The 55387-nt window shown below is 70.2% G+C and carries 52 protein-coding genes and 4 pseudogenes (1 of these 56 cut by a window edge); 27 read left to right on the top strand and 29 right to left on the bottom strand.

The annotated features are described in order from the left end of the window. Positions 1–44 carry the final stretch of an aldehyde dehydrogenase family protein gene (locus ACFVUT_RS24820; RefSeq protein ID WP_389653920.1) on the top strand. 1420 nt of this gene lie to the left of the window's left edge, so 44 of the gene's 1464 nt are visible here — the last part of the coding sequence; the start codon falls outside the window, past its left edge; it ends in the stop codon at positions 42–44. A gap of 25 nt (positions 45–69) precedes the next feature. On the opposite strand, the pseudogene ACFVUT_RS24815 reads toward ACFVUT_RS24820, so the two are convergent. Continuing rightward, a pseudogene (locus ACFVUT_RS24815) lies at positions 70–165 on the bottom strand (siderophore-interacting protein); the annotation flags it as partial. Positions 166–263: 98 nt separating this feature from the next. Here ACFVUT_RS24815 and ACFVUT_RS24810 point away from each other — a divergent pair. Then, a complete protein-coding gene (locus tag ACFVUT_RS24810) occupies positions 264–3194 on the top strand; it encodes a GNAT family N-acetyltransferase (protein ID WP_389653918.1) in 2931 nt (976 codons plus the stop codon). A 125-nt stretch (positions 3195–3319) separates the two neighbouring features. Here ACFVUT_RS24810 and ACFVUT_RS24805 read toward each other — a convergent pair whose 3' ends face one another. Together ACFVUT_RS24805 and ACFVUT_RS24800 are read right to left on the bottom strand one after the other, a co-directional pair. Further along, a complete protein-coding gene (locus ACFVUT_RS24805) occupies positions 3320–4009 on the bottom strand; it encodes an endonuclease (protein WP_389653916.1) in 690 nt (229 codons plus the stop codon). Continuing rightward, positions 4006–4650: a DNA polymerase ligase N-terminal domain-containing protein gene (locus ACFVUT_RS24800; RefSeq protein ID WP_389653914.1), complete on the bottom strand. Its 645-nt coding sequence runs from the start codon at positions 4648–4650 to the stop codon at positions 4006–4008. The genes ACFVUT_RS24805 and ACFVUT_RS24800 overlap by 4 nt, the downstream gene beginning before the upstream one ends. 566 nt (positions 4651–5216) lie before the next feature. Between ACFVUT_RS24800 and ACFVUT_RS24795 the strand changes: the two genes are divergently transcribed. From ACFVUT_RS24795 to ACFVUT_RS24785, 3 genes are all read left to right on the top strand, one after another. Continuing rightward, positions 5217–5564, top strand: coding sequence for a DUF1330 domain-containing protein (locus ACFVUT_RS24795; RefSeq protein ID WP_389654125.1), 348 nt, complete (start codon positions 5217–5219; stop codon positions 5562–5564). 303 nt (positions 5565–5867) lie between these two features. Further along, the gene (locus ACFVUT_RS24790; protein ID WP_389653912.1) at positions 5868–6713 is read left to right on the top strand and encodes an LLM class F420-dependent oxidoreductase; all 846 of its coding nucleotides are present in this window, start codon (positions 5868–5870) and stop codon (positions 6711–6713) included. A 192-nt stretch (positions 6714–6905) separates the two neighbouring features. After that, positions 6906–10406 (top strand): hypothetical protein, encoded by a 3501-nt coding sequence (locus tag ACFVUT_RS24785; protein ID WP_389653910.1) that lies wholly within the window; start codon positions 6906–6908, stop codon positions 10404–10406. 93 nt (positions 10407–10499) lie between these two features. On the opposite strand, the gene ACFVUT_RS24780 is transcribed toward ACFVUT_RS24785, so the two are convergent. From ACFVUT_RS24780 to ACFVUT_RS24765, 4 genes are all read right to left on the bottom strand, one after another. Beyond that, a complete protein-coding gene (locus ACFVUT_RS24780; protein ID WP_389654123.1) occupies positions 10500–11150 on the bottom strand; it encodes an HAD family hydrolase in 651 nt (216 codons plus the stop codon). A 115-nt stretch (positions 11151–11265) separates the two neighbouring features. Beyond that, a complete protein-coding gene (locus ACFVUT_RS24775; protein WP_389653908.1) occupies positions 11266–12276 on the bottom strand; it encodes a helix-turn-helix domain-containing protein in 1011 nt (336 codons plus the stop codon). Between the two features lie 376 nt (positions 12277–12652). Then, positions 12653–12898: a DUF397 domain-containing protein gene (locus tag ACFVUT_RS24770; RefSeq protein ID WP_389653906.1), complete on the bottom strand. Its 246-nt coding sequence runs from the start codon at positions 12896–12898 to the stop codon at positions 12653–12655. Beyond that, a complete protein-coding gene (locus ACFVUT_RS24765) occupies positions 12895–13761 on the bottom strand; it encodes a Scr1 family TA system antitoxin-like transcriptional regulator (protein WP_389654121.1) in 867 nt (288 codons plus the stop codon). The genes ACFVUT_RS24770 and ACFVUT_RS24765 overlap by 4 nt, the downstream gene beginning before the upstream one ends. A 134-nt stretch (positions 13762–13895) precedes the next feature. Here ACFVUT_RS24765 and ACFVUT_RS24760 point away from each other — a divergent pair, with 134 nt between their 5' ends. Then, the gene (locus tag ACFVUT_RS24760; RefSeq protein WP_389653904.1) at positions 13896–14318 is read left to right on the top strand and encodes an ATP-binding protein; all 423 of its coding nucleotides are present in this window, start codon (positions 13896–13898) and stop codon (positions 14316–14318) included. A 107-nt stretch (positions 14319–14425) separates the two neighbouring features. Continuing rightward, positions 14426–15295, top strand: coding sequence for an NmrA family NAD(P)-binding protein (locus ACFVUT_RS24755; RefSeq protein WP_389653902.1), 870 nt, complete (start codon positions 14426–14428; stop codon positions 15293–15295). 127 nt (positions 15296–15422) lie between these two features. Here ACFVUT_RS24755 and ACFVUT_RS24750 read toward each other — a convergent pair whose 3' ends face one another. Then, entirely contained in the window at positions 15423–16208 is a 786-nt protein-coding gene (locus ACFVUT_RS24750) for a glucose 1-dehydrogenase (protein WP_389653900.1), read from the bottom strand. 218 nt (positions 16209–16426) lie between these two features. Between ACFVUT_RS24750 and ACFVUT_RS24745 the strand changes: the two genes are divergently transcribed. Continuing rightward, entirely contained in the window at positions 16427–17008 is a 582-nt protein-coding gene (locus tag ACFVUT_RS24745; RefSeq protein ID WP_389653898.1) for a TetR/AcrR family transcriptional regulator, read from the top strand. A gap of 170 nt (positions 17009–17178) precedes the next feature. Here ACFVUT_RS24745 and ACFVUT_RS24740 read toward each other — a convergent pair whose 3' ends face one another. The 8 genes from ACFVUT_RS24740 to ACFVUT_RS24705 all read right to left on the bottom strand — a co-directional run bounded on the left by ACFVUT_RS24740 (position 17179) and on the right by ACFVUT_RS24705 (position 25752). Further along, entirely contained in the window at positions 17179–17901 is a 723-nt protein-coding gene (locus ACFVUT_RS24740) for a GNAT family N-acetyltransferase (protein WP_389653896.1), read from the bottom strand. Positions 17902–17953: 52 nt separating this feature from the next. Then, positions 17954–19219 carry a HEAT repeat domain-containing protein gene (locus ACFVUT_RS24735; protein WP_389653894.1) on the bottom strand — a complete coding sequence of 422 codons (1266 nt, stop codon included), beginning with the start codon at positions 19217–19219 and terminating at the stop codon, positions 17954–17956. A 394-nt stretch (positions 19220–19613) separates the two neighbouring features. Beyond that, a complete protein-coding gene (locus ACFVUT_RS24730; RefSeq protein WP_389653892.1) occupies positions 19614–20495 on the bottom strand; it encodes a phosphogluconate dehydrogenase C-terminal domain-containing protein in 882 nt (293 codons plus the stop codon). Further along, positions 20495–21292, bottom strand: coding sequence for a sugar phosphate isomerase/epimerase family protein (locus ACFVUT_RS24725; protein WP_389653890.1), 798 nt, complete (start codon positions 21290–21292; stop codon positions 20495–20497). The genes ACFVUT_RS24730 and ACFVUT_RS24725 overlap by 1 nt, the downstream gene beginning before the upstream one ends. After that, a complete protein-coding gene (locus ACFVUT_RS24720; protein WP_389653889.1) occupies positions 21292–22137 on the bottom strand; it encodes a triose-phosphate isomerase family protein in 846 nt (281 codons plus the stop codon). Before ACFVUT_RS24720 ends, ACFVUT_RS24725 begins: the two co-directional genes overlap by 1 nt. Then, entirely contained in the window at positions 22137–22643 is a 507-nt protein-coding gene (locus tag ACFVUT_RS24715) for a ribose-5-phosphate isomerase (RefSeq protein WP_389653887.1), read from the bottom strand. Before ACFVUT_RS24715 ends, ACFVUT_RS24720 begins: the two co-directional genes overlap by 1 nt. Further along, positions 22643–24379: a dihydroxyacetone kinase family protein gene (locus ACFVUT_RS24710; protein ID WP_389653885.1), complete on the bottom strand. Its 1737-nt coding sequence runs from the start codon at positions 24377–24379 to the stop codon at positions 22643–22645. The genes ACFVUT_RS24715 and ACFVUT_RS24710 overlap by 1 nt, the downstream gene beginning before the upstream one ends. After that, positions 24379–25752: an MFS transporter gene (locus ACFVUT_RS24705; protein WP_389653883.1), complete on the bottom strand. Its 1374-nt coding sequence runs from the start codon at positions 25750–25752 to the stop codon at positions 24379–24381. The genes ACFVUT_RS24710 and ACFVUT_RS24705 overlap by 1 nt, the downstream gene beginning before the upstream one ends. Before the next feature lie 223 nt (positions 25753–25975). On the opposite strand from ACFVUT_RS24705, the gene ACFVUT_RS24700 reads away from it, so the two are divergent. Continuing rightward, positions 25976–26740, top strand: a complete 765-nt coding sequence (locus ACFVUT_RS24700; RefSeq protein ID WP_389653881.1) for a FadR/GntR family transcriptional regulator — start codon at positions 25976–25978, stop codon at positions 26738–26740. 83 nt (positions 26741–26823) lie between these two features. Continuing rightward, positions 26824–29406 carry a bifunctional FO biosynthesis protein CofGH gene (locus ACFVUT_RS24695; protein WP_389653879.1) on the top strand — a complete coding sequence of 861 codons (2583 nt, stop codon included), beginning with the start codon at positions 26824–26826 and terminating at the stop codon, positions 29404–29406. Between the two features lie 179 nt (positions 29407–29585). Here the strand turns inward: ACFVUT_RS24695 and ACFVUT_RS24690 are convergent, their stop codons facing one another. Further along, positions 29586–30599, bottom strand: coding sequence for a zinc-dependent alcohol dehydrogenase family protein (locus tag ACFVUT_RS24690; RefSeq protein WP_389653877.1), 1014 nt, complete (start codon positions 30597–30599; stop codon positions 29586–29588). A gap of 102 nt (positions 30600–30701) precedes the next feature. Here ACFVUT_RS24690 and ACFVUT_RS24685 point away from each other — a divergent pair, with 102 nt between their 5' ends. Continuing rightward, on the top strand, positions 30702–31781 hold the full coding sequence (locus ACFVUT_RS24685) for an AraC family transcriptional regulator (protein WP_389653875.1): 1080 nt from the start codon (positions 30702–30704) through the stop codon (positions 31779–31781). A 75-nt stretch (positions 31782–31856) separates the two neighbouring features. On the opposite strand, the gene ACFVUT_RS24680 is transcribed toward ACFVUT_RS24685, so the two are convergent. Next, complete coding sequence (locus ACFVUT_RS24680) at positions 31857–32234, bottom strand: MerR family transcriptional regulator (RefSeq protein WP_389653873.1); 378 nt, start codon at positions 32232–32234, stop codon at positions 31857–31859. Positions 32235–32321: 87 nt separating this feature from the next. Here ACFVUT_RS24680 and ACFVUT_RS24675 point away from each other — a divergent pair, with 87 nt between their 5' ends. The 6 genes from ACFVUT_RS24675 to ACFVUT_RS24650 all read left to right on the top strand — a co-directional run bounded on the left by ACFVUT_RS24675 (position 32322) and on the right by ACFVUT_RS24650 (position 38471). Then, positions 32322–33425, top strand: coding sequence for an alkene reductase (locus ACFVUT_RS24675; protein ID WP_389653871.1), 1104 nt, complete (start codon positions 32322–32324; stop codon positions 33423–33425). Between the two features lie 178 nt (positions 33426–33603). Next, positions 33604–34875 carry a hypothetical protein gene (locus tag ACFVUT_RS24670; RefSeq protein ID WP_389653869.1) on the top strand — a complete coding sequence of 424 codons (1272 nt, stop codon included), beginning with the start codon at positions 33604–33606 and terminating at the stop codon, positions 34873–34875. Positions 34876–34946: 71 nt separating this feature from the next. Further along, complete coding sequence (locus ACFVUT_RS24665) at positions 34947–36212, top strand: DUF4145 domain-containing protein (protein WP_389653867.1); 1266 nt, start codon at positions 34947–34949, stop codon at positions 36210–36212. After that, positions 36209–37066 carry a carbohydrate kinase family protein gene (locus tag ACFVUT_RS24660; RefSeq protein ID WP_389653865.1) on the top strand — a complete coding sequence of 286 codons (858 nt, stop codon included), beginning with the start codon at positions 36209–36211 and terminating at the stop codon, positions 37064–37066. Before ACFVUT_RS24665 ends, ACFVUT_RS24660 begins: the two co-directional genes overlap by 4 nt. Beyond that, complete coding sequence (locus ACFVUT_RS24655) at positions 37063–37689, top strand: 2'-5' RNA ligase family protein (RefSeq protein ID WP_389653863.1); 627 nt, start codon at positions 37063–37065, stop codon at positions 37687–37689. Before ACFVUT_RS24660 ends, ACFVUT_RS24655 begins: the two co-directional genes overlap by 4 nt. Positions 37690–37787: 98 nt before the next feature. Then, positions 37788–38471, top strand: coding sequence for an inositol monophosphatase family protein (locus ACFVUT_RS24650; protein ID WP_389671042.1), 684 nt, complete (start codon positions 37788–37790; stop codon positions 38469–38471). 151 nt (positions 38472–38622) lie between these two features. Here the strand turns inward: ACFVUT_RS24650 and ACFVUT_RS24645 are convergent, their stop codons facing one another. Continuing rightward, complete coding sequence (locus ACFVUT_RS24645; RefSeq protein WP_389653859.1) at positions 38623–38823, bottom strand: DUF397 domain-containing protein; 201 nt, start codon at positions 38821–38823, stop codon at positions 38623–38625. Next, positions 38820–39644, bottom strand: coding sequence for a helix-turn-helix domain-containing protein (locus ACFVUT_RS24640; protein WP_389653857.1), 825 nt, complete (start codon positions 39642–39644; stop codon positions 38820–38822). The genes ACFVUT_RS24645 and ACFVUT_RS24640 overlap by 4 nt, the downstream gene beginning before the upstream one ends. Before the next feature lie 154 nt (positions 39645–39798). Between ACFVUT_RS24640 and ACFVUT_RS24635 the strand changes: the two genes are divergently transcribed. From ACFVUT_RS24635 to ACFVUT_RS24625, 3 genes and pseudogenes are all read left to right on the top strand, one after another. Then, complete coding sequence (locus tag ACFVUT_RS24635) at positions 39799–40080, top strand: sulfatase (protein ID WP_389653855.1); 282 nt, start codon at positions 39799–39801, stop codon at positions 40078–40080. 68 nt (positions 40081–40148) lie between these two features. Beyond that, a pseudogene (locus ACFVUT_RS24630) lies at positions 40149–40652 on the top strand (hypothetical protein); the annotation flags it as partial. Continuing rightward, on the top strand, positions 40652–41221 hold the full coding sequence (locus ACFVUT_RS24625; protein WP_389653853.1) for a hypothetical protein: 570 nt from the start codon (positions 40652–40654) through the stop codon (positions 41219–41221). The pseudogene ACFVUT_RS24630 and the gene ACFVUT_RS24625, both read left to right, overlap by 1 nt. A 105-nt stretch (positions 41222–41326) precedes the next feature. Here ACFVUT_RS24625 and ACFVUT_RS24620 read toward each other — a convergent pair whose 3' ends face one another. The 5 genes from ACFVUT_RS24620 to ACFVUT_RS24600 form a co-directional block, all read right to left on the bottom strand. Then, positions 41327–42595 (bottom strand): tyrosine-type recombinase/integrase, encoded by a 1269-nt coding sequence (locus ACFVUT_RS24620; RefSeq protein WP_389653851.1) that lies wholly within the window; start codon positions 42593–42595, stop codon positions 41327–41329. Beyond that, positions 42592–42777, bottom strand: coding sequence for a helix-turn-helix domain-containing protein (locus ACFVUT_RS24615; protein ID WP_389653849.1), 186 nt, complete (start codon positions 42775–42777; stop codon positions 42592–42594). The genes ACFVUT_RS24620 and ACFVUT_RS24615 overlap by 4 nt, the downstream gene beginning before the upstream one ends. Further along, complete coding sequence (locus tag ACFVUT_RS24610; RefSeq protein WP_389653847.1) at positions 42770–44116, bottom strand: replication initiator; 1347 nt, start codon at positions 44114–44116, stop codon at positions 42770–42772. Before ACFVUT_RS24610 ends, ACFVUT_RS24615 begins: the two co-directional genes overlap by 8 nt. A gap of 134 nt (positions 44117–44250) precedes the next feature. Beyond that, positions 44251–45579: an FtsK/SpoIIIE domain-containing protein gene (locus tag ACFVUT_RS24605; RefSeq protein ID WP_389653845.1), complete on the bottom strand. Its 1329-nt coding sequence runs from the start codon at positions 45577–45579 to the stop codon at positions 44251–44253. Further along, on the bottom strand, positions 45579–45905 hold the full coding sequence (locus tag ACFVUT_RS24600) for a hypothetical protein (RefSeq protein WP_389654119.1): 327 nt from the start codon (positions 45903–45905) through the stop codon (positions 45579–45581). Before ACFVUT_RS24600 ends, ACFVUT_RS24605 begins: the two co-directional genes overlap by 1 nt. Before the next feature lie 259 nt (positions 45906–46164). Here ACFVUT_RS24600 and ACFVUT_RS24595 point away from each other — a divergent pair, with 259 nt between their 5' ends. Then, a complete protein-coding gene (locus tag ACFVUT_RS24595) occupies positions 46165–47010 on the top strand; it encodes a GntR family transcriptional regulator (RefSeq protein WP_389653843.1) in 846 nt (281 codons plus the stop codon). 70 nt (positions 47011–47080) lie between these two features. On the opposite strand, the gene ACFVUT_RS24590 is transcribed toward ACFVUT_RS24595, so the two are convergent. Beyond that, positions 47081–47803 (bottom strand): GntR family transcriptional regulator, encoded by a 723-nt coding sequence (locus ACFVUT_RS24590; protein WP_019761424.1) that lies wholly within the window; start codon positions 47801–47803, stop codon positions 47081–47083. A gap of 155 nt (positions 47804–47958) precedes the next feature. Here ACFVUT_RS24590 and ACFVUT_RS24585 point away from each other — a divergent pair, with 155 nt between their 5' ends. The 4 genes from ACFVUT_RS24585 (at position 47959) to ACFVUT_RS24570 (ending at position 49927) form a co-directional block, all read left to right on the top strand. Then, positions 47959–48156 (top strand): hypothetical protein, encoded by a 198-nt coding sequence (locus ACFVUT_RS24585; RefSeq protein ID WP_389653841.1) that lies wholly within the window; start codon positions 47959–47961, stop codon positions 48154–48156. Continuing rightward, the gene (locus ACFVUT_RS24580; protein WP_389653839.1) at positions 48153–48383 is read left to right on the top strand and encodes a hypothetical protein; all 231 of its coding nucleotides are present in this window, start codon (positions 48153–48155) and stop codon (positions 48381–48383) included. The genes ACFVUT_RS24585 and ACFVUT_RS24580 overlap by 4 nt, the downstream gene beginning before the upstream one ends. A gap of 696 nt (positions 48384–49079) precedes the next feature. Further along, complete coding sequence (locus ACFVUT_RS24575; protein ID WP_389654117.1) at positions 49080–49445, top strand: HNH endonuclease; 366 nt, start codon at positions 49080–49082, stop codon at positions 49443–49445. After that, positions 49445–49927: an SMI1/KNR4 family protein gene (locus ACFVUT_RS24570; protein ID WP_389653837.1), complete on the top strand. Its 483-nt coding sequence runs from the start codon at positions 49445–49447 to the stop codon at positions 49925–49927. Before ACFVUT_RS24575 ends, ACFVUT_RS24570 begins: the two co-directional genes overlap by 1 nt. A gap of 126 nt (positions 49928–50053) precedes the next feature. Here ACFVUT_RS24570 and ACFVUT_RS24565 read toward each other — a convergent pair. After that, positions 50054–51294 (bottom strand): annotated as a pseudogene (locus tag ACFVUT_RS24565) (tyrosine-type recombinase/integrase). 30 nt (positions 51295–51324) lie between these two features. Next, positions 51325–51527: pseudogene (locus ACFVUT_RS24560) on the bottom strand (IS5/IS1182 family transposase); the annotation flags it as partial. Between the two features lie 122 nt (positions 51528–51649). Between ACFVUT_RS24560 and ACFVUT_RS24555 the strand changes: the two are divergent. Further along, positions 51650–51892 (top strand): hypothetical protein, encoded by a 243-nt coding sequence (locus ACFVUT_RS24555; protein ID WP_389653835.1) that lies wholly within the window; start codon positions 51650–51652, stop codon positions 51890–51892. 732 nt (positions 51893–52624) lie between these two features. Then, complete coding sequence (locus ACFVUT_RS24550) at positions 52625–53680, top strand: SMI1/KNR4 family protein (RefSeq protein WP_389653833.1); 1056 nt, start codon at positions 52625–52627, stop codon at positions 53678–53680. Positions 53681–53772: 92 nt separating this feature from the next. Here ACFVUT_RS24550 and ACFVUT_RS24545 read toward each other — a convergent pair whose 3' ends face one another. Next, the gene (locus ACFVUT_RS24545) at positions 53773–55137 is read right to left on the bottom strand and encodes an IS701 family transposase (protein ID WP_389653831.1); all 1365 of its coding nucleotides are present in this window, start codon (positions 55135–55137) and stop codon (positions 53773–53775) included. Between the last annotated feature and the right edge of the window lie 250 nt (positions 55138–55387).

Here is a 55387-nt window from a genome sequence, read left to right as displayed (position 1 = left end):
TGCACGCGTACAGCGAAGTCCAGTCGATCGTCTGGCCGGGCTGAACCGGCGCGCCACGGGGTCCGGAAGGAAGTCCTCGGTGACCTGCTCCGACCCGGTCACGGTGAACGTGAAGTCCCGTCCCCGCATGAGCTTGGGGACAACGCCCTCCCAGCCGTGGCCCACAGCTGGCCCTCCCCGTCCGGGTCGTCATTTTAGGTTAGGCTAACCTAAATTGGGGGGCTTGGGGAGTCGGTCGGCAGAGCAGAGGGGCGGGGCGTGGCATGCGTGGAGACGTCTACCGGGACGACTGGGGCATCCCCCACCTGTGGGCGGGCAGCGCCCTCGAACTCGCCTGCGCCCAGGGCCGTAACGCCGCTGAGGACCGTGGCTGGCAGATCGAGGTCGAGCGCCACCGGGTGTGCGGCACCACCGCCGCGTTCCTGGGCGCGGACGCCGTCGACTGGGACCGGTTCGCCCGGCAGGCGCGGCTCGCCGACACCGCGCGGCGCTGTTTCGACCGCCTGGAGCGTGTCGCGCCGCAGACCGCGGCCTGGGTCGTCTCCTACGTCGACGGGGTGAACGAGGGTCTGGCCGAAGAGGGCTGCCGCGCGGTGGAGTTCGCGGCTGCCGGGGTCGCCCCGGGGCGCTGGGAGCCGTGGACCCCGCTGGGCGTCTGGCTCTCCACCCACATCCTGTTCGCGGGCTTCCCGGCCAAGCTCTGGCGTGAGGAGGTGGCCCGTCGGCTCGGCGACGCGGCCGTCGGACTCTTCGCGACCGACGGCCCCGGCACCTCCGGCTCCAACGGCTGGCTGCTGACCGGCGAACGCACCGCCACCGGGGCGGCGGTCATCGCGGGCGACCCGCACCGCTTCATCGAGGACCCGGGCGTCTACCAGCAGATCCGGCTCGCCTGCCCCGAGTTCGACGTGGTCGGCCTCGCCGTCCCCGGCGTACCCGGTATCGCGCATTTCGGGCACACGGGCGGCGTCGCCTGGGCGATCACCAACGCGATGGCCGACTACCAGGACCTGTACCGGGAGCAGTTGCGGCGTACGGCGGCGGGCGGGGTCGAGGCGCTGGGCCCCGGGGGCTGGGAGACGGCCGCCGTGCACACCGAGACGATCGAGGTGGCGGGCGCCGATCCGGTCACGGTCGAGATCATCGAGACCGGGCGCGGGCCGGTGATCATCGGCGGCCCGGACGACGACGAGGGCAGCGGCCCGGACGGCGGTGCGCGCGGCGGTCCCGACGGTGGTGCGCGCGGCGGTCCGGGGCGCGGTGCGGACGGCGGTGACGTCGTGGGCGGCGGTTCGGTGGGCGGTTCGGTGGGCGGTGACGTGGGCGGTTCGGTGGGCGGTGACGTGGGCGGCGACGCGGGGGACGGCGCGTACGGCATCAGCCTCCGCTACCCGCCGCGCGTCACCCACGCGTTGGGCTTCGAGGCGCTGCCCGACCTGCTCCGGGCCCGTGACGTCGCCGCTCTCGACGCTGCCCTGGACCACTGGGCGGAGCCGGTCAACGTCGTCCTCGCCGCGGACACCACGGGGGCCACCCTGCACCGGGTCGCCGGGTACGTCCCGTCGCGCCCGCACGAGAACCGGCTGCGCGTCGTGCCGGCTCACGACCCCGCGTACGCCTGGCGCGGCCGTCACGCTCCGCTGCCGCGCGCCGGGGTCGACGGCACGGCGGTGATGGCGAACGCGCGGGGACTCGCCGCCCCGTTCGGCGTCGAGTTCGCACCCCCGCACCGCGCGAAGCGCATCCGGGAACTGCTCGACCGGTCCCACGACTGGACCGCCAAGCGCATGGCGGACATCCACACCGACACCCGGCTCGCCTCCGCGCGCCCGCTGCTGGAGCTGCTGGCCGAGGCGACCGGTCTCGGGCCCGGGGCCGCCCGCCTGCGGGACCTGCTGCTGCGCTGGGACCGGCACATGGAGGCCGACAGCACGGACGCCACGCTCTACGCGGCCGTGCGCGCCGACGTCGTGCACCGGCTGGCCGCCCACCCCGCCCTGGCCGCGATCACCGGCTCCGCCGACCCGGCCGTCTCCTGCGCGTACCCGGCGATGTTCCGCCCCTGGCTGGCCGCGGTGCCGAGGATCGCGTACGCCCTGGAGACCCTGCTGACCCACGGGCCGGTGCCGCACGCCGACCGGCTGGCGGCCGTCGCCGCGGCGGCCGAGGCGGTGGCGGCCCGCCACCCCGAGGGCGTCGCGCCACGGCCCTGGGGCGAAGAGCACCGCCTGGCCGCCTGGCAGGCCCTGCCCGAAGCGGACAACGGAGCGGACAACGGCGGGGACGAGAGCGCGAACGACGGCGCGGACGGCGGCGCGGACGGCGGCGCGAACGGCGGCGCGGACCGGCCGGGCGTCGCCGGGGACCACGACTGTGTGCTGTCCACCTCCAGCGTCCCCGGCGTCACCGACCGGTTCGCCCGCGGCCCGGCCGCCCGCTACGTGTGGGATCTGGCCCGGCGCGAGGACAGCTTGTGGGTGGTCCCGTTCGGGGCGTCCGGGATCCGGGGCGACGCGCACCACCGCGACCAACTGCCGCTGTGGGTACGGGGCGGGCTCGCACCCGTGGTCACGGACTGGAACGAACTGCACCGAACAGAGGAGAGAGCCGAGATGACCGCCGACCCCGCCGCGAGCGCGGTACGCACCTCCGTCCACGAGCGGGAGATACCCGGATTCGGGACCGTCCGCCTCGTCCCCGTGGACCCCGCAGCCGACGCCGATCTGATCCACGGCTGGGTCACCGAGGAGCGGGCCCGTTTCTGGGGCATGGGCGACGCGAGCCGCGAAGAGGTCCTGAAGACCTACGCGTTCCTGGACTCGCTCACCACGCACCACGCCTATCTGGCCCTGCGCGAGGACGTCCCGGCCGCCCTGTTCCAGACGTACGAGCCGGCCGCCGACCCGCTCGCCGACTGCTACGACGTCCAGCCCGGGGACTTCGGCGTCCACATCCTGATCGGCCCGGGTGACGCCGTCGAACACGGCTTCACCGCCGCCCTGCTCTCGGTGCTCATCGGCCACGTGTTCAGCGACCCGGAGCACCTGCGGATCGTCGCCGAGCCGGACGCCCGCAACGAGAAGGCCCTTGCGCGGCTGGTCCGGACGGGCTTCGCACTCGGCCCGGAGATCGACAAGCCGGAGAAGCGGGCCCGGCTGGCGTTCCTGAGCAGGCCGTCGGCCGCGGGGGCGTAGACGGACGGGCCGGAGTGACGAACCGATCGGGGTGACGCACCGACGGGGTGACGAACCGATCGAGGTGACGCACCGACGGGGTCACGAACCGGCCGGGGTGACGGGCGGTGGGCGGCGAGCCGCCCTCAGGCCGCCCGTTCCCTCACGTCCTCCACGACGTGCTTGTCCAGCGCCGCGCGCACGAGAGCCGCCGCCAGCACGGCGGGCCCGTCGGCGGCGGCCCCCTCGGCCTCTTCGGTCGCCTCGGCTTCCTTGGCCTGCTCCGCCAGCCGCGCGAGCTTTCCCGGTGAGGCGGGCAGCCCCAGCCTCTCGGCGCCCTGGAGCGCTTTTCCGTCCAGGAACGGTGCCGTCTCCGGCCACACGGCCTGCACCTCGCGCACGAAGATGTCCGCACCGGCCGGACCCACGCCCGGGGTCCGGCGCAGCCCGCTCCGCAGGACGCCCAGGTCGCCGTCCGCCTCCTTGCGCAGCCGCCGCAGATCACCTCCGTACTCGACCAGCAGGAGCTCCGCCCCGTCGCCGAGCTGGGTGGCGGTCCGTTCGTCGTAGCGCCGGTATCCGCCCTCGCCCAGTGCGTCGACGCGCTCCTGCCATGTCGCCCCGACCATCCGGTCCGGGGAGCGCAGGCCGTGGGCGAACAGCGCGCGTGCCGCGGCCACCGCCACGGACGCCCGGATGCGGGCGCTCAACAGATCGCTGAGCACGAGGAGCTGATACAGCGGTTGCGGGGTGTTCCGCAGCCGGATGCCGGCCTCGGCGGCATAGGTGGTGCCGTAGCGGTCGAGGAGGACTTCCACGGTCCTGCGGGCGGTCATGAGGGGCCGCCCCCTTCCTCGGCGGCGACCTGCGCCAGCGTGCGTCCCGTACGGGCCGAACGGGCCATGTACGGGTCCGGCGCGTCCGGACCGTCACGGGTGGCGCGCCCGTCCCTGGCCTTGATCAGCAGCCATATCTCTCCGCCCGGGGTGTTCGTTCCGTCGCCCGCCTTGAAGCGGGTGAGGGCGAACTCGCCGTGCAGCTTGGTGCCGTCGAGCCAGAACGTGGCGTGCCCGTCCTCCAGGGACTGCTCGAACGGTACGGGCGCCCCCCAGCGGTCGTGGCTGAGCGGCCGGTAGGTGCCCTGGTCCCAGACGATCACGGTGCCACCGCCGTACTCCCCCTTCGCGATGACCCCCTCGAACGTGCGGTACTCCAGCGGGTGGTCCTCCGTGGGAACGGCCAGCCTTCTCTCGCGCGGGTTCTCCGAAGGGCCGCGCGGCACCGCCCACGACTTCAGTACGCCGCCCACCTCCAGCCGGAAGTCGAAGTGCATCCGCCGCGCCTGATGGATCTGTACGACGAAACAGGGTGCCGGACCTGTCCGCCCGCCGTCGCCGCGTGGCTCCGCGGTCGCGTCGAAATGCCGTTTGCTCCGGTAGTCCCGGAGACGGTCGTCGCCTTCGCCGGTCACATCCATCCGGACACCTCCTCCGGCAGGCCCGTCCGGTGCCCCCTTCCACTGTGACGCTCCCGGCCGGGAAGCGCACCGGGACGGCGCGCCCCAGGAACGGGCGCGTCCGCAGGGACAGGACTGCCGGCTGCGTCCGCGAGGACAGCAGGTATGTCGACATCAAGTATCTTGATATCGAGATGTCGCCTCGGCGAGGTTCCCTCGTGATCCCTCGTGATCCCTCGTGATCTCTCTCGATCTCTCGATGTCGAGGCATATCCGAGGGGTGGGGCCGATGCGGCGCCGTAGGGGCAGTGGGAATCCGGGCACCTCGAAGGGCGGGCCGGGTCTGCGGCACTCCTGGTCACCCCGGCCGAGCTGATGCGTTCGGTGAGTTCCCGGGAACTGGCGGTCCTCCTCGCACCACCGGTGCCGTACCGGTGAACGCGCCCGGTCCAAGTCCGAGTTACTCGGCGGTGGAGGCGGTGGAGGCGGCGACGACGGCGGGAGCCTTACCTGGCGGGTCATCGACCCGGGTGCCCGCGCATGCCACGATCGGCGGCGTACGGAGCCCGACCGACTGGAAGGACACCATGCCCGCCTACGCCATAGCGCACCTGCAAGAGGTAGTACCGGTCCCGGAGATCGTCGAGTACATCGAGCGCATCACCGCCACCTTCGAGCCGTACGGCGGCCGATTTCTCGTGCACGCCGCGCAGCACGAGGTGAAAGAGGGCAGTTGGCCCGGGAACGTCGTGGTGATCGGCTTTCCCGGGATCGCCGAGGCGCGGGCCTGGTGGGACTCACCCGCGTACCAGGAGATCGCACCACTGCGCTCGCGGCACATCGAGGGCGACATCATCCTGGTCGAAGGCGTCCCCGAGAGCTACGACCCGACTGCCACCGCGACGGCGATGCGGGAGGCCCTGACTACCGGGTAGCCCCGGGTCCGGCGCGACCGGGACCCCGCCGTTTCCGGCACGGGCCCGTGCGCCAACCCTCCAGGAACACCGGATGGGTGAGCGTCGCAGGTGCGCCCGGCAGCCCCGGCACCGTCGCCGGGCGCCGGACCTCGGCCCGCACGTGGGCGGCGTAGGCCGGCGTCGTACGCCACTCGACCGTCCCCGTCCCCGTCCCCGACTCCGGCAGCGTGGCCGTGAACAGCGTGCCCCCGGGACACTCGGCTTCGCGCACCGCACGGCATACGTTGGGGCCCCACCGGACCACGACGGAGGTGTCCTCACATGCGGATCGCCACAACGATCTTCCTCACCGATGAGACGGTCACGCCCCTGCGGCTCGCCCGCGCACTCGAACAGCGCGGGTTCGCCGGGCTCTATCTCCCCGAGCACACCCATATCCCGGCGAGCAGGGACACCCCGTACCCGGCGGGCGGCGAACTCCCGCCCGAGTACGGCCGCACCCTCGACCCCTTCGTCGCCCTGGCCCAGGCCGCCGCCGTCACCGAACGCCTCGGCCTCGGCACCGGCATCACCCTCCTCGCCCAGCACGACCCGATCGACCTGGCGAAGCGGATCGCCACCCTCGACCACCTCTCCGGCGGTCGCTTCACGCTGGGACTCGGCTACGGCTGGAACGTCGAGGAGGCCGCGGACCACGGGGTGGACTGGTCGACGCGCCGGGAGCTCGTCCGTGACCGGATGGCCCTGATGCGCGCCCTGTGGTCGGCCGAACCGGAGGCGTACGAAGGCGAGTTCGGCTCCGTACGGGCCAGTCATGCCCACCCGAAGCCGGTCCAGGCGCCCCGCGGTCCGGTGAACGGCCCCCGCACCCTGATCGGCGGCACGGCCGGCCCGAAGCTGTTCGCGCACATCGCCGAGTACGCCGACGGCTGGCTCCCGATCGGCGGGCGCGGCCTGACGGAGTCCGTGCCGAAGCTGCGCGCGGTGTGGGAGGCGTCGGGCCGCGACCCGAAGCAACTCCAGGTGGTCCCCTACGCGGTGCTCCCGAGCCCGGGGAAGCTCGCGCACTACGAGGACCTGGGCATCGAGGAGGTCGTCCTGCAACTGCCCCCGGCGGACGAGCCGGAGGTGCTGCGGACACTGGACGCGTACGCGGCGTATCTGTAGCCGCGCGGGTCCTGGGATCGCGGCGCACCCCGCCGAAAACAGGGGCGCGTTCGGTAGTGCAGGTGTGCGATCATCGTGTGCGTTCTTTACAATTCACACACATGTTGCGTGCTTCCGGGGTGTACCGCGTTCGCGCGGCGTTCGTGAAGTCCCGGCGGAATGCGCTCACTTCACCGGTCCGGGGGGAACGGAATGCCCAACCACCGATGTACGGCCGCGAGATCGGCGGCGTACACCGCTCTTCTGCTCACGTTGACGGTCCTGCTCTCACTGCTGATCCCCGCAGGGGCCGGCCGGGCGTACGCCGCCCCCGCCACCCCTGCGGCCCCCGCAGCCGCCGCAGCCGACGAGGACTGTGCCGCGCTGCCCCTCTCGGCCTTCGGCGAAGCCGCCCCGGCCGAAGGCACCGTGACCGTCCCCGCCGACGGGACGGCCTGCCTCACCGTCACGGCCGAGGCGCCCGGCCTGCACAAGGTCGTACTGACCGGTGGCAACGCCGGGAACACGTACGCCAATGTCTTCGACGGCGAGACGCAGATCGACTGCTACGACCCCGAGTGGGGTGCCGGCTGGTGTGCGCTGCCCCGCGCGGGCGCCTTCACGCTGCGGCTGACGAACAACTGGCCCGAGCCGAGCATCCCCACCGTCGCGGTCGTTCCCCTCGGTACCACCAAGGGCTGCGCGCCGGAGATCAGCACGGCCTGGGACACCGCACCCGTCGTCGGATCGGCGGCCGGGGCGAACGCGATCCAGTGCCAGCCGTTCACGGGCACGCCCGGTGAGCGGATCACCAACAAGATCACGACGACCGTGTACGGCGAGAGCGTGTCCTGGATCACCGACGAGACCGGTGCCCGGATCTGCCCGCACTTCAACGAGGACGACAGCGAGGGCTGCGTCCTGCCCGGCGACGGCCCCTACCGGGTCCTCTCCCAGGTCAGCTACGGGGAGCGGGGCTTCCCGGCCGAGTACACCCTCACCGTCCGCCGCATCTCCGCCCCGGCCGGCTGCACGCACGTCGCCCTGAACGGATACAACTCCGCACCCACGACCGCGGTCCCGGCCAGCGGCTGCAAGACCTTCACCGCCCCGGCCGCCGGACGCTACAACGTGTACGCCGTCCACGACGGCGCCCGTTCGGTGCTCGCCGTGTACGACCGGGACGGCAAGACCGTCTGCACCACCTGGAACGGCTGCGACCTCCCCGCCGCGGGTGTCTACACCGTCTTCACCGACCACCCGACCCTCCTCTTCGAGGGCTCCGCCACCACCGGCTGCGAGCCCGTCGAACTCGGCCTGTACAGTTCCGCGTTCACCGCGGCCGGTGAGATCGACTGCCTGTCCCTGCCGCTCCCCGCGGGCGCCCGGCTGGCCGTGCTGAAGGCCCTCAACGGGCCCGCGCCGCGCCCCGCTGCGACCGTCGTCGACGCCGACGGCCTTCAGCGGTGCGGTTCGTCCCAGCTCTCGGCCGGGACCTGCGCACTCACCGGCAAGGCCCCGTTCCGTGTGCTGGTCTCCACCGACAGCGAGTCGAACCCGACCGGCCCGTACACCCTCGCCCTGCACCGCACCGACGCGGCGAGCGACTGCGCGGCCATCCCCGCGGGCGACTTCACCGAGACGGGTCCGACGGCCCGGTTCTCCACCGGCGACGGTGTCTTCTCGCACTGCCTGACCATCCCGGCCGACGACCACAGCGCCCAGGAGAACCTTCAGCTCCAGGTGGCTCCCGGCACCACGTCCACCGCCGAGTTCACCGTCCTGGACCCCGACGGCACGCAGGTCTGCTCGGCCTACACGTCCCTCTCCACCTGGACGACCTGCGAACTGGCGCCCGGCGTGGCCCACACCGTGCTGGTCACCGGCCGTGACACCGCCGCCGACTACACCCTGACCCGCCGCGACGTCACCGCCACCGCGCGGGGCTGCGCCCCGAACCCGGCGACGAAGGTCGGCGGCCCGTCCACCGGCGGCGCGATGGGCGCCCCCGGGGAGCTGCGCTGCCGCCAGGTCACCACCGCCGACGCCAAGGACACCCTGCACATCAACGTCCGCGACGCGCTCGGCACCGCGAACGTGGTGGTGTACGGCGCCGACGGCACCGCCCTGTGCAACAAGAACCAGGCGTGCGCCGTCACCGGCTCCACCCACTACCAGGTCCTGGTCACCGTCCGGTCGGGGCTGAAGGCCGCCGACGCGTACCGTTTCGACGCGCTGCGCGTCGCGGGCGCGGAAGGACCGGCCGCCGAGTGCGAGAAGGTCCCCAGCGTCGCCTACGGATACGGACCGGTCACCGGCACCCTCGACGAGCAGCACTCCGCTGTCTGCGCCGTGCTGCCCACCGCGTACCACGACCACTTCGACATGAAGATCAGCGACACGACGGGTGCCACCGACACGGCCGTACCCGCGCTGTACGGCGCCAACCTCCTCAACGGCTGCATCCGCTTCCTCCCCAACAGCTACGAATGCGCCGTGAGCGAGCCGTACACCAAGGAGACCACCCCGAGCATCCTCGTCCTCTCGCTGCCGGAGACGGCGTCCACGACCTCGTACGAGGCCGAGGCGGTCTGCACGTCCACCCTCTGCGGCACGGAACAGGTGACGATCGGGGAGATCACCCCGACCACCGGGATCACCGGCACCAGGGCGACGGTGCAGCTGACCGGCACGTCCCTGCACAAGGACGACGAGGTCGTGCTGTCGCTCGACGGCAAGCGGATCACCTCGACCACCACAGCGGTCTCGGCGGACCGGAAGACGGTGACGGCCGTCCTCGACCTGACCGGGGCCGCCGTCGGCACCTGGAACGTCGCCGTCGACACCCACAACGGGTGGGCGTACCGGCGCGGCGTCTTCACCGTCACCGCAGCCCCGCTGAAGAACAGCGCACCCCCGGCGATGACCGGCACCGCCAAGGTCGGTGACCGGCTCACCGCGACCACCGGCACCTGGGCGCCCGCCCCGACCTCGTACACCTATCAGTGGAACGCCGACGGCAAGGCGGTGACCGGCGCGACCGCGTCCGCGTACACCGTCCCGGCGGCGCTGCTCGGCAAGAAGCTCACCGTCACCGTCACGGCCCACCGCACCGGCACCCCGGACGTCCAGGCCACTTCGGCGGCGGTCACGGCCGTCCGGGGGGCGGCGCCCAGGGCGACGACCTCCCCGAAGATCACCGGCACCGCGAAGGTGGGCGCCAAGCTGACTGCCGCGTCCGGAAGCTGGACGCCGTCCGCCACCTCGTACGCCTACCAGTGGAAGGCCGACGGCAAGGCGGTGACCGGCGCGACCGCGTCCGCGTACACCGTCCCGGCGGCGCTGCTCGGCAAGAAGGTCACCGTCACCGTCACGGCTCGTCGCACCGGCCACGCCGACGGCTCCGCGACGACCGCCTCGGTGAAGATCGCCACGGGCAGTGCGCCCAAGGCCACCAAGCAGCCCACGGTCTCCGGCACGGCGAAGGTGGGCCGCACCCTCAAGGCCGCCCGCGGCACCTGGACGCCCGCCCCGACCTCGTACGCCTACCAGTGGTACGCGAACGGCAAGGCGATCAAGGGTGCGACCAAGTCGTCACTGACGCTCAAGTCCGCCCAGCGCGGCAAGAAGATCACCGTGAAGGTGACTGCCCGCCGCACCGGCCACGCCAGCGGTTCCGCCACCAGCAAGGCGACGAAGGCGGTCGCCCGCTGACGCAGGCAGAGCGCACGAAGGGCCGGGCACCTCACGGGAAGTGGGGTGCCCGGCCCTTCTGCGAACCGGGGTCGGCCGGGTGAGGTTCGGACGTCAGAGGGCGGACAGCAGCGACGGCAGCTTGCGCATGTCGTCGAACACCACGGTGTCCGGGCCCTCCAGCCAGTGCGCCGGGGTCAGTCCGCCCGCGTAGCCCAGGGATCGCATTCCGGCCGAACGGGCGGCCTGGATGCCGTACTTGCTGTCCTCGACGACGACGCAGGCAGCAGGCTCGACGCCCATCCGGCGGGCCGCGTGGAGGAAGAGGTCGGGGGCGGGCTTGCCGTGCGTGACCTCACTGGCGCTGAAGATGCGGCCCTCGAAGTGGGAGTGGAGTCCGGTGTGGCCGAGGGTGTGGCGCATCTTGTCGTGGCTGCCGCTCGATGCCACGCAGGTGGGGAGGGTGAGGGCGGCCAGCGCCTCGTGGATGCCGTCGACCGCGACGAGTTCGGCGTCGATGGCAGCGTGGTGGAGTTGTTCGTAGCGCTGCTGCCAGGCAGCGGACCGGCCCGGCAGGCGGGCGTCGATCAGCTTGCTGTTGGATGCGGCCGACCGGCCCACGAACTTCTCGACGATCTCGTCCGCCGTCAGTGGCCACCCGAACTCGGCGCCCAGCTCGACGTGGATGCGCACGGCGAGGGGCTCGCTGTCGACGAGCACTCCGTCGCAGTCGAATATGACGAGTTCAAGGGGAGGTGCAGCCATCGTGGTCATCCGGACAGGATAGGGACACCCGTCGGCCGGCGAAGGCCCAGGCAGGCCCTCGCGCCGAGGCAGGCCCGTCGCAGCGGGGGAGCCGTCGCGCCGGGGGAGCCCCTGTTCAGGCCGGTAGGAGACGTGGTTCGTCCGCTGCGCAGCCGTGGCAGTGGCCGGGGGTGGCGGAGCGGAAGGCGCGGTCGCAGCGGTCGCAGTTCTGGAGCGGGGTCGGCGGGCAGGCGGGGTCGGCCGGGGGTGGGAGGAGCGCGGTGAGCCGGTGCCGCAACAACTTGGCCGGGAACTTGAGGGGATGGGGCAGGTCGTCCGTGAGGGCCCGGCGGATGGCGGCGGGCGTGGTGCCGCGTTCGAGCCAGGTGGCGACGGCGGGGGCGAGGTGGTGGATGTCGCGTTCGGTGAGGGTGATGCGGGGTGTGCGGTGGTGGAGGTCGGTGAGCAGCGCGACGGCGGCGTGGAGGAGTGAGGGGAGGGGGCTGACGGGGTGGGGGAGCGGCGGGGGTGGGGGCGCGGGCGCGGGCGCGGGCGCGGTGGTCTTGGGCGCGGGTTCCTCGGGTGCGGGTTCCTTGGGTGCGGGTGGTGCGGGGGCCTTGGGCGCAGGTGGTGCGGGAGCGGCGACCGGGGCCGGGACGGGGGCGGGGGCCGGTGCGGCGATGCGGGCCGGGGCTGGGGCCTGAGCGGCGATGTGGGCCGAGGCCGGGTGACTGCGGTGCGGGCGGCGCTGGAGGGCCGGGACGGGGTGGGCTTCGGTGGAGCCCGGTTGGTTGTACGAGCAGGTGCGGGTGATGACGCGGCCGTTGGGGAGCCGTTCGCGGATGCGGCGCAGGTAGCCGTGGGATTCCAGTTCGCGCAGCGCGGCGGCGATACGGGCCTCGCTCTCCGGGAAGCGGTCGGCGAGGAACTTGATGCCGATCCTCGCCCCGGCGGGCAGCGACTGGATGTGGGTGGCGAGGCCGATCGCGAGGAGGGAGAGCGTGCGGTGCTGGGCGAGATGGTTGCCGACGACGGTGAAGCGGCTGGTGTGCCGGGAGTTGATGTGTACGACACCGGATGGCGGCGTGGCGTCTCCGGGAAGGGGAGACGGGGCGCGCGAGGGCGCGCTAATCTTCTGGGTATCCATCGGGAAGGTGCTTTCTTCCTCGGTGGTCAGGCCCTCGATCGGGATTCGCAGTCCCGGCCGGGGGCCGACGCATGTGTGCGGTTGTCGCGGTGAGCATATGCCAGCCAACCGCTGCGAAATCCAGTTCAGTTGGCAAACCTCACCCGTGTGAGTGACGGGCTCCTGGTTGAGGCCGGGGGAGGGGTTGGGTGGGGAAGTTCCTTCTTCCTCAAGCCTTTAAAGCCTTTACGTCGGGGGCCGCCGCGTCGCGGTCGACCGGGTCGCGCCGCACCAGGTCACGGCGCCCCGGCTCACGGTCGACCGGGTCGTGGCGCACCGGGTCGCGGCTGTCGCGATCCGGTGCGGAACCAGGCGCGCCGGGCGGATCGGGCCGCGCTCAGCCTTGGCGCACGTACGCGACGAACGTGGACCAGGCGGCGGGGGCGACGTCGATGTGGGGGACCTGGACGTTCTTGGAGTCGCGGATGTGGATGGTGGTGGGGCAGGTCGCGACCTCGACGCACTCGCCGCCGCCGCCACTGCTGTGGCTGGACTTGTGCCAGTCATGGGCGACCTCGGTACAGGCGCCGCCCTCGCCGTCGCTGTGGCTGCTCTTGAACCAGCGCGGTCGCTCGGTGCTCATCGCTCTCCCAGCATCTTCTCGATCACGGCCAACGACTCCTGTGGCGTGAGAGCCGCCGACTGGATGATTCCATAGCGGACGGCCAGCACACGGACCTCCTCCAGATCGGTGATCAGCCTGGGATAGGTGTGGATCTCCAGGTAGGCCACCTGCTGCTTGCCCTTGGGCGTGACGAGGGTGAACGGGCCGTCCAGGCTCGGCTGTTCGGCGCGATCAAGCGGCATCAGCTGAATCTGCACCGTCCGGAGACGGCCAATGTGCAGGAGCTTCCGCAACTGTTCCCGATGGACGTCCCGGCCACCGATGGGACGCATCAGTACGCTCTCGTCCAGGATGAAGTGAAACGTCGGCGAGGGCCATGGGGAGAAGATCTGCTGGCGGTCCAGCCGGTCGGCCACCCTCTTGTCGATGGTCTCCTCGCTGAGCAGCGGTTGCCACTGAGTGAAGAGGGCGCGCGCGTACGACTCGGTCTGAAGCAGGCCGGGCACGGACTGGTTGTTGTAGACGTAGAGCTGTACTGCGTCCGCCTCCAGCCTCGCGTAATCGCGGTACCACTCCGGATGCCGGGTGCGTGCCTTCTTCCGGGCCTCCAGGACGTCCGGGATTGCCACTCTGAGCACACCCTTTGCCTCAAGAAGGTCATCGACCCGCTCAAGGAAGTCAGCTTGCGGCGTCCGCACCCCCCGCTCCAGCGCGGAGATCAGGTCCTCCCCGCAATGCGCAGCGAGCGCCAGATCCCTCTGGCTCAGGCCCGCGCGTTCCCGCAGCACCTTGATCTGTTTGCCGAGCGCCCTGAACAGGTGCGCCGTTCCGTCCGACTCGGCCGGCCGCTCCGGTCGTTCCTCGCGTCCCGCGTTCGCCATCTGCCCCGCACCGCTCTCTGTCCGCCCGGTCACGGCCGACACCCCGTACAGCCGTCCGGGCGTGCCCGTACAGCTGCTTGATGTCGTGGTGTCACTCCTGGTCAGCGTACGAGGAAGCGGACACGCTGAGTCACATGAACGTCGAAATCACCCTTGTGGGCGCCGAGTTCGTCCAACGCTTCAGCGCCACCCGTCGCGGTGCGCGGCTCGCCCGCCGGCTCGCTGTGCATCAACTCGACGCCTGGGGTGTGCCGTACGGGAGCGAGCTCTCGGAAAACGCCGCCCTGGTCGTGGCCGAGCTGGCGGCGAACGCGGTGCTGCACGGGCACGTGAAGGGGCGGGACTTCGAGCTGAGGCTTCTCAACATGGCGGACACGCTCCGTATCGAGGTGTCGGACGCGCGGGGCGAGCGAGGGCCGGAGCGGCGCCGCCCCCGGGACGGCGCGGAGTCCGGGTATGGCCTGCATCTGGTCGAGGCACTGGCCACGTCCTGGGGAGTCACCGACCGGGTCGTGGGCAAGACGGTCTGGGCCGAATTACGCGCTGGGCACCGTTGAGGCAGACACGGGACAGGGCCGACACCCCACCGCCCGCGGTTCTCCCGGTGGCAGGTCCGGCCGCCGCTGGGGAGCATGGAGCCATGTCCCTCGACCATGGAGGCCCCATGTCCATCGCGGTACTCGGCGCGACCGGCGGCCAGGGCGGTGCGGTGGCCGCAGCCCTGCTGGAGGCGGGGCGTCCTGTGCGCGCCGTGGTGCGTGATCCCGGCAGCGGGCGGGCCAAGGCACTGGCGGTGGCCGGGGCGGAGGTCGTCGCCGGGGACCTCTTCGACGCGGCCTCGCTCGCCGAGGCGTTCCGGGGCACGACGGCCGCGTTCGCCGTGACCACACCGTTCCAGGACGGTCTGGACGCGGAGGTGACCCAGGGGGCGGCCATCGTGCGGGCCGCCGAGAGCGCCGCACTGCCGCATCTGGTGCTGGCCTCCGTCGCCAGTGCGGACCGTGGCACCGGAGTCCCGCACTTCGAGACCAAGGCCAGGACCGAGGAACTGCTCGCCCGCTCCGGACTTCCGGCGACCGTGGTGGCACCGACCTACTTCTACGACAACGCGCTGGGCTCGATGGACGAGGTCGCCGCCGGGCTGCTCACCCTGCCGCTTCCCGGCGACACCCCGCTCCAGCAGGTGGCACGGCAGGACCTGGGCCGTGTCGTGGCCGAGGTCGTGGCCGATCCGGGGCGTTGGATCGGGCAGCGGATCGAGGTGGCGGGCGACGATCCCACGCCGGTCCGGATGGCCGAGGAGATCGGACGGGCGGCGGGCGGCACGGTCACGTTCCGGCAGACACCGGTGGAGGACCTTCGCACCGTGAACCCCGACATGTTCGCCATGTACAGCTTCCTCGCGGACACCGGTTACCAGGTGGACCTGGGGGCGCTGCGGGCACAGTTCCCCACCGTCCCCTGGACCTCGTACGCCGCATGGGCGGACGCCCAGGACTGGCCGACGCCGCGCTCAGGACGACGTGACACATGAGCCTGTGATGTCACGTCGTGACCGGCGGCCATGGCAGTGACGGGCCGGTGCGTCGGGTCCGTCGGGCGGACAGCACGGTGCGGGCCCCTCCGGGCTTGTGCCGGAGGAACCCGCGCAGGGGAGGCTGTCAGTACTTCTCGGACTGGCCGCCGTCGATGGCGATGGTGGTGGCGTTGATGAACGACGCGTGGTCCGAGAGCAGGAAGGCGACCAGGTGGGCGACCTCCTCGGGGCGGCCGAAGCGCACCATCGGGTTGGACGAGACGAACTGGCGGCCCGCCTCCTCCCAGTTCACCGGGTCGATCTGCTTGAGCGAGCCCTCGACCATGGGCGTCATGATGGCGCCGGGAGCGATCGCCTTGACGGTGATGCCGTACTGGCCGTACTCGATGCCGGAGTTGCGGGTGAGGCCGACGACGCCGTGCTTCGCGGCGGCGTAACCGGACTGGTTGCCCACGCCGCGGATGCCGCCGACGGACGCGGTGTTGACGACGGCGCCGCTGCCCTGCGCGTGCATCACCTTCAGCACGTGCTTGAGACCGAGGAACACGCCCTGCAGGTTGATGGCGACGACCTTGGCGAACTCGTCGCTGCCGAAGTCCTCGGTCGGGTTCTGCTGACCCTCGATGCCGGCGTTGTTGAAGAAGCCGTCTATCCGCCCGTACTTCTCCAGGGTGGCGGCGACGTAGCGCTCCACGTCGGCCTCCGAGCTGACGTCGGCCGTGACGGTGAGCGTCTGGGCGCCGGAGACCTCCTCGGTCACGGCGGCGACGGTCTCCGCCAGGCCCTTCTCGCTGATGTCGACGAGGGCGAGACGCGCCCCCTCCGCGGCGAGCTGGAGCGCCGTGGCGCGGCCGAGTCCGGAGCCCGCTCCGGTGATGAGGACAACCTTGTCGGCGAATCGATCCTGCATGACGTGACCTCCTGTGGTGCTGCTTGATCTCGGGGGTCCGTCCCGGTGCGGCGGGCCTCCTACTGGTTTAGACAATACATACTGTCTCGTCATTCCCCGGCGGTACTGTTTCCGGGTGCCTCGCGGGCGTCCGGTCCCTCGGCCGTGCGTCCCCGCCCACCCGTATCCGCACCCGTGCCCGCGCCCGCCCCGCGCCCGCATCCGGAAGGACGCCGACCATGTCCCCAGCCGCCCCGCGCTCCCGGTACGGGCCCAAGCGCAGCCCGGAGATCCACGCCGCCGTTCTGGAGGCGGCCCGTGATCTGGTGGCCGAGCTCGGCTACGCGAACGTGACGATGGAGCGCATCGCGGAACGTGCCGGGGTGTCGCGGATGACGGCCTACCGCTGGTGGCCCAACAAATCCGCCGTGATCACCGAAGCGTTCGCCGACCGTCTCGCCCCCGGTCCCACCCCGGACACCGGTTCGGCGGAGGGAGACGCCCTGGTCTTTCTGCGTCAGCTGGTCGAGCGGCTGACCCTGCTGGGCGGCCCCAGCGTGGTCGCCGGGGCCCTGGCGGAACGCGGCGAGCCCGGCCGCGCCGCGCTGCGCGACATCCTCCACGACCACGGCCGGCACGCCTCCCAGCTGCTCTCCCGCAGCATCGCGGCAGGCAGGCTGGACGCGGACCTGCCCCTCGCGCAGATCGTCGATGCCTGGATCGGTTACGTCCTGTACCGCATCGTCTTCCTGGAGCAGATCCCTACCGAGCAGGAGCTGACGCTCCTGGTCGCACGCTCCCTCGGCGCCGCCGCGTCGTAGCCGGATGCGCGGCGGAACGGCCGAACCGACGGAGGAGCCGTCGTCCGGCGGCCGGCGGTGGACCGGCAAAGGTGCGGGCGGAACGCAAGGGTCGGCCGAGGCCGGCACCCGGTACGCGACGAAGGAGGAGGCCGCGGCCCACGCGGGAGCCTTCCTGAAGGAGCACGCCCTTAGGTGATCTCGATGCTGAGCTGGGAGCCCAGTTCCTCGAAACCCAGTGCAGCCGCGACACGCCGGGAGGCGGGAGGGCGCGCGCGCCACTGCGGCAGCAGCCCGGCAGCGAGAGCATGAGCGACCGCCGCTGAGCCCGTCACTCGCGCCAGTCCTCGCCCGCGCGCTCCTGGCGCCGTCAATACGCTGATATGGGCTGTCCGCCTCGGCCAGCCCCGATATCCCGCGGCAGCGACCACCTGGCCGTGCTCGCGGACCACGAACGCGGGCGACGTCATCTCGTCCAGAGCGGCCTCACCGGCGTCCTCATGACCAGCCACCTGCTCCAAGCTCCGCACATCCGGATGAGCGGCTGACAGTTGCTCCACCGTCGACGCACGAGTCTCCGCCGACCGGAATCCCGCCGCGGACACGTAGGACAGCGCCGCCGGCCCGAGCAGCCGAGCGACCGGAAGGGCCTCCCGGACCACGGCGCTGTCCACGACGGCCTCCACCGGCAGTCCCCCCAGTGCGTCACGAACCATCCGGGCGGTGCCGTCACTCGGCGCGGTCACGATCGCTGATCCGCCCAGGGCTACCACTCCGACCCAGCCGACCGGGCACAGCCCGGACCTCGGGGAGACCACCACGTTCACACCGCCCGGCGGGGCGAACGACACCGGCGCCCGGGCCAGGTGCTCCCAGAGCCCATGGGCTCGGACCACCAACGGATCAATCGACATGGCCCCGATCCTGCCAGCCGGAGCGAACCGAGTCCGCGCGTCCCACGATCGGTCAGGCGCGCACCACCCCGGTGAACGCGCCGTGGCCCACGCCCGGGCGGGTGACCGCGAGCCAGCCGTGGCCGCGCAGGGTGGTGGCGGACCCGACCTCGGCCGGCTCGATGGAGAGGGAGTAGGCCGCGCTGTTGACGTCGCATTCCATGGTGGCGTTGGGTTCCTGGTCTTCATCGGGGTCGTAGTCGGGGTCGGCGGTGAGGGGTTCCTCCCAGTCCATGGGTTCGCCCCGCCACTCCGGGGTCTCGTAGCGCCAGTACCGGCGGCGCGGCACGCCGTCGAGGGCGACCGACCAGATCATCGAGTCGCTGTGTTCGTCCTGGCAGTAGAACTGGGCCTGTCCGCAGACCGCGCTGAGGCGGCTGAGGAGTTCGTCCACGTCCCAGACCATGCTTCCCAGCGGTGTGTTGGCGTAGACCAGCCGCCAGCCGTCCAGCTCCGGGGTGACGAACACCCGGTACGCCGTGTGCTCCGTGCCGTCGGGATCCATGACCACGGTGGTGTCGTTCTCCGCGGCGGAGAGACCCATGGAGATCGTGCAGGGGACGCGGTCGTGCAGTCCCATGGCCTCGAAGAGGCCCTCGTACGTCGCGCCGGGGACGGCCAGCCAGCAGTGGTCGGGCAGGGACTCCGGGGTGTCCTGGGCCGTCTTGATGCGGACGAGACGCTCCATGGCGCGGCGGTCGCGCTCGTCGAACTGGTCCATGCCGCCGATGAGGGCCAGGGCGGTCAGCGCGTGCCGCCTCAGGTGGGCGGGACCGTCACGGCGGATGGCTCGCAGGGCGGGTCCGGCGTGCGCGCCGATGGCTCCGACGGCCTTCTCGGCCCGGTAACGGACGTACGAGGCACGGTCGTCCAGAAAGGGGATGACGTCGGTCAGCGTGTCGGCGGCGGCCTCACCGAGGTTCTCCAATCCCCACAGGGCCTGGTACCGGATGTCCTTCATGGGGTGGGACAGCGCGGCCGTGTACTGCGGGATGCACCGTTCGTCGAAGCCGCGCAGCACATGGCCCAGTTCCCACCGGTCGGGGACCTCCTCGGCCCGGGTCCGGGCCTCCACCGCCGCGTCGAACCCGGCGGGGCCTATCAGACGCAGAGCGTCCCGCAGGCTCCACATGGCCGATCGGCTCACCGTGCCCAGCACGGCCACGAGTCCGGGCGCCGCGGCGGCACCCGGCTCGGCCAGCCGGCGGACGATGTCGGAGGTCGCCTCCCGGTCCCGTACGGCTTGTTCGAGTTCGGCGATCAGTGCGGCTTGATCCATACGGCAGACGATAACCGAGGGCACTGACAACGCCCCGGACTTCCAACACCCTTGTACCGTCCGCGTATTCGGACCCGTCGCCCCAGGGTGTGGGCGACTGGGTCGGGAATCCCGTCTCGTTGTACGTTGTACTTGCCCTTCTCGCCGACGACGCGGGCCCGAGGGATCCAGGACCGTCCATCGGCCCCCGTCCGCCCGTCCATCGGTCCCCGCACGACGCGTACGGGCCGGGCACCCCTTCCGTGGCGGGGTGCCCGGCCCATACAGGTACACGTACCGGAAGCAGCTGAAGCGCCGGAGCTACGGAGCTACGGAGGAGCTGCCGGAGGAGTCCGGGAGAACCGGAGCTACCGGGGGTGCCCGGTCTGCCCCGGCCGCCCGGTGCGCCGACGGGTCAGCGCTTGATCTCCTTGATCTTGAGCATCCGCGTGATGACCTTGTCCAGCTCGTCGTCGTTGAAGACGTTCTTCCAGTCGTCGCGGACGATCGACTCGCGGCCGTAGTCCATCGCGATCAGGCACGCGTCGGAGAACGGGTTCGACCCCTTCAGCGTGTTGGCCAGTGCCACCTGGGTGTGGCCGAGCAGCATCGCGCGGGCCGCCTTCTCCGGGACGCCCACCGTGTGGACCGTCTCGTGCAGGGCCTCGGTCAGCAGGGCGCCGACCATGCAGGCGATCGTCTCGACGAGGGTCGGCTCCAGGACCGCGAGCTGCTTGACGGTCACCCAGTGGACCTCGACGACCGGGGCGTACATCGTGGAGATGACGGCCTCGGCCAGCTCCTGGGCCTTCGGGTCCGCGGCCTCGGCGGCGGGCTCGAAGGAGGCGACGACCTCCTGCGGGGCGGCGATGCCGCCGAAGGTGTCGGCCCACTCCTCCTTCGTCGTGCGCTCCAGGAACACCGACGGGTGGCAGGGGTGCGCCACGGCGTTGTGCACGTCCGCGCGGCGGGTCAGCAGACCGGCGTACGCGGCGGCCGGGTCCAGGGTCAGCAGGATGGCGCCCGGCTTCATGACCGGGACGAGCTGCTCGGAGACCTTGCCGAGGACGACGTCCGGCACGGCGAGGATCACGACATCGGCCTGCGCGGCGGCCTCGGCGCCGTCGGTCAGCTCCCGGCCGAGCTCGCGGACCAGCTCCTGGCCCTTCGGCGAGTTCTCCGCGAAGAGCGTGGTGAAGTCGCTCTTGACCAGGTTGTTCGAGACGCGCTGGCCCATCTTGCCGGCGGCCCCGATGACGGCAACGGTGGTGGATGCGGTCGTGGTTTCGGTGGCCATTACTTGCTCCTCATGAGGGTGTTGATGCTGTGCCGGGTCCACTGGTCCTCCAGGCGGGCGGTTTCGGTGAAATCGCCCTGCCAGGGGAGCCAGTGCTCCACGATCTGGTTGATGCCCTTCCCGTCCGGCCGGACCTTTTCGATCATGTGGTCGTAATCGAGGAGGCCCTCGCCGAGAAGGCAGCCGGCGAAGGTGAAGCCGACCCAGCCGTCACGGCGGGAGAACGAGAAGTCCTTGACGTGGATGTTCACCACGTAGGGGGCGGTGGCGTCGACGACGTCCACCGGACGTTCGAGCCGGGCGACACTGTTGCCCGGATCGAGGACGACGCCCAGGTGCGGGCTGTCGACGCCGCGTACGACGGCCAGCAGGTCATCGGTGGAGACCTGCTCGTACGTCTCCAGGCCGAGCGTGACGCCCGCCTCGGCGTACGCGGGGACGGCCTCGCGCAGGAGCGCGGTCGCCTCCGGCACCGACGGCTGGTGGTCGGCCGTGTTCAGCATCGAGCGGACCAGGGTGACCCCCAGACGCCGCGCGATACGGAGATAGGTGCGCAGATGCTCCGTGCGCACGCCCCGGGTGCCCAGCTCCAGCGTGATGCCGTACTCGGCCGCCGTGGCGCGCACCGCGTCCAGCTGCGCGTCGTCGAACGTCTCGATCAGCGGGTAGTCGCAGATCTGGAAGACCTCGCCGCCCAGATCCCGGGTCTGCGCGAGCATCTCGTGGACGGTGAGAGGCTGCGGGGCCTTCTCCGAAATCCGCCAGAAGAAGGCGTAGGTGCTCAGTCCGTAGGCCATCAGACCGCTCCTTCCAGGGAAGGTGAGCCGTGCGGGGCCGCGGTCGTGCCGGAGGGGGAGCCGTGCAGGGACAGGGCCTCGTCGAGGATCCGCTCCACCGCCGCCGGGTCGTGCGCGAAGCGGCCCAGGAACAGTCCGCCGACGCCCGTGCCCAGCTCGGTCAGCAGGCCGGGGCCCGCGCTGCCCCCGTAGATGACCCGGCTGCCGGCGAGGGCGGGCTGCGTCGCCAGCCAGGCCGTCAACGCCTCGCAGACCGTGCGGATGTGCTCGGGCGAGGCCGGTTCGGGAGCGCCGATCGCCCACTGCGGTTCGTACGCGACGACGATCGGGGCCGGGGCGCCGTCATGGGCGGCGGTGGCCAGGACGCGCTGCGTCTCGGCGACCGTGCGGGCGGCGGCTTCGGCCGGGGCGACCCGGTCCAGCTCGCCGACGCACAGCACGGGGGTGAGGCCGTTGCGCAGGGCGGCGGCCGTCTTCGCCGCCACCACCGTGTCGCCCTCGCCGAACAGGCGGCGGCGCTCGGCGTGCCCGACCTCGGCGTAGCTCGCGCCGATCTCCTTCAGGTGCGCGCCGCTGACCTCGCCCGTGAACGGGCCGGTGTCCTCGGTCGCCAGGTCCTGCGCCCCGGTCCGTACCTCCGTACCGGCGAGGATCCCGCTCACCGGGACGATCGCGGGGAACGCGGGCAGCACGAACAGCTCGGCGGTGCCGCTCGTCACGGCGGGGTGCCGGGCGGCCGTGTCGGCGATCCGGCGTGCCCAGTTCAGCGTCTGGTGGTGGCCGAAGTACATCTTCAGGCTCACCCCGATCGTGACCCGGGCAGGAGTATGCGAGGCGGCGGACATCAGGCTGCGGCTTCCTGCTGGTTCTCGTAGTCGTTCATCAGCGCGACCTTGGCGGCGGACGCGGACGCCTCGTCGAAGCGGTACGTCAGCCACTCGGCGGCCAGCCGGCGGGCCAGCTCCAGGCCGACGACGCGCTGGCCGAACGTGAGCACCTGGGCGTTGTTGGAGAGCACCGCGCGCTCGACGGAGAACGAGTCATGGGCGGTGACGGCCCGGATCCCCTTGACCTTGTTGGCCGCGATGGCGACCCCGAGGCCGGTGCCGCAGACCAGCAGGGCGCGGTCCGCCTCGCCGCGCGCGACCATTTCCGCCGCGGCGATGGCGACCTTCGGGTAGGCGGTGTGCCCGTCGGCGTCGACCCCCACATCGGTGACGGTGACGACGAGGTCACTGGCCTCCAGGTCCTTCTTGAGGGCTTCCTTGTACGCGTAACCGGCGTCGTCGGAACCGACGACGATACGGAGCTTGTCGGACCCGGGCTGGTCGGGCTTCGGCTGGTCGGACATCAGTGCTTCTCCAGAGTCGTTGCGAGAACGGGGTGGACTGCGCGGACGATCAGTGCCAGGGAGTGGGCTCCGGCGTCCGGGGTGCCGAGGCTCTTCTCGGCGTGCGGACGGGCCCGGCCCATCCGGGGGAGCAGACCGGCGGTGGCCTTCGCGGCGGCCTCGGCGGTGCCCGCCGCGGTGTCCCAGGCGGCGGTCAGGGGCAGGCCCTCACCGGTGGCGGCGGTCAGGGCGGCGGCGAAGGGGACGAGGACGTCGACCATCGTCTTGTCGCCGACCTCGGCCCCGCCCAGCCGCATGACGCCCGCCGAGGCATCCGCGACCCCGGCCGCGACGGCGGGGGCCGTGGGCCGGTCGGTGTCGCCGAGCGCGGAGCCGATCGCCCGCAGGATGACGCCCCACAGGGCGCCGGAGGTGCCGCCCGCCCGGTCCGCCCAGGCATCGGCGGCGCGGAGGAGCAGCGTGCCCGCGCCCGCGCCCAGCTCCTCGGCGCGGACCGCCGTCTCGTACGCGCCCGTGGCGCCGCGCTGCATGCCGATGCCGTGGTCGCCGTCACCGGCGACCGCGTCGATCCGGCCCAGCTCGTCGGCGTGCGCGTCGACGGTGTCCTTCAGGGTGCGGAGTGCGGCGAGGACGGTACGGGCCGCCCTGCGGGACTCGTACGTCGCGGCCGGGACGGTCTCGTCGGTGGCCTGCTCCTCGGTGTCCGGGGTGACCAGGTCCGCGGCCTCGACCGTGCCCTTGCGGTACGCGGGGGCGTCCGCCGGGGCCGTCCACAGGGTTTCGAGTTCGTCGGTCAGCCAGCACAGGGTGAGCGAGACGCCCGCCATGTCGAAGCTGGTCACCAGCTCGCCGACCTCCGGGTCGACGGTCTGCACACCGGCCTCGCCGAGGAGCTGGGCGACCCGGCGGTAGACGACGAACAGCTCCTCGTACTTCACCGAGCCGAGCCCGTTGAGGATGACGGCCGCGCGCTGTCCGCGCGGGCTGTCGACGCCCCCGGGGAGCTCGCCCAGCACGGTCCGCACCAGCAGCTCGGCGGCCTCGTCCGCGGTCGGGACGTCCTGCTCGCCCATGCCGGGCTCGCCGTGGATGCCCAGGCCGACGGCCATCCGGCCCTCGGGGACGGTGAACAGCGGATGGTCGGCGCCCGGCAGCGTGCAGCCGGAGAACGCGACACCGAAGGAACGGGTGCGGGCGTTGGCCAGCTCGGCGATGCGGGTCACCTCGGCCAGGTCGTGCCCGGCCTCCGCGGCAGCCGCCGCCGTCTTGAAGACCACCAGGTCACCGGCGACGCCGCGGCGCTTGTGGGCCTCGGCCGGGGCGGCGCTGGACAGGTCGTCGGTGACGCCGAGCGTGCGGGTGGGTATGCCCTCGGCGGTCAGCTGCTCGGCGGCCTGCCCGAAGTGGAGGATGTCGCCCGCGTAGTTTCCGTACGCGAGGAGGACACCGCCACCGGTCTCGGCGGCCTTCGCCACCTGGCGGACCTGGTGGGCGGAGGGCGAGGCGAAGACGTTGCCGACCGCGGCGCCGTGCGCGAGGCCCTGGCCGACCAGGCCGGAGAAGGCCGGGTAGTGGCCGGAGCCGCCACCGACGACGACGGCGACCTGGCCGGGCGTGGTGCGGGTCGCGCGCACCACCCCGCCGGGAACCCGGCGGACCCGGCGCGGGTGGGCGGCGACGAAGCCTTCGAGTGCCTCATCGGCGAAGGCGGCGGGGTCGTTGAACAGGCGGGTCATCAGTGGGCTTCCACGAGGGGCCGGCCCTGGCCCGCGTCCCGGCCCCTGGACCGGTTGGCGAGCCACAGCATCAGCGCGGCGGACATGAGCATGAAGGCGCCGACCAGGAACAGCGGCAGGTAGTAGTCGCCGCTGAAGTCCTTCAGCCAGCCGGTGACGTAACCGGCGGCGAAGCCGGCCACGTTGCCCGCGGTGTTGATCAGGGCGATACCGGCCGCTGCGGCGGCGCCGGTGAGGAACTGCGACGGCACCGACCAGAAGACCGGCAGCGCGGCGAAGATCGCGCAGGCCGTGACGGTGATGACCGCGACCGTGGCGGCGGGCGAACCCATGTAGAGGGCGAGCGGGATGGAGATCCCGCCGACGATCGCCGGTCCCGCGATGTGCCACTTGCCGACGCCGTGCCGGGTGGCGTGGCGCGACCAGAAGAAGAGGACGACCGCGGCCGGGAGATACGGGATGGCCGTGATCAGGGCCTTGTCCATGACGCTGAACGAGGTGCCGAACTGGTCCTGGAAGCCGCTGATGATCGTCGGCAGGAAGAAGGCGAGGGCGTACAGGCCGTAGATGAAGCCGAAGTAGATCAGCGCCAGGGTCCAGACGCGGCTGTTGGTGAACGCGGCCTTCAGGGCCTCGCGGCCGTGGCTCGTCTTCTCGTCCGCACCCGTCTTCGTGGCGTTCTCGGCGGCCAGTTCGGTCGTCAGCCACTCCTTCTCGGAAGGCGTCAGCCACTTCGCGTCGGCCGGCCGGTCGATCAGGTAGAACCAGGCGATGATCCCGAGCAGGATCGCCGGGATGGACACGCCGAGGAACATCACGCGCCAGCCCTCAAGGCCGAAGAGCCCGTGCTGGTTGATGAACCAGCCGGCCAGCGGAGCGCCGATCACGGTGGTCAGCGGCTGGGCGAGGTAGAAGAGCCCGAGCACCTTCGTGCGGTGCCGGGAGGGCACCCACTGGCTCAGGAAGAGGATCGCGCCGGGGAAGAACCCCGCCTCGGCGACACCGAGCAGGAAACGCAGCGTGTACAGCTGCCCACTGTCCTGCACCCAGGTGAACAGCAGCGCGACGATGCCCCAGGACACCATGATCCGGGCGAGCCAGCGACGGGCGCCGAACTTGTGCAGCGCCATGTTGCTGGGCACTTCGAGAATGATGTAACCGATGAAGAAGATTCCCGAGGCGAAGCCGAACTGCGCGGCGGTGAGGGCGAGATCCTGCCCCATGCCGTTCGGCTCCGCGAAGGACACGGCCGTGCGGTCCAGATAGTTCACGAAGAACATCAGGGCCACGAAGGGGACGAGCCGGATCGAGACCTTCTTGATCGTCGATCTCTCGACGGCCGATCCCTCGACTGAATGCGCGGTGGCGCCCATGGAGACTCCTTGATTCCCGGACCGCTTTGTCCGGCTCTATGCCACACGTCGGCATGGTGGCGAGATATCCGAAACGCCCATGTCCGACCCGCTGACAGAGACACGCTAGCTCCGAAAACAAAATTGGTCACCAATTAACCAAAGTGACGTACGTCGCTCCGACGAGCACATTGACAGGACCGATGAGCGCGCTAGAGTCCGCCCGCCCCACCCGGGCGCGGCGATGTCTGATGTACTGGGCGACGTGTCCACGCAGCCCCAAGAGCCCGATCTGACGTCACTCCTGCGCCCCGTCGTGCGGGAGTCCTCGGTCAGCGAGGTGGCCAAGCGGCTCCTCGACCACCTCTCCGAGGGGAACCTGAAGCCCGGTACGCGCCTGCCCGCCGAACGGCAGCTCGCCGACGCGCTCGGGGTCGCGCGCTCCAGCGTGCGCGGGGCGCTCTCCGCGCTGGACGTGCTGGGCATCATCGAGATCCGCCCGGGTTCGGGGTCGTACGTGCGCGAGGGGACGTCGGAGTTCCTGCCGCGCGCGATCAACTGGGGGCTGATGCTCGGCCAGCGGCGCACCCGGGACCTGGTGGAGGTCCGTACGTTCATGGAGGGCATGTCGGCGCGGCTCGCCGCGGACCGGGCCTCCGTGGAGGACGTCGAACGGCTCGCCGGTCATCTGGAACGGATGCGGGAGGCGGGGACGGACGTCAAGGCGTTCATCGACGCCGACATCGCCTTCCACCTGGAGACGGCGAACATCGCCCACAACTCCGTACTCAGCGACATCCTGCACTCGATCCGGGCACTGCTCCAGGTCTGGATGGAGCGGGCCGGGGACATCGAGGGCACGGTCAGCGGAACGCTCCACGAGCACGGCGCGGTGCTCGACGCGATCCGGGCCGGTGACCCGGAGGCGGCGGACGCCGCCATGGCCGAACACATGCGGCTGGCGAGCGAGCGGCTGAACCTTTCGCTGGAGAGCGACGCGGAACGGTAGGGTCCGCCAGGGACGACGGAACCGCCCCCTGGCGTCAAGGAGTCCCTGGTCCGGGGCGCGCGCCCCGCTCGTATGCTCGGTCCATGACCGATCCTCAGCGCGGACGTCCGACCACCAACTCCATGCGGCGCGCCCTCAAGCGGGCCCGCGACGGTGTCGCACTCGATGTGACCGAGGCCGCCGTTCTGCTCCAGGCGCGCGGCGGGGACCTGACCGACCTCGCCGCCTCGGCCGCCCGGGTGCGCGACGCCGGCCTCGAAGCCGCCGGCCGCCCGGGTGTCATCACGTACTCCCGCAAGGTCTTCATCCCGCTGACCCGGCTCTGTCGCGACACGTGCCACTACTGCACGTTCGTCACCGTCCCCGGCAAGCTCCGGCGCGAGGGCCACGGGATGTTCCTCTCGCCCGACGAGGTGCTGGACATCGCCCGCAAGGGCGCGGCCATGGGCTGCAAGGAAGCGCTGTTCACCCTCGGGGACCGGCCCGAGGACCGCTGGCCCGAGGCACGGGAATGGCTGGAGGCCGAGGGGTACGACGACACCCTCGCGTACGTACGCGCCATGGCCATCCGGGTCCTGGAGGAGACCGGCCTCCTCCCGCACCTCAACCCGGGCGTGCTGACCTGGACCGACCTCCAGCGCCTCAAGCCCGTCGCCCCCTCCATGGGCATGATGCTGGAGACGACGGCCACCCGGCTGTGGTCCGAGCCGGGCGGCCCGCACCACGGCTCCCCGGACAAGGAACCGGCCGTACGCCTCCGCGTCCTCGAAGACGCGGGCCGCTCCAACGTCCCGTTCACGACCGGCATCCTGATCGGGATCGGCGAGTCGTACGAGGAGCGCGCCGACTCCCTCTTCGAGCTCCGCAAGACCGCCCGCGCCTACCACGGCATCCAGGAAGTCATCGTCCAGAACTTCCGCGCCAAGCCCGACACGGCGATGCGCGGCATGCCGGACGCCGAGCTGGAGGAACTGGCCGCGGCCGTCGCCGTCGCCCGGCACATCCTCGGCCCGTCCGCCCGCATCCAGGCCCCGCCGAACCTCGTCGACGCCGAGTACGCGCTGCTCATCGGCGCGGGCATCGACGACTGGGGCGGTGTCTCCCCGCTCACACCCGACCATGTGAACCCCGAGCGCCCCTGGCCCCACATCGACGAACTCGCCGCCAGGACGGCCGAGTCGGGCTTCAGCCTCCGCGAACGCCTCACCATCTACCCGGAGTTCGTGCGGCGCGGCGAGCCCTGGCTCGACCCCCGCCTCCTCCCGCACGTCCGCGCACTCGCCGACCCGGAGACGGGCCTCGCGAAGGAGGGCGCGATCCCGGTCGGCCTGCCCTGGCAGGAGCCCGACGAGGAGTTCGGCGCCACCGGCCGCACCGACCTGCACCGCACCATCGACACGGAGGGCCGCACCGGCGACCGCCGCGACGACTTCGACGAGGTGTACGGGGACTGGGAGGCGCTGCGCGAGGCGGCGGCCCCCGGCATGGTCCCGTCCCGCATCGACGCCGACGTCCGCCAGGCACTGGGCCAGGCCGCCGACGACCCGACGAAGCTCACCGACGACCAGGCGCTCGCCCTGCTCCACGCGGACGGCCCGGCGCTCGACGAACTCTGCCGGATCGCGGACACCCTGCGCCGCGACGTGGTCGGCGACGACGTCACCTACATCGTCACCCGGAACATCAACTTCACCAACGTCTGCTACACCGGCTGCCGTTTCTGCGCCTTCGCCCAACGGCGCACCGACGCCGACGCGTACACCCTCTCGCTGGACCAGGTCGCCGACCGGGCCGCGCAGGCGTGGGACGTCGGCGCGGTCGAGGTCTGCATGCAGGGCGGCATCCACCCGGACCTGCCCGGCACCGCGTACTTCGACATCGCGCGGGCGGTGAAGGAACGCGTCCCCGGCATGCACGTGCACGCCTTCTCGCCCATGGAGGTCGTCAACGGGGCGACCCGCACCGGTCTGTCCATCCGCGACTGGCTGACCGCCGCCAAGGAGGCCGGGCTCGGCTCGATTCCCGGCACGGCGGCCGAGATCCTGGACGACGAGGTCCGCTGGGTCCTCACCAAGGGCAAGCTGCCCACGGCGACCTGGCTGGAGGTCATCAGAACCGCCCACGAGGTGGGCCTGCGCTCCTCGTCGACGATGATGTACGGCCACGTCGACCAGCCCCGCCACTGGCTCGGCCACCTCAGGACCCTGGCCCGCCTCCAGCAGGAGACCGGCGGCTTCACGGAGTTCGTCACCCTCCCCTTCATCCACACCAACGCCCCGGTCTACCTGGCGGGCATCGCCCGCCCCGGCCCGACCGACCGCGACAACCGGGCCGTCACCGCCATGGCCCGGCTGCTGCTCCACCCGCACATCACCAACATCCAGACCAGCTGGGTGAAGCTCGGCACGGAGGGAGCGGCCGAGATGCTGCGCTCGGGCGCCAACGACCTGGGCGGCACCCTGATGGAGGAGACCATCTCCCGGATGGCGGGGTCGAGTTACGGCTCGTACCGGTCCGTTCAGGACCTGGTCGCGATCGCGGACCTGGCCGGGCGCCCGGCCAGGCCGCGTACGACGCTGTACGGAGAAGTGCCGCAGGAGCGCGTCACGGCCGCGACGGCGTCGGACGGTCACCTGCCGGAACTGCTGCCGGTGCTGCCGAACTGAGAGCCTGCCGGGTGTTCCCCGGGATCCGCCGGTGACCCCCGGGTGACCCCCGGGGGCCTTCGGGGGACACCCGGGGGACGGCCGGGGGCCTTCGGGGGATCCCGGGGAACGGCCGGGGGCCTTCGGGGGATCCCGGGGGACGGCTGAAGGTCAGAGCCGTATGCCGATCTCGCCGATGTTCAGAGCCGTACGACGATCTTGCCGATGTGCTGGTTGGTCTCCAGCAGGCGGTGGGCGTCGCGTATGCGGTCCAGACCCTCGAAGACCTCGCTGATCACCGGCCTGAGGCTGCCGTCCACCAGGCCGGCGCCGAGGTACGCGGTGACACGGCGCAGCCTGTCCGGGTCGGTGGTGAAGTGCGGGTTCGCGTACGTGTGGATGGTCAGGGGCCAGTTCAGGGGGATGCCCGCCGGGCGAGGGTCGAGCCAGCCGTAGGTCACGATCGACCCGCCGGGTGCGAGCGCGCCGCCGAGAGGGGCGAAGCCGGGGCCGCCGATCGCGTCGAGGATCACCTCCACCCCCTTGCCTCCGGTGAGCCGCCGGGCCTCCGCGACCACGGCCGCCATGGGCTCCGCGCCGCCCGCGTCACCGGTGACGATCACCTCCGCCGCCCCGCACTCCAGCAGCCCTTCCCGCTTCTTCTCGGTGCGCGTGGTGACGATCGGGATCGCGCCGGTCCGCCGGGCCACCTGGATCGCGGCCGTTCCCACGCCGCTGGAGGCTCCGGTGATCAGCACGTGGTCGCCCGGTGCGAGGCCGGCGGTCGCCAGGAGGGCGCCGTACGCGGTGCTGTAGGTCACGAAGGCCGCGGCGCCGGAGACCGCGTCGACGGAGGCCGGACGGCGCACGACGGAGGCGGTGGGCAGCACCACGGACTCCGCGTACACCCCCTGGGCGCCCATCTCGATGCGGGGTCCGGTCATCACCGGGTCGCCCACGGCCAGTTCGGTGACGCCCTCGCCGATCTCCTCGACGACGCCGGCCGCTTCGTAGCCGAGCCGGGAGCCGGGCAGCGTGGGCTGGTAGTAGTAGGTGCCGGCCCGGAACAGGGCCTCGGCGCGATTGAGGCCCAACGCCTCTACCCGGATGCGGACTTCGCCCGGCGCCGGGTCGGGCAGGACCTTCTCCTCGATCGACAGGACATCGGGGCCGCCGAGTTCGTGAAAGAGCACAGTGCGTGTGGTGGTTGGCATGGGAAAGACGCTAAGTCCGGTCCGCCGGACGCTCCATGTCCCCGGGTACGGGCTTCATGTCCGTACGTCCCGCGGGCGCGCATCGAGGGATACCGTTCGGACATGGACGTACTCAGCGACGCCGTCGCCGCGATGCGAACCGGACAGCCGCACTCGGCCCGCCAGGACAAGTACGCGCCCTGGGGAGTCCGTTTCGAGGGCTCGGAGGGGGCGGGCTTCCACGTGGTGCTCCAGGGCTCCGCGGTGCTGCTCCCGGAGGAAGGACAGCCGGTGGCACTCGGCCCGGGAGACGTGGTGTTCCTGGCCCGGGGCCTCGGGTACGGGCTGGCCAGCGCGCCCGGAGTGCCCCTGCGCGCGATGCGGCCGGAGCCCGACGGAACCTGGCCACGCCCGCGGACGCCCCAGGACGCCACCGGGCCGCGAACGGTGCTGCTGTGCGGCGCCTACCGGTTGGACCACCGCCGGGCGCACCCGCTCCTCACGGAACTGCCGCCCGTGGTGCACCTGCCCGCCCGGGTCGGAGCCCGCTCCTCGCTGCGCACGGCCGTGGACCTGCTGGGCGCCGAACTGGAGGATCCGCAGCCCGGGTCCGACACCATCGTCTCGTCCCTGCTCGACACCCTCCTGCTCTACATCCTGCGCGCCTGGTGGCAGAGCGAGAGCCACAACGACGGGCATCCGACGGGCTGGGCGGCTGCCCTGGCCGATCCGGCGATCACGGAAGCGCTGCACGCCATCCACGACGACCCGGCGCACCCGTGGACCGTGGAGGAGCTCGGCCTGCGCGCGGGGCTCTCGCGCACCGCCTTCGCCCGCCGCTTCACCGAGCTGATCGGGCGCCCGCCGCTCGCCTATCTGACCTGGTGGCGGATGACCACGGCCGGCCGGCTGCTGCGGCAGGACGACGCGCCACTGCGACTGATCGCCCAACGCACCGGATACGCCTCGGAGTTCGCCTTCGCGAAGGCGTTCAAGCGGGAGTACGGACTTGCGCCGGGGCAGTTCCGGCGCCGCGCCGCCCCCGAGCCGCATGATTCGACCCGGGCATCCGGGATCGGCTCGTCGCAGCATTCGAACCGGGCATCCGGGATCAGCTTGTCGCAGCATTCGAACCGGGCATCCGGGATCGGCTCGTCGCAGCATTCGACCCAGGCATCCGGGTTCCGCTCGTCGCAGCAGTAGAGGCCCGCTGAGCGGGGCGCACGCGGGTGCGCCCCGTCGCGGCTCAGCCTTCCCCACGCCCCGTCGCGGCCCGGTTCAGCCTTCCCCGCGCCCGTCGCGCCCCTCCGCCGTGGCGATCACGTCGTCCAGCACGTCCCGGGAGCGCAGCAGCTCGCTGATCATCCGGTTGATGCGGTCGCGCTCCACGGTGAGGTCGCCGACCAGGCGCTGGGTGGCGATCGCGGACGGGCCGCCGTCCGCATCCCGCACGCACGGCAGCAGCTCGGCGATCTTCGAACTGCACAGCCCGGCCGCGTAGAACTCCTGGATACGGATCACCCGGTCGACCGCCCAGGCCGGGTAGTCGCGGTGGCCGCCCGGTGTACGGTCGGCGGTCAGCAGACCCTGGGTCTCGTAGTAGCGCAGGGAGCGCTCGCTCACGCCCGTACGCCGGGCCAGCTCGCCGATCCGCATGGGATTCCTCGCCTCCGGGCTTGAACCTGACACCCGTGTCCTTCCGGGCTTGAACCTGACACTGGTGTCAATTCTTACCGTTCCGGCATGACGAACGCATCAGCTTCCCGGAACCTCTTCGAACCGGCCGAGCTCGGCCCCCTCACCCTTCCCCACCGGCTCGTGATGGCGCCGCTGACCCGGAACCGTGCGACCGTCGACGGAGTCCCGACCCCGCTCATGGCCACGTACTACGCCCAGCGCGCCTCGGCGGGGCTGATCATCGCGGAGGCGTCCACACCGAACGCCGAGGGGCAGACGTATCCGAACATCACGGCGATCCACAGCCCGGCCCAGGTCGAGGGCTGGCGCCGGGTCACCGAGGCGGTCCGGGCGGAGGGCGGCCGGATGATCCTCCAGCTCCAGCACGGAGGGCGCGTCGGTCATCCGGACACGAGCGGTCTGGTGCCCGTCGCCCCGTCGCCGATCGCGCTGCCCGAGACGATCCACACGCCGGACGGGCGCCGCCCCTCGGTCGTCCCCCGCGAAATGACCGTCGAGGACATCAGGAGGACCGTGGCCGACTTCGCCGCGGCTGCCCGCAACGCGATCGAGGCGGGCTTCGAAGGGGTCGAGGTGCACAGCGCCAACGGCCACCTGCTCCACCAGTTCCTGGCCCAGGGAACCAACCGGCGCACCGACGCCTACGGCGGGTCCGTGACCGGCCGCATCCGCTTCGCCGTCGAGGTGGTGGAGGCCGTCGCGGAGGCGATCGGCCCCGAGCGGGTGGGTGTGCGCGTCTCACCGGGCAACACGGTCAACGGCATCGACGAGGGCGACACCGAGGAGATCTACCCCGCGCTCGTCACAGCCCTGGCCGGCAGGGATCTCGCCTATCTGCACATCGGGTACGCCGACCCGGAGAACCCCGTCCACCAGCGGATCCGGAAGGACTGGCCGGGCACCCTGATCGCCAACCCGGTACTGCCCCGGGGCCGCATCCCCGACGACGGCGGCCTCGCCGCCGGCGAACGGCTGCTGGCCGCCGGCGCCGACCTGATCGCCCTGGGCCGCCCCTTCCTCGCCAACCCCGACCTCATCCACCGCATGCGCACCGGCGCCCCGATGAACCAGGTCCGGGACGCGTACCTGATGTACGTGGGCGGGGCGACGGGTTACACGGACTACCCGCCGCTGCCCGCCGACGAGTGAGGGGGAGCGGGGCCCAGGCGTTGCGGTGGTGCCGGCCGGAGGAGTTCTTGCCCGGTGCGACACGGATCCGGGTAATCTTGCTCGGCGTCGTACTGCGAAAGCTGAACACGGGGGTGTCGGTGCGCGAACGCCGAAGGCACGGTACGTACGGGTACCGCCCTACTGGGGCGGGGCGTTCATGACCACCGAAATCGGTTCCGCAATCGGTGTACGACAGTCGGTCAGCCTCATCATCCCGATCCGCGTTCCCGCCGACCCGGAGTCGTGGACGGAAGGGCCTATCCCCTTCGAGACCGCCGGTCACCGCACGGACGTGGCCGCACGGCAGACGTACTTCACACACGCCGCAGGACGCGCACTGTACGGAACGCCCGAACGGCCCCGCCGCTGGCATCAGTTCGTCGATGTCACGCATGGGGACATGCGCCTGCACGGCATGGAGATCCTGCGCACCCCGACCGCGGCGCACCCGCGGCATGCCTTGGCCATCCTGCACTTCACCGTGGGTTCAGCGGCGCTCCTGGATGTGCTGAGGGCGCTCGCGCACCGAACCGGAGCCGGACCCGATCCGCTCAGTGGACCGCTTGCTCCCGATGCCCTGCTCTCCGGTATCGCCTCACCGGCCACGACGGGGTCGCCCTTCGCCACAGAGCATCCCTACACCGTCGCCTTCCTGACCCCGGGGGACACCGAAACGCCGGCACTGCGCTCCGACGGAATCCTGCCGTCCACCGCGGACCGATGGCTCTGGGCCCTCGCGTCCCGGTCCAACGAGGCGGACTTCCCCACGGCACCGGAACAGTTGCCGACCCAGACCGAATACGCGGTCCGTATCTCGGCGGACTGGAGTGCTCTCGTCCTGCGGCACGGGGCCGCCTTCCTCGGCCATCGCCCTGACCAGGGTGACGGCGACTTCTTTGACTTCGCAGCCCTTCATGTGCGCTCCGTCTACTTGGACGCCCTGCTCCTGGGCATCGCCCAGCGGGACCACATCGACGAACTGACGGACGGGCTCTCAGGCGTCTTCGACGGCCCCGGGCTCGCACGCCGGGTCACCGATCTGGAGCGCGACATTGCAGGCTTCCGCAGCACCTACTGGCGTCAGCACCTCACGGCGCACGGCCCGGCCAATGAGCTGCTCCTCGCCTACCACGCGCAGTACCGATTGCCTGCGAGGTTCGAGGAGATCCTCGCGGAAGCCGCCGACTACTCCCGGCTCGTCCAGACCCAGGACGGACAGCAGATCGCCGGGGCGCTCGGCGTGCTCGCCATTCTCGGTCTGCCGCTCGGCACCGCATTGAGCATTCTCCAGGTGCTCGGTGACGACGATCCCGGTCATCTCCTGGCCGCCCTGGGCGCCGCTCTCGTCGCGACGGCGGCTGCCTTCACCACGCGTTACGGACGCCTGGTCCTCGCCTCGCTGCGGGGCGGTCCGAGCCCTGGAGAGTGACGGACAACCGAACTGCACAGACGTTGGATTGTTAGCATCGGGTACGAGCTGCCGAACAGGACACGGTCGACGTGACAGTCAACGAGGGCGAGTCGCTCCGACTTTACAAAAAGGCTCTGAGGTACGCCGAATCGGATCCAGAGGTGTTCCTCAGCACGGCACGACGAGCGGCGGAGTCGATCCTTTTGGACATTGCCCTACAGGAAGCAGTCGGTTCGAAGCCGACGCTCGAATCACTGCTCACGGTGCTCACCGGCAAGGGACTCCTGCCGCAGAAAATGGTTCTGGCCGTCCGTACCATTCAGAACTACGGCAACTACGGCAGCCACGCCCACGACACGTCGGGTGAGGAAATCTCCGCGGAGGACGTGCAGCCCTGCCTCAACGCCCTCACACAGCTGGCCGTTTGGTACGGACGCACCGCTTCGTCGATGGCGGAGAACGAGGGGCATGAGGCGCTGGCCGCCGTGCAGCGCTCCGCCGGGACGACGCGCCTGGCCGATTCGACCCTGATCGTGGTGAAGGCCCTGCTGCTGGGCTGCGGCTTCGAGGACGTCATGGCCAGGCACAACCACCGGGTGGTGCCCATACAACTGCCCTGGTCGGATCAACTGGTCCGGGATGTGGCACATGGACGGCTGGACCTCGCCATCTACAACGAACAGCGGCTGCACAGGATCGTGGAGGACGAGGAGGACCTGAAGGGCCGAGTGGTTCCCCTCGGCCGTGTCGGCCACTCGATGGGCGGCCGGAACTTCTACCTCCTCGCCGCACGCGGCGGCCGCTGGGGCCGGGCGACGGCCGAGGACTTCTTGGCGAATCCGGCCGGTGCGGAAATCGCCGTACCGAAGCACAGCGACATGTTCGCCAACGTCCTCACAGCCTTCTCCACCGACGAGGCGGGCCTCCACGAGAGGGGTGTCCGGATCCTCGACGTTCCGCACCACCTGGGCCTCGAACTCTTCCATCTGAACCGGGACGTGCTGGCTGTGGGCGGACAGAACCTGCGCATGCACGCCCGCGACGAGGACGACTATTTCGAACTGCTCAACTCCGAGATGCTGCCGCCCTCGACGCAGGCACGCTTACGTTCCGCCGCAGCCAATGTGCTCATCGCGAGCCAGGCCTGGCTCGCCGCGATCGGTACGCGACCGAATGACCTGTACCGGGAGCTGATGCGCCGGTTCCATGACCTGGGTGCCGACCAGGACCGTTTCGAGACCGTCGTGGACGACTTGGTCGCCCATGCCTCGTTCCCCCTCCAGAGCAGCCTGGCCAGCCGCGAACGGCTGGTACGCCATGTCCTGTTCGAGAGCTATCGCCTGGGGGATCCGTGACCGCCCCGAAGCGCGTTCTCGTGCTGGGGGGAACCAACTTCGACATCATCGTCCAGGCGGAGAAGTTCCCGGACGAGCACGAGAAGATCCGGGGCAACGAATGCGCGGCGCTTCCCGGAGGGTCCGCGGCCAACACAGCTCTGGGGCTCGCCCGGCAGGGCTGTGAGGTGCGGCTCGTCTCGGCAGTGGGGGACGACGCGCTCGGCAGGTTGTGCCTGGACGATCTCCGCGCCGGGGGTGTGGACACAGGGCTGATACGCGTGGACACCGCCATGAGGACCAGCATGGCGATCGTGATCTCGTCCGGCACGGGTAAACGGATGATGACCTTCCCCGGAGCGGACCGTGACCTGGCGTTCGGCGCGGTCACGGAGTCCGACGTGCGTGCGGTGAACCATGTGCACGTTGTCGGGGAACCCACGCCGGCCTTGAGCCGGGTTGTGGGCCTGGCACGCCGAAACGGCCGTTCCGTCTCGGTCGAATGGAACGGCCGGGACATGAGCACGCTCGCGCAAGGTCCCGGGCTGAATCTGATGAATGCCGACGAGTCGGCCCACCTGCCTGGTGCCTGCTCGGGTGATGCCGCCACCACTGCGCGTCGGTACGCGCAGCAACTGGCGGGAGATGTGATTCTGACCCTCGGAGCCGGCGGCGCGCTGTGGGCCGCCGCATCCGGCGCAGTGGTCCACGAACCGACCACGGCCGTGGAACCGGTGGACCGGACCGGAGGCGGTGACGCCTTCAACGCGGGCGTCATCGCGGGACGGCTGCTCGGCGAGCCGCCGTCGGCATGCCTGCGTAGAGGACTCGACGCGGCGTTGCATGTGATCACGAAGATAGGAGCTCATCCATGACCAGGTGGCTTGGTGTCGCGCTGCTTCCGCGTGCGGACCACACACGCTCGGCGATCCAGCTGCAGAAGAACCTGGGCGGCGACAACCCCCTGCGCCCTCAGCTGAGCGAGAACGGCAACCTGCCTCATCTGACGCTATTCCAGGGGCCGTTCGTCGACACTCTCGAACCCGAACAGGAGCTGGCGAGGATCAGCGCATCGGTGAGCCTGCCCGACGAACTGTCCCTCGCGTCCGTCGGCATCGTCCACCAGCCGACCGGCTGGCTGTTCATGTCCGTCGAAAGGCCCGTGCTTCTCCAGAAGTTGCAGGAAACGGTGGTGGACCGTCTGGCACCCCATCTCGACCGCGAGGCATTCGACACGTCGAAGGACACGTCGAGGTTCACGGAGACCGAGCGCGCGAGTTTCGCACAGTACGGGTACCGCTACACCGGCGACGCCTACGCGCCCCACATCACGCTGGGCCGGACAGAAGAGGCCACAGCCCTGGAACTGGTCCGGACAGCACCGGGGCGCCTGCACGTCCCCGAGGAGTGGACCTTCGACCGGCTCAGCTTCTACGTCATGGGGGAACACGGCGCCCACGCGGAGAAGGTCGCCGAGTTGCCGTTGGCCTCCGTATGAACCAGCAGCATGCCGCCCTGCACCGTGCAGCCCACGCCGCGGTGGATGCGGGGGCGGCGTGGCTGGCAGGGGAAGGGGCGGGGGACCGGTGGACGCGTGTGCGATTCAAGCCGTCCGGTGAGGAGGTCACGGCCGCCGACGTCGAGGTCGAGCGCCGGATCACGGAAGTACTGGCGGACCGCACGCCCGGCATCCCGGTCATCGGAGAGGAGACGGCCGAGACCGCTGAGGGCTCGCTGCCTGCCAGATGCTGGCTGCTGGATCCCATCGACGGCACGATGAACTTCACCCGCGGAGCACCGGGATACGCCCTTTCGCTCGCATACATGGAGGAGGGCTCGCCACTGCTGGGCGTACTCCATGCGCCGGCCCTCGGGCGGCGATGGAGCACTGCGGCGGCGGCCGCAAGCACCACCACGCGCCTGTCGAACGGTGCTCAGGCCCTCTCCCGGGCGGTCGTCGGGCTGACGGGGACGGGCCGCGGGAATCCGAAGGCGGCACGGCTCATCGGTCACCTCTACGACGAGGCATACCGCATCAGGATGCAGGGTGCGATGAGTCTGGATCTGGTCGGAGTGGCCGAGGGGTGGCTGGATGCCTGCGTATGCCTTGGTCCCAAGCCGTGGGACGTGGCGGCCGGCACCGCCCTGGTTCGCGAGCGCGGCGGGGCGGTGCTGGGGGCGGCCGGGCGGGTGTTCACCCCGGATTCACCGCTTCTGGTCGCGGGAGCCCCACGGCTCGCCCGCGACCTGATCGCCGTCTGGGAGTCCGTTGTTGTCTGAAAAGCTCAACAGCGCTCGTCCCGCCGGCCATGCCAGGCGGAGAGACCGGCACCGCCGTAGGCCCGCCCCGTGCGGGGGCGGGCCGGGACGGGGTGAGGCGGGCCGGGCCGGGCGAAGCGCCGTGCGGCCGGGCGTCACGCCGTGCGTGGGCTCAGCGCCCGGCGGCGAACCCCACGAAGGCCGTCCAGGCGGGGGCGGTGACGACGAGGCCGGGACCGGCCGGGACCTTGCTGTCGCGTACGGGGACGAGGCCGGGGAAGCCGTCGGCCACCTCGACGCAGTTGTTGTCGCCGCCGTCGCTGTAGCTGGACTTGCGCCACACCGCGGTGCTGAGGTCGGGGGTACGGCTCATGATCTGTGTTCCTCCAGGATCGTTCTGATGAACGCGAGGGAGTCCGACGGCGACAATGCCAGATCCCGGAGCCGATCGTAGGACAGCCGATAGCGCGTGACCTCGGCCGGATCTTCGATCAACTCGGCGCAGCCGTTGCCCTCCGTGTAGGCAACGGCGCTCCCGTCGTCCTGCCACAGCAGCGTCAGGGAACCGTCCATCAGGTGGTGTGCCCCGGCGGCGAAGGGGAGCACCTGGAGGACGACTGATGTCGTCTCGACCGTGTCGATGAGATGAGTCAGTTGTTCGTCCCACGCCTTGCCGTCCTTCACCGGGCGACGGAGCGCGTACTCGTCCACGATGATCCTGACCGACGGGGCCGGTTTGCGGTGCAGCAACTGCTGTCGGCCCAGTCGCGCTATGACCTGCTCCTCCACCAACTCGGCCTCGTCGTCGGTTTCTTGAGCCCCGGACAACAGCTCACGCGCGACCGCCTCGGTCTGCAAGATCCCCGGAATCCCCAGGGTGTATTTGTGCATGATCCGAGCCGTCGGCTCCAGCCGCATGAACTCCTTGTACTTGTCCTTGAAGACCTCCCTCCGGGCTGCCTTCCACAACTGCACCAGCAGTCCGTCCGACCCGTAATACCGGTCCAGGTCCTCCATCACCGCGAGCTTCGAGAGCCGCTGGCCCATTTCCAGCCGGTACAGATAGCTCTTGTCGTACCGCGTCTCCTCGGCGAGCTGACCCAGGGACTTCCCCGCCTTCTCCCGCAGGAACCGCAGCGCCCGCCCCAATGCCGCGCGCCCCGACTCCTCGTCCACATGCGCGAGTTCGGCCATGACGACCCCTCTCCATTGTCCCGTTCACAGGCAATCGCGTGCCTCTGCCGAGCCTAGGGCGAGGGGAGTGACCATGGGGACACGAACGGTCACCACCACCCCTGCGGGGCCGTTCCTTCCCGCCCCCGCCCGCTCCCCGTCGCAAGGAACGCACATGACCGACGCGCTGCTCCGCCTCCTCCCCTGGACGTCCCCCGAGGGCAAGCCCTGCTACCTCAGCACCGACAACCCCGACAGCAGGCTCTCCCGGCTGGCCGACGAGATGGAGGCCGACCAACTCGACTGCGGAGAAGCCGTGCTGGCGGGCGCGTCATCGGTGCTGGCGGACGCGGCAGCGGGCGATCTCGCCCTGCGGTTCGCGCTCACGCAGGTCCTCACGTCGCTACGGGAGGTCCTGGTCGTCGCGCACAGCCGGGGCGGACGTCTGCGCGACTGAAGGCCGACGACGCGGCGGGTCCGGAGTTCAGTGCCGACGGCACCACCACGGCACGGCACAACTCGCCATGGACGGCCCTGGGTGAGGCAGTCCACAACCTCACCGTCAGTGACCTGCACACGTACTATGTGCTGGCGGGGGCGACGCCGGTCCTGGTTCACAATTGCGGCGGTGCTCTGCTTGATCGAGCCCGCGAGCTTTATGCAACGCGGGCCGACGAGGCATCGACAGTTGCGGTTGCCCGAGTTCGGAACGTGAATACGGGTCGATCTGAAACGTGGGTTGCAACTGAACGCACGGGTCTGCCCAATGAATGGAGGGGTGGCAATGCGCCGCTGCGCGGCGAGCGCTACATCCCCGGGCAAGGCCATGCCGAGGCTACGATCATGAATCGCTTGGGGAGCCACTGGGAGATCACAGGGATGGCTTCGTCGACTAGGATGTGCCCTGCATGCTTCGCGCAAGCGACAGGTCCAGGCGTGGGCCTCACACCAAGCCCGATCGGCAAGGGCACCGGAGTGTCGAGTACTGGAAACACGCCATGGCGAGTGGTTCTAGGGGGTGGCGGCTGATGGACTTGTGGAGCCTGACCGGAGGGCTGTCTCTCGCCAGGATGCGACCCATCCTTGAGGTTGCGGGGGCCTCGCACCTGGCGGAGATCGATGACATCGTCGCTGGGTGCAGCGGTCCAGTAGTTCCTGGAGGTGCAGAGAAGATCGCCTCGCTGAGGAGCTGGCGAAGCGAGATCGGCGCCCTGGAGGACTCGTCTGACCCGTCATATTTTCAATCGACAGCTGCTGGCGTAGCGATTCTGGTGGCGTCGCAAGAGCTGCCTTCAGACGATCGCGAATGGAGGATCAGATCCAGCGTGGGGAACTTCTGGGATTCCTGCGATGATCTGTTGCAGGCCGGCGGCGGATACTCAAGGGCTGAGTTTCAGGGAATCAAGACGACTCTGCGGGGAGTTGAGGACATATGGCGCGAGGGTGATTTCCGCTTGTTGTCCGAAGAGGGGGCCGATGTCGCGGAATTGTACGCGGAACGCCTCTCTAAGATTCGCTCCAGTTACCCGAAGCGTCGGCAGATTGCGCGAGTCGTAGCGGAGTGTGCCGAGTGGAATACTCCGACAATTTCCCCGTGATTCCTGGCGGGGTTATCGGAATCTGGTAGCAGTGCGACGGAGCCCTCATCGACAGTGATGTCGATGAGGGCTCCGTGCCGTTTGACGGCAACGCTGACGGCAACGTCAGTGGACGGCGACCGCAGTGGGCGGGTCGTCAGGGTCGTCGCCCTGGCTGCCGAGGGCGTGGCCCAAGGCGTCGATGGCGTCCCGCTGGAGTCGGAGTCGTACGTGGGCATAGACGCCGGCGGTGACGCCGATGTGGGCGTGGCCCAAAAGCTCCTTGATCACGACGAGATCGACGCCCTGCTCCAGGAGCAGGGTGGCGGTCGAGTGGCGCAGGTCGTGGAAGCGGATGCGTCGGAGTCCGGCCCGTGCGAGGAAGCTGCGGAAGCGGCGTGTGAGGTTGGCCGGGTCGAGAGGCCGTCCGGTGGGCGTGGTGAAGACGAGGCCGCTGTCCTGCCAGGCTGACCCTGCGGTCTCGCGCTCCTTGTCGCGCTGCTGCTTGTGCTCCTTGAGAGAGCGGATGCACTCGGTCGGGAGCGCGATACGTCGCTCGGACGCCCGGGTCTTGGTGGGCAGATGAGTGAGGCCGCCGGTGCGGGTGCGCTGGAGTGAGCGCCGGATGCTGGCCGTTCCGGCGTTGAGGTCGAGGTCGTCCCAGTGGAGGCCGAGGAGTTCGCCCTTGCGGAGTCCGGTGCGCAGGGCGAGTTCGTACAGCGCGTGGAGCCGGTCGGCGCGGGCCGCGTCGAGGAACTGACGGGCCTCTGCCGCAGTGAGCGGACGGAAGCGCCTGGGCTGGTGCGTGGTGGTCTTGACGTTGCGGGCGACGTTTCGAGGCAGCTCGTCTTCGCGGACGGCGTGTTCCAGTGCCGACTTGAGCACCGAGTGCACGTAGGTCACGGTCAAAGCGGACAGCTGCTTCTGGCAGCATTCGCCGATGGCGCAGCACCTCTTCCGTTCGGTGTCCAGGCCCTGGGTGCAGCACTGGCAGGTGGTGCGGAGCCGGTCGAGGAAGGTGCGCACGTCCTTGGCCGTGAGGCGGGCGACCTTCTTGGTGCCGAGTACGGGGATGAGGTGGAGGCGGACGCAGGCGGCGTATCGGGTGTGAGTGTTCTCCCGAAGCCGGTGGACGGCGACGCTGCCGAGCCAGTAGGCGAGGTAGTCGCCGACGGTGCTGTCGGCGGTGGCGACGGGCAGTCCGCGGTTGCTGTCGGCGATCTTCTCGGCGAGTTTGTCGGCGGCTTCCCTCCGAGTGCTGCCGTAGACGCGGACGCGTTTGCGGCTGCCGTCGACGGCGAGGACGTAGCCGGCGGCTTCCCAGCGGCCGTCCTTTCGCTGGTAGATGGTGCCTTCGCCGTTGGCGCGGGCCTTCTTGCGCTTGGGGGCGGTCATCTGGCGGCCTCTTCCAGGTGGCGCTGGACGTAGTCGTCCAGGGCGTGGGCGGGGATGCGGCGGGTGCGGCCGATGTTCAGTGAGGCCAGGCGGCGGGTGCGCAGGAGGTCGTAGAGGGCGGAGCGGCCGATCTTGAGGCGGGCCATTGCCTCGGGGACAGTGAGGAGTTCGGTGTCACGCACCGGCTGTCACCTCCTGCTCGCGGGTCGGGCCGCCGCCGATGAGGGCGGCGAGGCGTTCGAGGTCGGGGGTCAGGCCGGTGCCGTCGTAGGCCCAGTGGGCGAGGACGAGGGTGGTCGGTGAGGGCGGAGGGGTGTGGCGGCGGTGCCAGGCGGCGCGGGCGGACCGGAGGGCGCCGAGGGTGGTGGAGTAGGCGCGGGTCTTGGTGGAGAAGTGGCCGCGGAATCCGAGCATGTGGGCCCACTTGCGCAGGTTCAGGTGCTTGAGGTCGTCGCGGGCGCCGAGGGACCAGGCGGTGCGGATCATGCGGGCGGCGTGCTCAGGCACAGACTCAAACCAGAGGTCGGTGATCCTCTTCAGCCGGTGGTCGAGGGTGCCGGTCGCGGCTTCGGTGCCCTTGGTGGCGTACTTGGCGACGTATCCGGCGACCTTTCCCTCGGTGATCGTGGTCCCGGCCTGGAAGGCGGAGGATCGGATGATCCTTGTGTCGATCTGCTCGCCGAAGGCGAAGGAGTGGGCGCGGCCGTTGATCGTGGGCCCGTCGATGTGGGCGCGGGTGCCCGCGATCCGGATGGCGTCGGCGAGGAGTTCGGGGGTGACCCAGGCGGGTGGTGGGGTGTAGCTGCCTGCGGGGCCGTCGAGGCGGATCACGGCATGGAAGTGGATCAGCCCGCGCTGCTGGTATTCGGCGACCTTGGCGTAAGAGACGCGGGCGACCTTGGAGAGCAGCCGCTGCTGGACACCGGCTGCGGCGGCGATCGTCCGGCGCAGGTGGAGCATGAAGCGGGCCCACAGAGCCGGGGCGTGGGCGTTCCACAGCACCGCACCCGTGTAGTCGTACCGCTCGGGGTCGAGCGGGGTGCCGAGGAGCGGGTCGCCTTTGGTGTGGGTGCGTCCGCAGCGGCAGCGGGTGGAGCCGTTGACGCGTCGCCCGTGGACGGGGCCGTACGAGGGTGCGGTGAGGGTGGCGAAGACGCGGGGGTGGGTGGCGACTTGTTCGGGGGTGTTCTTGCCGCCGCGCAGGCCGGCGGCGATGAGGTGGTAGGTGTCCTGGCGGTAGAGCTCGGCGCAGGAGGGGCAGCGGGTGGTGCGGCGGTTGCCGCAGCGGACCAGGAGATGTCCGGCAGGCAGCTCCTTGGACTTCAGTTCGCACAGGATTTCGCCGGTAAACGCGTCGATCTCGGTGCGCTGGCCTTCGAGCCGGATCGGCTGGGCGCACCCGCCGAGCGAGGACAGCTGCCGTACCACGCCGAGCAGGTCGCGGTACCCGGTGAACGTGGGCAGCGCGTGTGCGGCCGGTTCGGGTCGGGGGATTGTGGTGGTCGGGGTGTGCGGTGGCATGCTGGCGGGACCTCTCTGCACTGCGGCACACGTGTGCCGTGGATGGATGGGAGGGAGGCCCCGGCAGGGGCGAGGGTTTGGCGACTACACGCCCTTGCCGGGGATCACTTCGAAGCGGGACCAGGAGGCGGCGGTCACGCGGCCTTGTCCAGGTCGACGCGATCGGGCAGCTCGCGGACCTTGAGCCCTTCGGCGCACATCAGGTCGTTGATCTGCCAGCAGGCTTCGGTGGGCAGGTAGACCGAGCGCAGCCGGACGGGGGTGCGCATGTCGCCGACGGAGGCGATGGACACGCCCTGGGGCATGCTGCGGTCGGCGGCGGTGATGTCCAGTTCCCGGCCGTCGGGGAAGAGGTGAAGGTAGTCCTCGACGGTGTCGACGCGGTGGCAGATCCGGGCGGACAGGTTGGTGCGTACGGCGGTGGTGAGCACGTCGGCGGAGGGCTTCTGGGTGAGCAGCCACAGCCGGATGCCGAACTTGGCGCCCTGGCTGGCGATGGCCAGCAGCTCGGCCTCGAAGCGTTCGCGGGCCTTGCGGTCGTGGTGCCGGGTGTAGTTCGCCACCTCGTCTATCACCACGAGCAGCAGCGGCAGTTCGGGGCTGAAGTCGGTGATGCGGTCGGTGCGGCCGGACCAGAACAGCCGTTCCCGGCGCTGCATCTCCTCGCGGACCCAGCGCAGGATCTCGGTCGGCTCGTCGGGGTGGACGGCGTCGGAGACCTTGTAGGCGGTACGCCACCAGGGCGCGACCGCACCGAGGTTGGGGTCGATCACGATCAGCCGCACATCCCGCATCAGCGAGGCGTAGGCGAGGAGGGTGTTGACGGTGATCGACTTGCCGGAGCGGGTGAGGCCGGCGATGAGGGCGTGCGCGGAGTAGGCGAGGTTGAGCGCGATGGGGGTGCCGTCTTCGTCCCAGCCGAGCAGCACGTCATCGGTGGAGACGAACTGCCCCGGTCGGCACACCGGGGAGCCGTCCGGGCCGAGGAGTGGTGAGCGGATCACCGCCTCCAGCGGCTCACGCCGGAAGCCGCGCGCGACGATCATTCCGGGCTTGGGCTGGCTGATCCGGATGCGACGCATACCCCAGGCGTCGCACAGGCCCTCGTTCGCGTCCTGCCAGGCGCTCAGCCCCACCTGCGGCAGGGCATCGGCGGTGACGGTGACGCCGAAGGCGTCGGCGCGGGTGTGCAGGCGCGGCACCAGCACGCGCGGCTTGGCAGGTAGGTCCTGCGGGCCGTACTGCTGGAGCACGGTCGGGGTGGCGTCCTTGACCGCCAGGCCCAGCATCGGGGCGAGCCGCTTCCAGCCCCACCGCAGCCGCCGCGCCTGCCGCAGACTGACCCGGGTCTCGGCATCGGCCCGGTACCAGCGGGCGAAGCAGAAGCCGGACCAGCACAGCAGCCCGAGCACGCCGAGACCAACCACGGCCAGGAGTGCGAGCCCGAGGGGGGTGCCGGTCATCAGGCACCGGCCTTGGCGGTGACGGCGTCGGCGCGCAGGGAGATACCGTGCCGGTCCTTGCCGTTGATCTCGTTCTCCCAGGCCGACGCGACAAGTCCGGTGAAGACGACCGGCAGGCCGACCTTCAGGCCCTTGCCGAGACCCGGCTCCGGGACTTTCACGGTGATCACTTCGGCGCGGCCGTTGAAGGCGAACATCACGTCCACCAGGTGCAGGTGGGCACCGGTTACTCGGTCGATCGCGGGCTGCTGGCCTTCGCGGTCCTTGAAGTGCGGCCGGGACTCGGAGGCCAGGATCACCAGGGCCTGGGACTGGTCGATGGGCATGGTCTTCACGGCAAACCTCCAGGTAGAGGGGTGCGGGTCACCCGTGTGGGTGATCGCGTGCCGCAACCTTACATTCATTCCATCCGAAGTCCATCCCTATTGAGGTCCATCCATTCGCGCCATGGTCCATCCATCCGGCGGCTACCCTGACCCCGTGAGGCCGCTGAGCTGGTGAAACACGACAGGCAGCGGGCGGCCCGCGGCGGATGGAATCGGAATCGGACCGGGGATGGACATGGCTGCTGCTGACGAAGCACGCTTGACGTTCGAACGCATCGCGGACGACCTGCGGCAGCAGATCCGAGACGGCGAACTACGTCCAGGCCAGCTCCTGCCGACGCAGAGCCAGCTCATGCAGACCTACAAGGCATCCAGCCTGACCGTGCAGAAGGCCATCCGGCTCCTCAGGAACGAGGGCTGGGTCATCGCCCGCCAGGGGCGCGGCACATTCGTCACGCGCTCGGCCGACTTCGAGGACGCCTTCGAGAAGGTCGCCGGCGACCTCCAGCAGCAGATCTACTCCGGCGCCCTGGCCCCCGGGGCAAGGCTCCCGGCCCGCGAGGTCCTGGCGGAGCACTACGCGGTGCCGCTCAACGTGGTCACCAACGCCATCGCCCTGCTGGCCGGCAACTTCCTCCTGCGCTACCCCGGCGAACTGCCCGGCGACGAGGTCTACGTACGCGACTGGGACGACCACGGCTTCGCCACCCAGCTCATCCACGGCCGCCTGGTCCGCAAGATCAGGGACGGATCACTGGCCAGGGGAGCCAGGGTCACCGTGGACGACGTGGTCGACACGATCGGCGGCGACCCGGAATCCGCAGACCAGGCCCTGACCTTCCTCGCCCTGGAGGGCAGGATGAAGAAGGCCCACCAGCGGAACGGGTCGATGGCGTATGTCGTCGTGGGGGGCGAGTTCGGCACAGAGGTGCCGGTCACGGTGCAGCCGGTGGACGAGTCGGACGAAGCGTCGGCTGCCCCGCGGAAGGAGTTCCCGGCGGCGGCCGGAGTGGCGGATCTGGCTTACAAGCTGGAACGAGCCCTGGAGCGGATCGAGGAGCTTGAGGAGCGTGTCGAACGCCTCGAAGGCCGCGACGCGGACTGATACGGACACGTGAACGACGGCGTCCCCGAAGGCCGCAGGTTGGCTTTCGGGGACGCTGCGCGTGGATCGGTCAGGGCTGGTACTCGTAGCCGATGGTGAACCGGGGCGGCAGGCACCACTCCCCGTACTCGATGATCCCTTCCGCGTCCGACCATCGGTGGGCGCCGGCCAGGATCGGGGAGCCGACCGGCAGTCCCAGTGCGCTGGCCTCTCGGGCGTCGGCAGGGCGGGCGTGCATGTCGTCGCGGGCGTGGGTGATCGTGCGCCCGGTGGCTTCCAGGACGCGGGCGGACAGGCCGTGATTGCGGCCCGGGGCGGTGTTCAGCAGGTCCGGTACAAGGGCGGCGAATGGGGCTGGGTACCAGGTGACCGCGAACACGGTCCGGGTCTTGCCCCGGCCGGCCAGCCACTCGCGCCGGACCACTTGGTCCCCGGCTTCCAGGTCGAAGATCTCCGCCACGTACAGCGGCGGGGTGATCAGCTCGGCCGCCGTCACCCGGCTCGTCTCGCCCTCGGCCAGGAACGACTTCACCCGCTGGACTCGGGCCAGCCGGTCCCGCGCCGACAGTGTCCAGCGAGGGTCGTCGGCGACGTAGGTGCCGCGCGGGGTGGTGCGGATGAAGTTCTCCACCTGGAGGGCCTGCAAGGCGCGGGAGACGGTGGCGGCTGCGGCCTGCCACTGGCCGGCGATCTCCCGGTTCGTCGGCAGTTTGGCGCCCGGCTCAAGCTCTCCCGACAGGATGCGCTCCCGGAAGTGATCCGCGATCTTCGTGAACGTCTTGGGACTGGGCATAAGGCGTGCCCCTCCGTTGAGTTGACGTGATGTCAGTGGGAGCACACTAGTGCACTGTGAACCGTAGCGGGAGTGCTTCGGCCACTCGAATACTGAACTAGAGCACCGACCTGTCAAGAGGTCGGCCATGTGACGTTCGAGAGGTGGCGATGTGCATGACGGAGCCGACCAGGTACTCGACCCCGCCGGTCGAACTCCCCTTGCGCCTGGACCCGGAGCCTGCACCCGTTGAAGGCTGCGCAGGCTGCGCCGAGCTGGCCAACGTACGCGACCGGGCCCGCGCGGTCGGCGACATGACCACCGTCAGCGACTGCAACGTCTACATGCGACGCCACCCCGAGGGCCACCAATGAGCCCCCGTACCATCTACCGGCACATCACCCACACCATCCGCCACGCACCCGAAGGCGGCATCACTTACGAGGCGTTCTGCACCGCACCCGACTGCGGAGCCGAATCCGGCCCGCGCGATGAACAGGAAGCCGCACAGGACTGGGCGCTCCGCCACACCGGACGCACCGGCCACGACCTGTTCAGACGCGTCTTCACCGACCACGCCAAGGTCACCCGAGCCGAGTAGAACCACCACCGCCAGCCGGAACAGGACCCACTCGCCACAGGCCATCGCACCAGGCCAGCAGCCCAGCCGGACGCTCGACCACCGACAACGGCGTACCACCGGAGCAGGGTGCGTCCAAACTTTCTATACGTCTTCAAGGCGACCCGCTGGCGCGGGTCGCGCGCGGCACGGCCGCCCACCCGGCCCGCTCTCGGCTCCGCCACCGCGGGCCGGCCAGCGACCAGGCCGCGCAGAAACAGCGCAGCGTTGTGCCGGAAGCGAGGAGATGCCGGACGCGCCAGCACGGCGAACGCCAGGCCGACGGTGAGGCGACGGCGGGGAGTTGGCCGGGGCGGAGGCCCAGGGGTGGGGCCGGTCGGCTCCGTGGGCTTTACCCACCTCCCCGGGCCGGGGCCCGCGTCGGGCAAGGCCAGGGGGCCACTCGTTCAAATTCCGGGCAGGATCACGACCTGCACGAGTTGCCGGGCCAGCGTACGGCCCCCTGACCATGCCCGACCCCAACCCGGGCAGGACACCGGCCAAAGCCCACTCCACCGCCCTCACGCACGTAGCCGTCTGACGGCAACGCCGACGGCAACACGGGCGCACAACACGGCACTTCCACGCACCCCCGCGGACCGGCCGGAATTCGCTGACCAGCGAAAACGCAGGTGACGACCGCCCGGCGAGCACACGTACTATGTGCTGGCAGCAGCCATGCCGGTCCTTGTCCACAATTGCGGTGGAGCTGTTCAGAGCCACCCCACGACATGCGATTGTGCTAATGGCGCCGTACCGAAGGTGCGGAACGGCAAGCTCGCCGGAGGTACCCATCCGAATACGAACGTCCCGTTCGACGCGAATGGATTCCCTGATTTCTCCGCCTGGCGCCACCCGCAGGTGCCGGATGTTCGAATTCAACTCACTGGTAGTCGACCGAGGGACTTCAGGCTAGCCAATCAAGCGGCAGGGCTTCCTTCGACGCCGGCAGGATATACGTGGCATCATCATCAAGACCGTGGGCTCATGCAGCTCATCGAGAGGCAGATCCATGCCGACACCGGGCACACCGGAGGGTTCTGATGGCGGAGCTATTCGAAGTTAGCGACTACTACACGGGGCCTCGTCTCGACAGCGACATGATCCGTCGAGCAGAGGAGGACCTCGGAGTACGCCTTCCCCGCAGCTACGTCGAGGTACTACTCCTCCGGAACGGAGGTACCCCGCGGCACCGCTGCTACCCCACGCCGTTTCCGACTTCCTGGGCTGACGATCATTTCGAGATCAGCGGGATTCGAGGAATCGGTGGATCCTGGGGAATCGATTCGTCGTCCGGTCGCGGAAGCTCATACCTGATCTCCGAGTGGGAGTATCCGGAAATCGGTGTTGTGATTTGCGATACGCCTTCCGCTGGCCATGACACGGTTATGCTCGACTATTCCGAGTGTGGCCCGGAAGGCGAACCCGCCATCGCGTACATCGATGAAGACCGCATCCCTCGGCGGGTAGCGCATTCGTTTGACGAGTTCCTCGCGCGGCTAGTTCCTTGCGGTTCGATTAACTAGGTTCGGCGCAATTAGAATGAAAGGAACTGGCAAGTCGGCCCTTTCAGCCCAATAATCAAACGCCCCCTCCGTAATGCTGTTGCGGAGGGGGCGTTTGGTGTTTTGACGGCAACGGTGACGGCAACGTCAGCGGACGACGGCTGCGCCAGATGGGTCGTCAGGGCCGCCGTCGGCCGGGTCGAGGGCGCCGTTCAGGGTGTCGATGGCTTGGCGCTGAAGGCGGAGTCGGACGTGGGCGTGTACGCCGGCGGTGACACCGATGTGCGCGTGGCCAAGGAGTTCTTTGATCACGACGAGGTCGACGCCTTGCTCCAGGAGCAGCGTGGCCGTCGAGTGGCGTAGGTCGTGGAAGCGGATGCGGCGGAGCCCGGCCCGGCCGAGGAGTCGCCCGAACCGCCGGGTCATGTTGGCAGGGTCGATCGGTCCGCCGGTCGGTGTGGCGAAGACGAGCCCGCTGTTCTTCCAGCCCACCCCGGCCACTATGTATTCCACTTCCTGGCGTTGCCGGTGGCTCTTCAGCGAGTGGACACACTCGGTGGGGAGGGCGATGCGGCGTTCGGATGCGCGGGTCTTGGTGGGCAGGGAAGTCAGGCCGCCACTCTGGGTGCGTTGGAGTGAGCGGCGGACGCTGGCCGTATCACTGTCGAGGTCGAGGTCTTCCCAGCGGAGGCCGAGGAGTTCGCCCTTGCGGAGGCCGGTGCGCAGGGCGAGTTTGTACAGGGCGTGAAGCCGGTCGCCGTTGGCCGCATGAAGGAGTCGCCGGGCTTCGGCGGTGGTGAGGGGCTGGAAACGCCTGGGCCGGGGCGTGGTCGTCTTGACGTTCCGGGCGACGTTGCGCGGCAGCTCGTCCTCGCGGACTGCGTGTTCCAGGGCGGACTTGAGTACCGAGTGGATGTAGGCGAGCGTCAGCGGGAAGAGCAGCTTGCGGCAGCACTGGTCGGCGGCACAGTAACGGGGCTCATCACGGGCCGTATCGATACCATGCTTGCAGTACTGGCAGGTGGCGCGGAGCTGGTTGAGCCAGGTGCGGACATCCTTGGCGGTGAGCTTGGTGAGCTTCTTCTTACCGAGGCCGGGGATGAGGTACTGGTGGGCACAGGCGGTGTAGCGGGTGTGGATGTTCTCGCGAAGTCGGTGGATGGCGACGTTCTCCAGCCAGTACGTCAGGTACGCGGCCACGCTGCCCTGCGCGGAGGGGACGGGAAGGCCGCGGTTGCTGGTGGCGATCTTCTCGGTGAGCTTGGTGAGGGCTTCCTTGCGGGTGGTGCCGTAGACGCGGACGCTGCCAGGACGTACCCGGCTGCTTCCCAGCGTCCGTCCTTGCGCGGATGGGCCACAAAGCGGTCTGCGTCACCGGCGAGGAACACAACTGCGGCTCCCTGCGGAGAGTGGGTCTGTTGGCGTAGCGCCAAGTTGGTTCGCCAGTAAGTGGCGACCAGCAGAACTCGATCTCCCAGCGAAAGCTTCCACGGCCGGCCCTTGCGTGCCTGATTCTTGCCTTCGTGGCGCAGTGGGGTCACCAGCTGGGCGAACGCGCGCGGACTCAGGCCAGTGAAGGGGCTATCCAGGAGGGCTCCGACGCCGTGATCACGCCAGCCACACCAAGAACACCTCACCTGCGGCCTGGACGACCTGCACACGGTGCGGCTGACAACTCATGCATCGAAGGCCCGGGAGCTCATGTTCCAAGCCGACCCCATGTGTGCCGGGCAGAATGCGTTCATGAGCACCTTGGAGTGGTACCGGTCCCTGCTGTGCGAGGACTACGGCGAAGAGCTCACCGCGCGCATCCTCGACGACCCCGAATTCCCCAACTTCGTCGGCGAGGTTCACAAGCTGGAGGGAGGTGAGTTGGACGGAGTCGCGTGCGAAGTCGCGTGCCACGCGGTAGAGCACCTGTACGAGCATCCAGGCGATTCTGCGAACGACGCCTATGCCGAACTCAGACGACGCCTGCAGGAGTGAGTCCTGTATGACGCCGGAGCCGCCCGCGGACCGCACGGCGTGATCAGAGTTGAAGGATCAGATTGCAGACATGGGCACCGCCTCTGCTGACCTGGTCAACGCCATCGCCCTTGAGGCGGTAGCCGGCTCCCTTGGGCACCCCGGACTGGGATCACGAGTTGCGGGACACCTCGTAGGCGGAAGAAAGGCATATCGGCAAACTGCTCGCGACTTCATGAGCGGTGATGGCCCAGATTCAGCGATCGGCGTCAGTCACGGCAGCTGTAGTTCGTGACTCGTGAGGTTCCTGTCATTGTGACTGAGCGCTGTACTTGGCCCGGCTGGGCATTCGAGATGGCCCACAGGGCAGCGCCCGTGCCTTTTCACCGGGGATGTTGTGGGCTGCGGTCCGGCGCCTGCTCTGTCAGCGACTCCGCGTACGGTCAGCGCATGGTTGATCAGAGACCCCCTTTGTCGTGGGTATCGGACTTTGTGACCTGGGAGCCTGTCCTGCGGCTCATGCTGGCGGATGACACGGAGCGGCGTGCCGCCCGCCCGGCGCGTGTCGCAGGACGCATCGGTCAATACGGCACGAGCCTTGCCCATCGAGGGCCGATGTCTTCGACAGCGCGGACCGCAGTGAAGGACATACAGCGGGCACTCGCACACGGCAGAGTTCAGGAGATCGCATTCAGGGCAGAGGTCCACCCAGACGGAAGGGCCACGCTCGGGTTGGTCTGGCCTACCCCAGTCGTGGAACCGGCTTGTGGCTACCCGGACCTGGGAGTGCTCATCCTTGCCGACGGCGTCCTTCCCGAGCCCTGGCGCCGCCGCCCCGATCCCGCGTTCCGGGCGGTACCGGCACCTTCGGCGAACCCGGAGCTGCTGGAGCGGACGCTGCGCGAGCGGCTGCCGGACTCCATCGGCGCGACGGAAGAGGAGATCGCTGCCGCCGAAGCACGCCTCGGGGTCACGCTGTCCGATGAGATGAAGGTGCTCTACCGGGTCACCCGTGTGTACTCGGACGAAGACTTCGACTTCGAGGAGGCAGACCGGGCCGGCAGGGCGATCGGCTGCGAGGCTTCCGGACTGGAACATCTGCGCAGCGTCGACGGAACGGTACGCCACCTGGGCTGGGACCTCGGCGCAAAGCGTGCGGTAAGCGGCGGGCCGGACGCAGCGGTGCAGAGCCTGGCCGGCTCGCCGGGGTGGATCGCCTTCGGGAGCAACGGCGGCGACGAGTTCGCCGTCGACCTGACTCCCGGCCCCGCCGGACACTTCGGGCAGGTCATCCTGATCGATCACGAGCAGAGCCTCGGTGCCGAGCTCGTGGCTGATTCCCTTACCGATTTCGTTCTTGGCCGGATACGCAAGGAACGCCGTGAACACTGCGGAGAAGACCTTCCGGTGGCCAGGGTCGGCATCGGAGGCCTTGAGACCATCCAGGCAGCCGCCCATCCCGACTTGGAGGTCCTGACCATCGGCCTCCGGCACGGCGCACCGTTCAGCCTGGCGCCCCTCAGGGCCCTACCCCATCTGCGCACTCTCACCGCCTTGCCCGGCACGCTATCTGACCCCCTGGAGGTCGCCGGGCTACCCGGACTGGAGTTCCTGGAACTCGGCGCGCAGGAATGGCGCCTACTCCTGGACGCCGAGGCCGTCCCACGTACCCTGAAAGCCGCAGCCATCAAGGTGCGGGACCAGGACCACCTGCCCGTCGTGGCCATCGCCAACGAGATCCTGGATCTCTGGGACCGGCCTCGGATCGTCCAAACGCTCCTCTCGGGAGACCTCGGCCCTGCGGCTTAATCGGCGGGTCTGCACGAGGCGAGACGATCCGCGCCCCACGGGAGCGAGCGCTGCAGTTGGCCGGACGGGCCAACTGCAGCGCTCAGTCACAGTCATGCGATGGCCACTGCCGTGACGTTGTTCCAGCGGCGGTGGCAGTTGGCTGCCCGATGCTGGTGTCGGCGGCGCCAGTGTGACCAGCGGAGCGCGTGTGCGGGATCGGTGTCCTGGCAGGGGCGGGGCAGGACGAAGGCCCGGAGCAGGGCGAGGAGTTCGCGTGGGCTGACGGGCACCATGACCGGGTGGTCCTCGGGCTCAGCGAGGTTGGCGCGTTGCCGCTCGTGGAGGGCGCCAACGGCCAGGAACGCGTAGGCGAGCAGGCTCATCAGGCTCCAGCGGTGCCAGGAGATCCAGCAGGTGACCTGGCCCGTGCCGAGGTGGGCCAGGCCCTTGGCTCCTTGGAAGTCCTCCTCGACGCGCCAGCGGCGGCAGACCACGCTGACCAGCACCGATATCGGTTGCGGGTCGGGGTGCCAGGTGCGGTAGAAGGAGAGGGAGCCGGTGCGTCGGTGGCGCCGGATGAGGACCTGGCTGTGCCCTGCGGCCTGTGCGGGCGGGGTGTCGTCGGGGTTCACGTCGATCACCGCCCAGTCGTAGAGCCGTTCGCCCTTGGTGCCGTTGCCGGTCTTCAGTCGCATCCAGGCCCGCTTGGGTACCCGCTCCAGCAGCGCGGTGACCTTGGCTTTCCCGCCCGGGGTGGTGACGCGGTGGCTGGTGGGCACGGCGATCGCGTAGCCGTGGCCAAGGGTGCGGATCCGGGCGCGCAACCCCCGGCCGCCGTAGACCTCGTCGGCCGCCACCCATGCGGTGCGGATGCCCGCGGCGTGCGCCTCGGCGAGCATGTCGCCGGCCAGTTGCGGTTTGGTGGCGAACGCCGTCTCGTCGGGCACCCCGGCCAGTTCACGGCGTTCGTCGTTGCCGGCCCATGCCTCACCGAGGTAGAGGCGGCGGTCGATCAGCGCGTGGCCCTGCGCGCTCACGTAGGAGAGATGTACCGCGACCTGGCACAGTCCGATCCCGCCCAGGGCGCCGGAGTACTGCCGGGCCGCGCCGACCGCGTCAAGGGAGGACTTCTCATCGCCTGTCTCGTCCACCACCAACATCACTTCCCGGTCGCCGAGTTGCTCCACTGTCCAGGCCGCGGCCGACCTGCGTATCGCCTCGGTGTCGAAGCGGGCCCGGGACAGGAAGTGCTGCAGCACGTGCGGGCCGGCGTGCCCGATCGCCTCGGCCAGCGACCAGCAGTTCGCCGAGTCCTTGACCATCAGCAGTCCCTGAACCATGTTCCGGCAGGTCAGCCGGGGCTCCCGGCGCGGGAAGCAGCTCGCCACCCGGCCCATCAGCCCCTCGAAGGACTCGTCCCACAGGGCGTGTACTACCGTGGCCTGCGCGGCGACCGCTTCGTTTTCCGTCTTCATAAACGATCACGATGCAGGTGGCCGCACCTCTGCCCGCAGGCACCCCATCCACCACGCTGACCAGCAGCGTTGCCTTACGCCTCACGAACTACAGCTGCCGTGTCAGTACGGGCAGTGGCGGTATGCATCGCTTCGATCCATCCACGGGGTACTACGAGCTCATAACACGATCTTGCTGAAACGTCCTGGTGGGCCGTAACCGGTGTGATGATTCGGCCGTTCGAGAAGGTGTGGGTACTCGACCGTGGAT

Source organism: Streptomyces sp. NPDC058051, from assembly GCF_042885475.1.
GTDB lineage: Bacteria > Actinomycetota > Actinomycetes > Streptomycetales > Streptomycetaceae > Streptomyces.
The sequence above is the reverse complement of the archived record's forward strand: the minus strand, read 5'-3'. Positions and strand labels throughout refer to the sequence as shown.

Bases quoted from the DNA above. Each gene is read 5' to 3' on its own strand.
- ACFVUT_RS24675 (WP_389653871.1), top strand. From the start codon at position 32,322: ATGACGAACGCATCAGCTTCCCGGAACCTCTTCGAACCGGCCGAGCTC.
- ACFVUT_RS24600 (WP_389654119.1), bottom strand. From the start codon at position 45,905: ATGCCCATCGACCAGTCCCAGGCCCTGGTGATCCTGGCCTCCGAGTCC.
- ACFVUT_RS24545 (WP_389653831.1), bottom strand. From the start codon at position 55,137: ATGAAGACGGAAAACGAAGCGGTCGCCGCGCAGGCCACGGTAGTACAC.
- ACFVUT_RS24775 (WP_389653908.1), bottom strand. From the start codon at position 12,276: ATGGATACCCAGAAGATTAGCGCGCCCTCGCGCGCCCCGTCTCCCCTT.
- ACFVUT_RS24805 (WP_389653916.1), bottom strand. From the start codon at position 4,009: ATGACCGCCCGCAGGACCGTGGAAGTCCTCCTCGACCGCTACGGCACC.
- ACFVUT_RS24590 (WP_019761424.1), bottom strand. From the start codon at position 47,803: ATGCCCAGTCCCAAGACGTTCACGAAGATCGCGGATCACTTCCGGGAG.
- ACFVUT_RS24625 (WP_389653853.1), top strand. From the start codon at position 40,652: ATGGACTTGTGGAGCCTGACCGGAGGGCTGTCTCTCGCCAGGATGCGA.
- ACFVUT_RS24620 (WP_389653851.1), bottom strand. From the start codon at position 42,595: ATGACCGCCCCCAAGCGCAAGAAGGCCCGCGCCAACGGCGAAGGCACC.
- ACFVUT_RS24640 (WP_389653857.1), bottom strand. From the start codon at position 39,644: ATGGCCGAACTCGCGCATGTGGACGAGGAGTCGGGGCGCGCGGCATTG.
- ACFVUT_RS24715 (WP_389653887.1), bottom strand. From the start codon at position 22,643: ATGTCCGACCAGCCGAAGCCCGACCAGCCCGGGTCCGACAAGCTCCGT.
- ACFVUT_RS24585 (WP_389653841.1), top strand. From the start codon at position 47,959: ATGACGGAGCCGACCAGGTACTCGACCCCGCCGGTCGAACTCCCCTTG.
- ACFVUT_RS24800 (WP_389653914.1), bottom strand. From the start codon at position 4,650: ATGGATGTGACCGGCGAAGGCGACGACCGTCTCCGGGACTACCGGAGC.
- ACFVUT_RS24570 (WP_389653837.1), top strand. From the start codon at position 49,445: ATGGCGGAGCTATTCGAAGTTAGCGACTACTACACGGGGCCTCGTCTC.
- ACFVUT_RS24810 (WP_389653918.1), top strand. From the start codon at position 264: ATGCGTGGAGACGTCTACCGGGACGACTGGGGCATCCCCCACCTGTGG.
- ACFVUT_RS24645 (WP_389653859.1), bottom strand. From the start codon at position 38,823: ATGAGCCGTACCCCCGACCTCAGCACCGCGGTGTGGCGCAAGTCCAGC.
- ACFVUT_RS24740 (WP_389653896.1), bottom strand. From the start codon at position 17,901: ATGTCGATTGATCCGTTGGTGGTCCGAGCCCATGGGCTCTGGGAGCAC.
- ACFVUT_RS24755 (WP_389653902.1), top strand. From the start codon at position 14,426: ATGTCCATCGCGGTACTCGGCGCGACCGGCGGCCAGGGCGGTGCGGTG.
- ACFVUT_RS24765 (WP_389654121.1), bottom strand. From the start codon at position 13,761: ATGGCGAACGCGGGACGCGAGGAACGACCGGAGCGGCCGGCCGAGTCG.
- ACFVUT_RS24610 (WP_389653847.1), bottom strand. From the start codon at position 44,116: ATGCCACCGCACACCCCGACCACCACAATCCCCCGACCCGAACCGGCC.
- ACFVUT_RS24690 (WP_389653877.1), bottom strand. From the start codon at position 30,599: ATGCCAACCACCACACGCACTGTGCTCTTTCACGAACTCGGCGGCCCC.
- ACFVUT_RS24795 (WP_389654125.1), top strand. From the start codon at position 5,217: ATGCCCGCCTACGCCATAGCGCACCTGCAAGAGGTAGTACCGGTCCCG.
- ACFVUT_RS24700 (WP_389653881.1), top strand. From the start codon at position 25,976: ATGTCTGATGTACTGGGCGACGTGTCCACGCAGCCCCAAGAGCCCGAT.
- ACFVUT_RS24635 (WP_389653855.1), top strand. From the start codon at position 39,799: ATGACCGACGCGCTGCTCCGCCTCCTCCCCTGGACGTCCCCCGAGGGC.
- ACFVUT_RS24605 (WP_389653845.1), bottom strand. From the start codon at position 45,579: ATGACCGGCACCCCCCTCGGGCTCGCACTCCTGGCCGTGGTTGGTCTC.
- ACFVUT_RS24580 (WP_389653839.1), top strand. From the start codon at position 48,153: ATGAGCCCCCGTACCATCTACCGGCACATCACCCACACCATCCGCCAC.
- ACFVUT_RS24750 (WP_389653900.1), bottom strand. From the start codon at position 16,208: ATGCAGGATCGATTCGCCGACAAGGTTGTCCTCATCACCGGAGCGGGC.
- ACFVUT_RS24705 (WP_389653883.1), bottom strand. From the start codon at position 25,752: ATGGGCGCCACCGCGCATTCAGTCGAGGGATCGGCCGTCGAGAGATCG.
- ACFVUT_RS24720 (WP_389653889.1), bottom strand. From the start codon at position 22,137: ATGTCCGCCGCCTCGCATACTCCTGCCCGGGTCACGATCGGGGTGAGC.
- ACFVUT_RS24735 (WP_389653894.1), bottom strand. From the start codon at position 19,219: ATGGATCAAGCCGCACTGATCGCCGAACTCGAACAAGCCGTACGGGAC.
- ACFVUT_RS24670 (WP_389653869.1), top strand. From the start codon at position 33,604: ATGACCACCGAAATCGGTTCCGCAATCGGTGTACGACAGTCGGTCAGC.
- ACFVUT_RS24695 (WP_389653879.1), top strand. From the start codon at position 26,824: ATGACCGATCCTCAGCGCGGACGTCCGACCACCAACTCCATGCGGCGC.
- ACFVUT_RS24790 (WP_389653912.1), top strand. From the start codon at position 5,868: ATGCGGATCGCCACAACGATCTTCCTCACCGATGAGACGGTCACGCCC.
- ACFVUT_RS24710 (WP_389653885.1), bottom strand. From the start codon at position 24,379: ATGACCCGCCTGTTCAACGACCCCGCCGCCTTCGCCGATGAGGCACTC.
- ACFVUT_RS24760 (WP_389653904.1), top strand. From the start codon at position 13,896: ATGAACGTCGAAATCACCCTTGTGGGCGCCGAGTTCGTCCAACGCTTC.
- ACFVUT_RS24555 (WP_389653835.1), top strand. From the start codon at position 51,650: ATGAGCACCTTGGAGTGGTACCGGTCCCTGCTGTGCGAGGACTACGGC.
- ACFVUT_RS24575 (WP_389654117.1), top strand. From the start codon at position 49,080: ATGCCGGTCCTTGTCCACAATTGCGGTGGAGCTGTTCAGAGCCACCCC.
- ACFVUT_RS24745 (WP_389653898.1), top strand. From the start codon at position 16,427: ATGTCCCCAGCCGCCCCGCGCTCCCGGTACGGGCCCAAGCGCAGCCCG.
- ACFVUT_RS24785 (WP_389653910.1), top strand. From the start codon at position 6,906: ATGCCCAACCACCGATGTACGGCCGCGAGATCGGCGGCGTACACCGCT.
- ACFVUT_RS24770 (WP_389653906.1), bottom strand. From the start codon at position 12,898: ATGAGCACCGAGCGACCGCGCTGGTTCAAGAGCAGCCACAGCGACGGC.
- ACFVUT_RS24730 (WP_389653892.1), bottom strand. From the start codon at position 20,495: ATGGCCACCGAAACCACGACCGCATCCACCACCGTTGCCGTCATCGGG.
- ACFVUT_RS24680 (WP_389653873.1), bottom strand. From the start codon at position 32,234: ATGCGGATCGGCGAGCTGGCCCGGCGTACGGGCGTGAGCGAGCGCTCC.
- ACFVUT_RS24780 (WP_389654123.1), bottom strand. From the start codon at position 11,150: ATGGCTGCACCTCCCCTTGAACTCGTCATATTCGACTGCGACGGAGTG.
- ACFVUT_RS24655 (WP_389653863.1), top strand. From the start codon at position 37,063: ATGACCAGGTGGCTTGGTGTCGCGCTGCTTCCGCGTGCGGACCACACA.
- ACFVUT_RS24725 (WP_389653890.1), bottom strand. From the start codon at position 21,292: ATGGCCTACGGACTGAGCACCTACGCCTTCTTCTGGCGGATTTCGGAG.
- ACFVUT_RS24685 (WP_389653875.1), top strand. From the start codon at position 30,702: ATGGACGTACTCAGCGACGCCGTCGCCGCGATGCGAACCGGACAGCCG.